This window comes from Lentzea albidocapillata subsp. violacea (assembly GCF_900100275.1).
GTDB classification, from domain to species: domain Bacteria; phylum Actinomycetota; class Actinomycetes; order Mycobacteriales; family Pseudonocardiaceae; genus Lentzea; species Lentzea violacea.
The window spans coordinates 1-43,615 of sequence record NZ_FNET01000036.1 but is presented as its reverse complement, the minus strand read 5'-3'; the positions used below and the strand labels follow the sequence as shown (position 1 = coordinate 43,615).

The window sequence follows — 43,615 nt, the reverse complement described above, 5'->3', positions numbered from 1 at the left end:
CAGCGGGTCGACGTCCCCGCCCTCCCAGGCTGCCTCGATCTCGCCCCGCAACCGTTCCTGTGCGTCTATGGCGATGTCGAGCTCGACGCTGAAGGCGTCTCGGGCGTCCTCGGATGCGTCCTCGCCGGGGTTGTCCGGAAGCGGGCACACGATGTTGCACACATCGCTGACAATGTCTCGTCGCGTCATAGTCAACACTTTACGCACAGATTTGCGACGATCGCAATTTGTCTACGCTTGTCGTAATCGACTGCGACAGACGCAGACTGCCTCTCGCTTTGTTGATATGTCATCCACATTTACGAGACCCAGCAGTATTCAAACTGATAAGAGCCACTTATCAGCGGCCAGTATGTCCACAATTTGCCGACGTTTTAGTCTATAGTCCGTGGACATGGACACTACCTCTGCGGACCGGTGCGCGCACGAGCGCGACGTCCGGATCAGCATCGAGCGCTCGCTCGCGGCACAGCACCGGGCAAGCCACGTCGCCGAGCTCGCGGCCGCGCTCAACCGCGACGATCTCCAGCGGCAGTGCCAGGCCGAGTGCGGCGACGCCTCACCGTTCCGCGACGTCGTCCTGGCGCCCGCCGCCGTTGCCGAGCAGGACGCGGTCGAGGCGCTGCGGCCGCACCGGTTCGGCGACGAGCTCGTGGACGCGGCCGGGTCGATCGGGCGCGGCGTGCGCCGGCTGCTGGGTCTGGGCGCGGCGTGAGCGTCGTCGAGCACGAGGGCCAGGACCACGCGACGCCCGCGGTGACCGGGCGGCACCCGGCGCTGCGCGACGCCTACACGGCCGTGCGACACCTGCGCGAACGGCAGCACGAACAGCGCTGGCCCAGCGGGTTCGACGAGACGCTCGCACTGCACGACCAGGTCACCCTCGCGCTGCAGGTGTGGAAGCGCGCCGAGTACGCGCACCGCACCACCCATCACGGGCCCAACGCCAAACCCATGCCCAGCCAGGTCGACCTGGTCGCCGCGCTCACCGTCGTGCACCAACTCGTCCGCGCCGACGTCGACGACCTCGAGTCCGCGCTGATCGCGCTCGCCCGCGACGCCGGCGTGACGTGGGAAGAGCTCGCGCCCGCGCTGGAACAGAAGGACCGGCGCGGGGCCCAGCGCTACGCCGACCGACTCGGCCCTGGCGACGTCCTGCACGCACGCACCGTCAGCGCGCTTGCGACACCCGTTGAGGACCGCTCCGCCCCGTAAGCGGACTTCGCGGCGCACGATGTTCAACAGTCCACACAGGAACAGGAAGAGAGAAAAGGCTGATGCCGCAACGGTTTGGTGAGGAAATCTCCGAGGAAGATGCCTACGCCCGGTTGCGCTCGGCGTTCGGGCACGTGACCGACGCCCAGCTCGCCGCCTGGCCGGAGGAAGGCCTGTGGAGCGACCTGCACAAGCGGGCGATGAACGACGAACTCGCGGCCCGTGGCCTGCCCGTGCGGGAGTGGACCGACGAACAGGCGGCGGCCGAGGAACGTGAGTACCAGCGGATTCGCGCGGGCCTCGCGGTGCTGACGACCGCCCGCCTGGCGGAGCTTCCCGAGCCGGACGAGGGCCCGTGGGAGCCGCTGCAGCTGCGGGCGCTGGCGGACGAACTGGCGGACCGCCGGCGACGCCACGCACAGGAAGCCCGGAACGAGCGCGAAGATCGGGCGGACATGCTGCGCTGAGACCTCGTCTCGGTGGCGCAGAGCACCAGGACCACCGCACAGGTCTCGCGGTGGTCGGACACGGACATGCCCGGTCAGCGCCAGTGTCTCGCGGCGATGACCGCCAGGTCGACGCGGAAGAACGCGTCGTCGATCTCCGTGTTCACGTCCTCGACGTCGACCCGCCCGTCCGCGAAGACCTCGTCGTCCTCGATGTACAACCCGACCGGGTCGAGCACCGCGTTCAACGCCTCCAGGTACTCGTTCACGATCGCCTCGACGTCGTGGGCGTCGGCGGTCGGGCCGAGGTGCGCGAGTACCGCTTCCTCCAGGGTGTTGGCCTCGCCGAGGTCGTGCCGTGCGGCCAGCGCGCCCAGCACCCGGCCGCTCACACCGGCCTCATGTGCAGGTCGAACAGGGTGGCGATGTTCGTCGTGTTGATGATCCGGAGGATCACCGGGCGCAGCTCGTCACGGGACAGGTGCGGCACTCGGCCGACCAGGCGCCCGTCGACCAGGTCGACGCCGACGCTGCGCAACCGGGTGCGGATGACGGCCTCCAGGTCACGCTCGACACCCGCGTAGTCGACCTCGTGGGCTGCCTCGTACTTCTCGCGCAGATCGTCGGCGACGTCGTCGTCCAGCAGATCGAGGTGGGTGTCGACGAGGTGGTCCGCGAGGCGCTCGACGTGGACTTCCACCAGGAAACCGAGCGAATGGGCCTGGTGGGGCAGGTACTCGCTCAGGTCGCCGAGCTCGATGGCGGTCGTAGAGGTCATGGCGACATGGTGGCGAGCAGGGGCCTCACCCGATCGAGACACCATGCCGCGTCAACGAACGCCTTGCCCCCGGACAGCAGGCGGCCCCCAGAGCGTTACCGCTGCTGGGGGCCGATGCCGCCATGTGGGGCCCAGGCCGATGGGCGGGTCACAACCGCCGGGCGACCTGTCTATACTGGGGTTGCGACACGCCAGATAGAACCACATAGCTCGACTTGAGCCGCAGGAACGTCAGCCGGGAGCACTCATCGGCAAGCGACTTCCTGGGGCTTTTTGTCGTGTGGAAAGGCTAACACGGAGGGTCTCCGCCGCAAAACGCAGCCCGTGTACACGCACCGGCGGGGGGACCTTTGGGGGGCCCAGCGGAGGAATGGAAGCTGTGCACCGGTCAACAGCCTAGTAGCAGGCTGCGTCGTTCTGCGTCGTTCCGGCGGGGGGTGGAACCTCGCGGAACCCAGTGGAATTAGTTTGCGCAGGTCAACCACGCTAGCAGTAAGTTGCACGGGTTCCTAGTACTAATGTAATCGTGTCAAATTATTCCGTGATCACACGATCTTGAAGACACTCCAAGGCGCCGGCAATTGCCTAACTGGTTTAGACCCTAGTCATTCCAGCTGAGATGTCTACGCCAATTAGTTTTGCAACCCCACAGACTAAATGTATTTCGGAATTGATTTGAGAGGCGAGGAGTCCCTCTGGGGGGATCAGCGGGAGGACCTGCGGGTTTGGCTCCGGCCCGCTGCGCGTGACGCCCGGCACGTGCGCGGTTGGGCGCCAGTTGACCGGTCCACAGGTCTGCTCTCGGTGCGAGTAGGACAGGACTCGTCTGCAACCCCCCGCTGTGAGGGGGTCATGTCACAGAACAGAAACCTTGATCGCGTTTCCATCTAGGCCCGAATGAGTCCTTTGTGACAACAACTTGTCACTCTGTAAGTAGGCGCTCACCTTGGTGTTACTACCGGGTAGCTGACATGAAGAACCGCACCAACCGGGTGAGTCAGCAGGACAGACAGACAACGATGTCCGGCGGGCCAGCGCGCAACGGCGGTCTGGGCGCGCAGGGCGCCGAGCACCGCGGCGGGCGTCACGGTGCCGAGTAGGACCGGGATCGTGGACGGCGAGGCGAGCGACCGCGTGTCCGGCACCGGCGCCCACAGCTGCCGCACCGGCACCGCCGGCATCATCGGGAAGCGCGCGAACAACCCGCCGGCGACCGTGTCGTGGACGTGCCCGTGGGGACGAAGTGCGGCTCGCAGAAGCTCGGGGGACGGGTCGGCGGTGTTGGCGGCCGCCAGGTTGACCTCGGTGAGCAGCAGGTCACCGGCCTGTAGGTGGGCGAGTATCTGCCCGAGCGCGTAGTCCTGGCCCACGGTCCACTCGTCGCCGGCGGGCCTGCCGAGTACGTCGAGCAGCGGCGACGTCTCGTTCTTCGCGCGCCAGCGTTCGACGGCGGCGAGCCGCGCGGCGAAGGCAGGGGCGTCCCGCCACCGGCGGCCCTCGGCCTCCGCGATGTCGTCGCTGGCACGTCCCATGGGAACTGACGTTACGACGTGCCGATCGGGGTCAACACCTCTGAAGCGGAAAGCATCACGAGAGAGGTTGTGATGTTTTCCGCCTCGGGAGTGTGGTCGGCCGTGAGATCGCCGGGTCGGCCTGTTCAGCGGTCGAGGCCGGGCTCGTTGTTCTGCCCAGGTCCGCCGCGCTGGTCTCGATCCTCGCTGGTGTCGGGGGCCTCGGCGCTCAGGCCGGCACTAAATCCCTGTGGGAACCCTTGCGTGGCAAGCCGAACAGCGGCTCGGCCGTCGTTGGCTGGGGCAGAGTCCGTCACTGCGGCCACGGGGTCGTGGAAGGGGGCTCCGGCCTTGCCGTCGAGGAACAGTTCGGGGGCGGGGAACAGGTGGGCCAGCTGGTGTTCGGCGGGGTCCAGGTGCAGCCCGTCGAGGGTCGCGAGTCCCTCGCGGCCGTCAGGCAGGCGCAGAGTGACGTGCTGCCAGTGCTGGCTCTGCAGGAACGCCTTCAAATCGGGGTCTGCCTCGAACAGCTCCGGGCGGATCTCGACCGCTCCTTCCCAGCTGGCCATCGGGATGTCGGTGCCGCTGATCAGGCCCGTAGCGACCCGTAGGCGGGCAGAGCAGGGGATTTCGCGGTCTCCGACCACCACCACGGCAGTCCCGTTCCACTCCTCGGGCATGTCGGTCACCGGGGCCTCCAGTCGCTGGTAGGGGAGTCGAACACGCTCATTTGCTGCCGGAATCGAGGTCGGCGCGCTGGTCGCGGAGTTCCGCGGTGAGCAGGCGCAGTGCGGCTGTGCCGACACCCCACAGGCCGGGGACGCCGCGGGAACCGGTGTAGGCGTCGAGGATTTCGTCGGCGACGTGCGGTTCGCCGTTGAGGTGGCGAACTACGGCCTGGGTGGCGGCGGTCGTCTCGGGTGGCAGTCCCTCGTCGGGGCGGTCGAGCATCCACATCCCGGTGCCGGCGCTCCAACCGGCACCGCGCACCTGCTCGGCAACCAGGAAGGGTGCGAGGTAGGCGAGCTGCCGCATCTTGATCTCGCCCTCCGGGGTGGGCGTGCGGCCGATCCAGTCCCACAGCAGAGCATCGGCCCGGCCTGGGTTGTCGACCGCGACGGCGGCGACGTCGTGCAGTCTCTGCCGGGCCATGCCGTTCGGGTCATGAGTGCCGGGATAGTCCACAGTGGACTCCTCTGGTGTGGCCGGTGCGGCTCATTGATCGGCCTCGTTGTCGTTACGTGCCCGGTCCAGGCGCAGCAGCGCCCTGTTCCAGATCGCCACGGTGCCGGCCGGGAGCTCGTAAGACTCGACGACGCTGCCCAGGCCACCCTGCTGCCGGGGCGTCGCGACGCTGACCTTGGCGGCCAGTCGTTCGCCGCGCCACAGGTGCCGTGCGGCGGTGTTGAGCGACTTGGTCACGGGACCGACCTGGGCCACGCCGAGCACCTCGCGCAGCGTCTGCGCCGTGGTGTTGCCCTCGTGCTCGACCAAGGTCCGGATCAGCTGGACTGCCTGCGGGGTCACCGCCTGCAGCACCTCGACCGCGAGATCGACCGTCCATCCCGGATCGTGCGCTGCCTCCGGCACGTCCGCGGCTGGCTCGACGGGCCGAACCAGTTTCGAGGCGGTCACGACGATTCCGGCGCTCGTCAGCGTCCTGAGCAGACCGCCGGCGCACTGGTAGCACCACCGCGCCGTGCCCTCGTCGTCGTCCAGGCGGATCCGCAGGTCCGCGTCGGCCTCGTGGCAGCCGTCGCAGTCTGCGTAGTTGTGCGAGCGCTGCCCGGTCACGTTCACCGGTACACCGATCCCGGCACGTCGACGTTGCCCGGCCCGTCCAGGTCGACCGGCACCACACCGCCGGTGAGCAGCCCGGCCTGGACTGCGCGGTTCACGCCGGCCTGGCCCGTGGTCTGCCAGTCGGTGAGGTACTGGGACCCCTGGATCAGCACTGTGCGTCCCGTGCGGACCACCGCCGGCCGCCACAGCCCGGTCGGCTGCACGTACGCCTCGGTCCCGACCTGCCCCAGCGGATCGAGCACCTCGAGAACGCCTGGCGCGGCGGGATCGCGCCGGTCGTGCCGGAACCGCACGCGGTACCCGTCGGGACCTGGGCCGGGAGGCTCGGACGCGCTGGTGATCGGGTGCCAGCCGACAGCCAGCATCGACGTGGTGAGCAGGTCGACGCGGTCGGGCCCGGCGCCGGCCACGGTCAGGTCGGCGCGGTAGCTGAGCAGCACGACCGGCGCGATCCCGCCGCGCCGCGTCTCGAACGTCGTCGCCACGACGTCGACCGCGTCCAGCCCGCCCTCGTCGGGGCGCTGCCGGGCGCCCCGGATGGCGTCGATCTCGGCCAGTGTCAGGGTCAGGACCTGCGACGATCGGCAGCCGGGGTGAGCATGCACAGCGGTCTGCAGACCGGCTGCGGTCGCTTCGTCGAGCTCGGGCACGCGCACGATCAGCACGGCCGCCTCGTCGGTGGCCTCGATCCACTGGTCGCACTCCCAGCAGCGGACGCGCTGGGCCCACTCGGGCCCATGCATCCGGGCCACCTGCTCCTGGCCGAGCTCCTGGCCGACCTCGTCGGAGATCAGGATCGTGCGGCTCACTTCGTGCTGCCCTTCTTGCCCCCGCCGGCGGGGGCGTTCTCCGAGGTCCGGGCCGTGTCGAGCGCGGTGGTGAGGTCGCCGATCTGCTTGTTCAGCAGTCCGATCTGCGCCTCGAACGCCTTGCGCACGGTCTCCTGCTGCCCGGCCCACTGCGTCCGGTCGGTGTTGTGGTTGGTGTGCAGGCGGTCGATCTCGGTGTTCAGTCGCGTGGTCTCGGTGTCGTGGCGCGCGATCGCCGTGTCCATGCGGGTCTGCATGGCCTCGACCTGCGCGCGGGCGTTCGCCGCGTCCTGCTGAGCGGCGGCCAGGTCCGCGCGGTGACGCTCCTCGGCCTGGTCGGCTCGCGTCTTCACGCTCGTGAGCTCCTGGCGGAGGCGGTCGAGCTCCTCGCGCGCGTCGACGGCGGCCTGGCGGTCGCTGGCGGCCTGCTCGCGCATCTCCTCGGCCTTCGCAACCGCCTCGTCGGCGCGCTCGACAGCCTCCTCTTCAGCAGCGCGAGCTGCGGCGGCGTCGGCATCGTGTTCCCTGACCTTGGCGTCGGCCTCGGCCTCGGCCCGCCGAACGCGCTGGTCCGCGTCTTTTTGAGCCTGCTCGCGGGCCTCGGCGACGTCGCGCTCGAAGTCGGCCTGGGCCTGGCGCAGGGCCTCGTCGAACTCGGCTCGCGCGCGGGTCACTGAGGCCTCGGCCTCGCCCTGCGCGGTCTCGATGGCGGTCGCGGCGGCGGCGTGTGCGGCCTCGACGTCCTGGTGGGCCTGCTGCTCGGTGGCCTCGACCGTTGCGCGGGCCTGGTCGAGCTGCGCCGTCGTGCTGGCCTCCAGGGCCTCCAGCTCGTCGATCGCCTCGTCTCGGACGGTCTCGGCCTGCTGGGTACGACGTTCGGCCTCGACGCGGGCCCGCCGGTCGGCTTCGGCCCTGGTCTGGGCGGTGCTGACGTCCAGGGCGGCCTGTGCCCGGACGTGCTTGATCTCGGCGCCGGCCTTCTCCGGGTCTTCCATAACCTCGGCCAGTTCCGCGGCGTGGAGCAGCAGCTGCTGCAGCTCGGCGTTGTTGCGCGTCAGGAACTGCTCGCGCTCGTCGAGCACCTGTGACCAGCGCTGACGCACCACGGGCAGTGCCGTAGTGCTGTCGGTGACGGGCTGGTCCTTGCTCAGGGTCAGCACCTCGGGCGCGATCACTTGGCCACCGGCGCGCAGCTTCTTGGCCTTCTCCCGACGCCGATGTGCCCGCAGGGGAGTGTGCTTCGGGTTGTCGCAGAACTGCGGCTCTGGACCGCGCTGGCCGGGCTCCTTGGGCTTCACCGCCCGGCCGCACAACGTCAGCTCCGGGTCCGTGTCGTCCAGGCCGGTCGGCATCACGCACGTCTTGGGCGCTTCGTCGCTGACGGGGTTCGCTCCGGGCTGGCCGTCTGCGCCATTCGGGCCACCGGTCACGGGCTGCTCGCTCATGTTACCCAGTGTACTACAAAACCCATTGCATTGCATCTCGTTTCAGTAGTGAAATGAAATGATATGAAATAGGTTTTTCCCTGTTTAAACGGGGAGATTGGAGACGCGAAGAGGCCCCCCTCGCCGTGGTGGCAAGGGGGGCCTCTTGGATGAAGTCCTCTGCGAGGGTCCGGGAACGGAGCGCTGTCCGCGCTCGACGCCGTGGTGCCGGCCTCGCGTATGGAGTTGTGTGCTGGGGTTCGCCGTGACGGTAAGCCCTGCCCGGTGGTCTCGCCTGGGACGTCGCCGCCGTGGTGTCAAACCCTATCGCACCACCTCGGACCGGGGCAAACGCTACCCGTCGCCCTCCAGGGTGAACTGCTTCCGGCAGACGCTGCAGGTGATCGCTCCCAGGTCGAGCACCCCGCGGGCGATGCGGAATCGGCGGGGCTTGTCGCACCCGCACACCGCTGCCAGCATGCGGCCGCTGGTCGCGCTGCCCGGTGTGCTCGTGGGGTCGGGCAGCCGGTACACGGTGATCGCGGCGTCCAGGGCCTCTACCTGCGCCGCGTAGAGCTCGGCGGTGCTCTTCGTGGCGCTGGTGGCGTTCCAGCCGTGCTTGTTGCCGCTGTTGGCGGCGTCCAGGCCGAGCTCGCGCGCCAAGGACGCGAACTTGATGTTGTGGTACCGGCCGTTGTCGCCGGTGTCGGGCACCTTGCGGACCTCCGCCAGCGCGTGCGTGGCCTCGTGCAGCAGCGTCTCCAGCGTGGCCAGACCACCTCGTCCCAGGCCTTCTCCCCCGACCTCCAGTTCGTGCACGTGCTGCTCGACGTCGGCGCGCTCGCTCTCGGACGCCGTGCGCCGCACCCACCGGCGTGCGGCGAAGTGCCCGAGCTTGACCGATCCGCGCCGGCCGGTCGTGCCCGAGCCCATGGTGATCGCCACGTCAGGCACCTCCGGGTGCCGCGCCTGAATGGCTCGCCAGGTCGCGTCCAGCGCGGTCACCAGCTGCACGCTCAGGGACGGCCCGGCGCCGGCCTGGGGCTCGGTCGTGGTCATCGCGAGATCCTTCCTCGGCCGGACGCGCCCGGTGTTCGTCCAGGTCCGGAGGTTTTTCGTAGGCTACGGGTGGTGGCGGACAGGCCGGTTATCGCCCGGCCTGTCCGCCACCCTCGTGCCGCTGGCCGAAGCCGACGTCGTGCGTCTGCTGCTAGGGGAGGTCCCAGCAGGTCTTCACGTGCGAGGCGAGGTAGGACGCCGGGTCGGTCATGCCACCGACCAGGGCGAACTTCGCCTCGCCGAGCTCCTTGAGCACGTCGAGGGGCGTGAGCTTGTCGTCGGCGTCCATTGCCTGCCCGACGCGGTAAACCAGCACGCCGTACGCACCGGACTTGGTCACGGCCTTCAGCACGTCCGCGGGGAGTTTGAGGCGCAACGCGCGCTTCACCTTCTCCTCCAGCAGCACGGGCCCGTCCGCGTCCGGGTTGTACACGGGGTCCGGACCTGCGGGTACGGCGTGCGACTCGGCGGCCGCGCTGGCCTTGTCGAGCCGCAAGCGCAGCCACCCGACCAGAACGGCGTCGGTGCGCTCGTTGGCCAGGCCGTGCACGTCACGCAGCAGACCGGTGTCGAGCCCGTCGACCACGTGGCGGGCCGCGTCGTCCTGGCCCCCGAGGATCAGCCCGGTCACGGCGCCCAGCACGGTGGCGGCCGCGCGCTCCGACGCCGGCCTCGTAGTAGTGGGGTACGGCATGTGCTTCTCCTTCGTCAGGCGGTTTTTCTTGCTACGCCTCAATTCTAGCGGTTTCCCCGTTTAAACGGGGAAGAATTGGCGCTGTTCAGGCATGCCGAACGGGTGAACCTTGTCCCGCTGGCACGAGAGGTGGCGACACCTGCCCGGCGGTCGCGCCGCTGCCTCGCCGACACCGCTCGGACCTCGGCAAACACCTCCTCCGAGATCCGCTTCCCCCGGCCGACGTCGACCGGGTGCGTGCGCTGGGTGCCGGCGTTGACCGGCCAGCTCGGTCACAGCCTTGTTCGCTCACCGCCTGGCCCTCGTGACGGTGCCGGCGAACCCGTGGTGCGTTCCGCGCGGGCGCAGCTGCAGGAGCACGCAGCTCATCGCGCGGGGCGTGCCGCGGGCACTGGGGGTCCAGGGGGCGGAGTCCCCCTGGTACCACCCAGGCTGACCCCTGCTCGTGCGCCATCCCGGCCGTCCGCGCGTCGATCGCCCTGGCCCGCACCGCGGCGGCGCTCGATGCGGGTCGACCGGCTCGCCGAGCTCGTCATGGCCAGGGCGTCCAAGCCCCTCGCGGGTGCTCGGACCTGGGCGAACGCGGTCGGTGAAGATCAGGGGCGCTGCACACGGGGCGGCGGGCGTCGGGATCCGGCGGAGGTCAAGTTACCGGGGCGGCTGGCTCGTCGCGGCGTGGGCATCAGGGCGGTCTGTACTGCTCGCTGAGGCACGCTGGCGGTGAGGCAGGGCCGGGTGCCGCCGACGCGCCACAGCGGGTCCCTGCGGCCGTGGTGGACGGTCATGGGGGCGCGGTCGAGCACGGCGCGGTCGCGGGCGTTCGCCGTGCCGTCGAGCAGGCGGTCGAGCGCCTCGTCGACGGCCGCGCGGGCGTCGAGCCAGCCGAACCAGAGGTCGCGGTCGTCGGCGCTCATCGCGTCGTTGCGGTGGCGGATCCACTCGATGCGCTCGGCCTTCTCCGCCTCGGGCAGGCCCTCCCACCAGGCACGTTGCCGCAGGCGGGACGCCGCGATCGACGATCCGTGGCAGACACCAGCGGGGTAAGCCTTCTTGATTGCTTCAGTGTTGGCTGAAGTCAGGGCCGGTCGGTAGGCCGCGCGCTGGGCCTGGTGACGGGTGCGCAGCTTGAGCGGGTCCGCCGTCCCCTGGGTGCGGGGGCGGGGGGGTGTACAAGACTTGACACTGGTTTTTGCCAGCTGTGCTCGGATCTGCATCGCCGCAGGTCCGAGCACGTAGAGATCGCAGGCTTGGCCGTCGGCGCGGTAGGTCGCGGCGCGCTGCAGGACGCCGGCGTCGAGCAGCTCGGCGCGGCGCTGGGCCACGGTGTTGTCGGATACCTGAGCGGCCTCGGCGAGACGCCGGACGCTGATGCGGCCCGTGCCCGCCAGTGCCTCGGCGAACACGTCGACCACAGCGGCCATCGACCGGGCCACCTGCGGGCGACGCTGGGCCAGCAGGCCGGTGACGGCCTGGTGCAGGGTCTCGCGCAGCAACTCGACCTCGGCCAGCCGTGCGGCACGACGCTGCTCGGGCGTCATATCCGCCCGATTTTCCGCGTCTGCTACCGGCGGCCGGTCCTCGGTGTCGGCGTGTTCGTCGAGGTCCGGGGCCTTTTCAGAGGCGGGAACGTAAGGCAGGTAGCGGCGCGGGCGGTCGACGTCGGCGGCCTCGCGCACCGCGATGGCCCACCGCGGCCGCCACCCGTCGCGGCCGAGCTCCTCGGCCCGGCTCGGGGCCTCCGCGCACAACCAGGCCCAGGCCTGGTCCTCACTGTGGCCACGTTCAGCGGCCAGCGTCGTGACCACGGCCGACCACACGTAGTGCCGCCACTGCTCGAAACCACCCCGGCGCACGACCTGACACTCGAGAACGCCCTCGAACGCCTGCCGCACCGACGCCCCGGCGCGCGCCCGTTGCATGGCGCGGCCGAACTCCACCCCGCTGTCGGACCGGTCTCCCCGGCCACCCGTCGCCACCGACACCCGCCCGGACCGGGGCGAACGCCCTTTATCCTTCGTGCCGGAAAGCGTCACAGACTTCGGGCGTGAGGCTTTGCTCCACGTGTCGGGAACGGTGACGTTGCTGAACAAAATCGGCGCGGGCAGACCCAGCCGGTGCGGTGAGGCGAGCAGCCGCAGGGACGTGCGGACCGTGATGTCGACGCCCAGGCCGGTCGCGAGCTCCGCGGCGACCTGGCGCAGCTCGTCGACGAGCTGCTCGGGCACGTCGACCAGGACCAGGTGCCGGCCGCCCGGTCGTCCGGACTCCCGCACGACCAGCTCAAGACGATGCTCGTAAGCCCACTTGACCAGGCCTTCTGCGGCGGCGTCGCCGAACACGGGGTCGGCGCCGGCGTCGGTCGGGTCGACGTCGACCGCCCACGCGCCTTCGCGCAGCGTGCCGACCATCGCCCGTGCGCGCGGGAACTCCGCGGCCTTCTCGCGCAGCGTCGCCGCCGTGGCGAACGTCAGCGTCGCGGGCTTACCGCCACGGTGTGGGCGTCCGTCCAGGCCTGGAGTGGCGGTGTCGAGGGCCTGGCCGTGCTCGTCCAGGAAGAAGAACGAGTTGACGAACAGGTAGTCGTCGAGCGCATGGAGCGCCGACAACCCCGCCGGACCTGCGGAAACAGCCAGATCAGGAGGGGAAGTTGTGGGGTACCCGGTGTCCTGTGGCGCACATGCACCGGGCAATGACGACTCCGCCGACGCGGTGAAAACCGTCGGCGTGTCGTTTCGGTGAGTGGAATCTGGCTCAGGGCGTGCGCTACCCTGAAGGCGGCCTCGCAAGCCCGTCTCCTGGGTTCCCAACTAGGAGCACACTCGGTACGACGAATTGGCGTTCGTCTACTGCTCTGAAGTACGGCCCGCGGTCTTCCCAAACCGCCGGCTTTCCCTCCCAACACCTTGATGGCCCTTCCCGGGGCCGAGGTGTGTCTTGAGCAGCTACCTCATGCGCGATGTTCAGTTAGCACCGTGTCGACCCATGCGGGGTCGACGGGTGATGATCACGCGGTCTTCGGCATCTCCTTCCGCTCGGCAAGCTCCTCGACGGCCCTCGCCGCGAGTTCGGCAATCTGGCCAAGGTCAATCTGAACGGCAGGAGTGCCCCTTGGGCGCTCCAGACCGCACACCTTGGCAAAGACCAGCGCGAACAGGTCACTTCGACTGACGACGAGCTCGTTACTGATCAGATCCGCCACGTCGCGGTGCTCCGGAGACGTACGGACGGTGAGTACGGCCGTGTCGTCGGGCCGTTGCTTCCTCGGTGGCATGATCGTCATCTTGCTAGATGCACGATCACTTGACGCAAGCGACACGCCGAAGATCGCGTAACGCACTTTTCCTTCTTCGCAGCTTCCGAACGCTGCTGGCATCGGCTCGGACCGGGCCAAACACGATCTCCCTCTGCGGCGGAAAACATCACGAGGTCTGCTGTGATGCTTTCTGGTGCCGAGGTGACGCCATCGTGCCGATCGATCTCCACCGCATACCCCCTGCGCGCAGGTCCGTTTCCCAAGCCCAGGCAGCACAAAAGGGCTGGAAGACAGTCCTGTCTTCCAGCCCTCTCGCTTCGAACGTTGTGTCGTCGTCGCGCCTAGACCTGCGCGCACTGCCCTGCGGTGTGGGTACCGGGGAGGCGCGGGCAGCGACATTCGCACAGGTCCCGGTACTCGTCATCGCTCGTGATGGGCACGGCGCCGAGCATGTTCAGGCCTCCAGCAGGTGCGTCAGTGAGCGGGGACGGTTTCCGCTGACCCACCAGCGGACCTCGGTCCAGCCGACCGCCGTGTCGCTGTCGTGGTCCTTCTCGGTGTTGGCCATGCTCGTGGTGATAGACATGCGTTGCTCCCTCGGGAGTTGAGGGGCCCGATCGGTGACGTTCTTCGCGGGATAGCACCGTTCGGGCCCTGCTGCGTTTGGACCGTTTCCCCCGGTCTCAGGGTTGTGTGGCTGCTCGATTGATCGAGCGAATGGAAGCTAGCACAGTTGCTAGCAACTTCCCTAGCAAGCTCACTACGCATGTCGCTATGGATGTTGCGCGGAAAACCTCTACGATCCGTGCGTGCTAGCTCCCATACGAGAGATCGACCGCACTCTGGTGATCGCAGTGGGGAACCAGAAGGGCGGAACCGGGAAGACAACGACGACGATCAACCTGGCCGCCGCGCTGCGACTTCATGGCCTGCGCACCCTTGTGATCGACATGGATCAGCAGACCAACGCCAGTAGCGGCCTGGGCGTGGTCGACCCGGAGCTGACGGTGTACGAGGTTCTCCACCGCGATCCGGAGGTGCGTTGCACTCTCGCGGACGCGATGGTCGAAACCGAGTCCGGCGTGTGGCTGGTGGCGGCGAGCGAGGCGCTCATCGAGATCGAGGAGAGTGGCGACGACCCCGGCCGCGAGTGGCGGCTGAAGAAGGCCATCGCCAAGCTTCCCCAGCCACATGTCGTCCTGATCGACTGCCCGCCGAACCTCGGCCGTTGCACGACGATGTCGCTGATCGCGGCCGACGTCGTGATCGCCACAGTGAAGCCCGGCATCGACGAACTCGAAGCCCTCGCACGCCTGGAACGCACGATCGAGCGCATCGTCGCCAACGAGGTCAACGACGGACTTCGTCTCGGTGGCGTGATCGCGGTCGAGTACTCGGGCGGCAGCCAGCTGCACAAGGACGTGAAGAACAAGCTTCGAGGCCGCTACGGGGAGAGGTACCTCGGCGAGGTATCGAAAACGATCAAGGTCGGCGAAGCGAAGGCAAAAAAACAGCCGGTTCTGCTGTTCGCCCCGGACAGCACAGCGTCGGATGACTACAAGGAGATCGCTCGCGGTCTCGCAGGAAGGATCTTGATGTGAGCCCCGCCGCCGGCCTTGGTGACGAGGACCCGTGGGCGCGGCGCGAGAAGGCGGCGGAAGCATTCCTGCCGCACACGCCACCGCCGCCTGATGATGAAGAAGATGCCCCAGACCAGGGCAAACAGACTGCTAGCGAATCTGCTAGCAATATAGCTAGCGAAGCAGGTAGCATCGGTGCGGAGACTCGTGAAGAGGAGACGCCCGTGTCGACGCTGACATCTGTGGACACAGACCTTCCGCCGCCCCCTCCCAGCCATGAGCCGCCGGGGCGAGCGCAGTTCAACCAGCGGATCTTGACCGATCGGCGGAAGGCACTGGACAAGTACCGCCGGCAACACGGTGCGACGTGGCAGGGAATGTTCGATCAGATGGTCGATGAGTACCTGGATCGGCGCGGCCTGCTGCCGAAACCGAAACCTGATCAGAACTAAAAGTGGCTCCGGACGGTGATGGAAGCACCGGCCGGAGCCAAAGCGGACAAGATCGGAGTGAACGTGTCCACGCAGAATGGTACGGCCTTGGAGACCAGGGCGAACGGACCCGAGCAGGTGACGGGTCCCAAGATCAACGGTGCAGGCGATTACGTCCGTGGCTTGGAGGACACCGCCCCGCTGGACGTTGTGGACCGGCCGGGTCGTGGCGAGCTGGTCGAGGACCCGCGGGCGATCGTTCGCGCGCTCAGCGAGCGGGTCGAGGTCGCGGAAGAGGTCGTGAAGCTGACCTCCAAGGACGACCTGATCCAGTCGATGACCCTTGAGGAAGTCGAGCAGGAGCGCGCCGTCGCGCAGCTGCGCCGCGAGACCGACCGCAAGTTCGCGAAGTGGGAGATCGAGCGAGACCTGAAGATTCGCAAGCGGCGGGCCAGGACCGCCGGCCTGCGGCGGTGGCTCGACGATCGTGCGGACGTCAAGGACCACAACGCCGCGACCGGTGACCGGCGCTGGCACCAGCGGGCGCTGCGGGTGCGCAAGCGGCTGACCAGCTTGGACGCGCGGATCGCGACGCAGATCCGGTCGGCGACGTTGTGGAGCAACCTGCTGATCGGACTGATGGTCCTCGGCCTGGCCTACACCGGCGTCGTGGTGCAGAAGAACTTCGTGCCCAGCGGCGACAAGACCGACCCGCTGTACTGGCTGTCGCTGGGCTTGGAGGCCTTGGCCTCGGTGGCGCTGATGGCGCTGATGCGCCACGAGGGCCGCGCGGCACTCGCCGGCATCGTGCGGTCGACGTCGGCGGCGTTCTGGGGCTGGATGGTCAAGGGCGCGCTGCTCGGAGCCTCGTTGGCGGCGGCGGCCGGGCCGTCGATCAAGGCCTGGGACGTGATGGACATGGTCCGCACGGGCTGGGCTCCGGTGCTGGTCGCGGCGGTGCTGCTGATCCACGACCGGATCTCGCGCGGCGACGCGGAGATCTTGACCAAGCTGCACGGCGAGGCCGGGCGCGAGGGTCTGCGGGACCTGGTCGTGGTGACCGAGTTCGCGCTGAAGGAGAAGCTGCTCGTGCCGTCGCAGGACAACAAGCCCGGTGAGGTCGCGCCGAGCGCGACGAAGATCGCGTCGTTCTTCCGGATCAACAAGACCGACGCCGCCCTGGTGCGCGAGGAAGTGAACACCCGCGCGGCCGCGACGGGGAGCTAGCGCGTCCAGGCGCCGACACGCCTGTTCGCCCTGGTCTGCCTAGGTGCGGGCCCACGAGAGAATGCTGATGCCGCGTGCTCACCGCACGCGGCATCAGCCGTTTGGGGGTTCAGTCATGGATTCGACGACGTGGCGGATGTGGGACGGTCCCCGCCCGGACGATGTCCGGCTCGGACCGATGCCGGCGGGCGCCACCACGCTGCTGTACTGGGAACCTGCCGAAGTGACCTTCGGGGACCATCCGGTCGGCTGCTGGGTCGCGGAGCCGCTGGTGAACGGTGCGCGATCCGACCGCGACGACCTCGCCGCCGTGGTGGTCCTGGAAGACGAGCCAACGGCCGACCTCGACGTGGTGCTGGCCGCCTACAGCCACCAGGTGCGGCCCGCTGTCGCCGTCGGCCTGGTGGAGGGCCTCACGCTGACGGTCACCGGTCGAGACCTTCCTGCGGGGCAGCGCACCTACCTGTGTCCCGCGGTGGCCGTGCGGGACCTCGTGGTCGGCTGACCACCAGTCTGGTCCGTGCGTGGTCCATCCGTTGTGGACACCTGAACTGGACACTCGGACCGGCTCGACGTCGTTGCGGGCGTGTGCATAACCGCAGGTCTGACTATGCGAGGCCGGTGTGGAATGTTGCGTCGGCGCTGGCGTCGACGGCTGTCGTTCTGGGATGATCTGCTTCGGAATCGTTGTGCCGCAACGCGTCGCGACATCCGCTGACTGACCGCAGACCGGTCGGGATGTGCCCGGCAAGACGTGGAGGATCATGTCCGAGAACGAGGATCTCGTTGCACGGCTTACCGAAGCCGGTCGGTCCGCCGGCGGGAACGTGCTGGGCCCGGACGGGTTCGACTCGGTATCCGACGTCTACCGCTACGGCTACTGCCACGCACTCGCTCTCACGCTGAACGAGCGGACCGGCTGGCCGATTGTCGGCCTGTACACGAAGAAGCACGGCCACATGGATCACTTCCTGGTGCGGCGGCCGGACGGGTTGCTGCTGGATGTAACCGGCGCGCACACCGACGTCGAGGTGCTGCACGCGTGGGGTTCGTACGGTGAACATGCCGACTACCACTCGGTTCGACCGGCCTCCGTCGAGCAGATCTGGGCGGAGGTGAACCGCGACGACTCGGAGGACCCCGGCGACGTCGCGCAGCTGTCCCAGGAGGTCGCTGACGTGCTGTTGGCGCTGCCCTGTGGTGATGCCGCCCCGGCCGTCGCGGCGGGCGTGCGGCGGGCCTCACAGCTCGCGGCAGTGGCGGCTCCGACGCCGATCGCCGCCGCCCTGGCCGAGCACCGTGAGGATGAGGTTCCTGGCGGCGTCGGGCGGGTGTCGCGCGAACTGGCGGCCGAGCTCGTTCGCTGACCCACTGCATGCGAGAGGGGCCCGGCATCTCGGATGCCGGGCCCCTCTGACGTGTGTGGCTAGTCCTGGCCGACGCGCTCGGCGTCGACGACTTCGGCGAGGTCCTCGCGGTGGCCGAGCTGGTAGAAGGTGGCGGCGTCGCGGAAGTACTCGTCGGTGACGATCGCGTAGGCGCCGCCGGCGCGAGAAGCGCGGGCGAGCTGCAGGTAGATGTCGGCGCGGCAGGCGGGTGCGTCAGCGTCTATCACCAGTTCCAGTGCTGTGGCCAGTGGCCCGAACGCCTTCTGCGGGGTCGCGGCGTTGACGAACACCGCGGCGGTGGCGGTGAGCAGCTTGGCCTGGCCGATGCGGTCGTGCAGACCGCTGAGGGTGGTGGCGGCCTGGTCGAGCTCGTCGAGCGCCTCGTCGTGGCGGCCCTGGCCGGTCAGCACGGCCGCGAGGTGCCGGCGGTGCTCGACGATGCTGTGCCGGTGGCCGTGCGCGAGGTCCAGGGCGAGTGCGTCGCGGAGCTCGGTTTCGGCGGCGTCGAGGTTGCCGGCGGCCTGGTGGGCGCGGCCCCGCATGCCCAGGACCACGGCCAGCACCTGGTCGTCGGCCTGGCGGGCGTGCTCCTCGGCCTGGTCGAGGGCGTCGAGTGCGCCGTCGTGGTCGTGCAGGTTGGTGCGGGCGTCCGCGAGTCGCGCGAGGAAGGTCGCCATGCGCTGGTGGTGACGGTGTTCGCGGGCGTCGTGCTCGGCCTTGTCTGCTGCTGGTGCGGGGTCGAGGTGCAGGCGGTTGACCGCGACGATGCCGTGGTGGGCGGCGCGTTGCCGGTCGCGGTGGTGTCCACTGTGGCCGGTCAAGCCGAACACCGCCTCGGCGAGGGTGGCGCACAGTTCGGGCCAGTCCCGCTCGATCAACTCGGTGAGCAGCCCCATGAGCGTCTCGCGCTCCTCGAGGAACCACTCCAGCGCGCCGATCCTGTCGGCGCAGTGTGGTTCACCGGGCGCCGTGTAGACCTTGGCCAGTCGCGGTGCGTGCGGGTCGAGCGTGAGGTCGGCGTGTACGGCCTGCAGCACGAGGTGGTTGCTGCGCGCCCTGGCCTTCAGGACGCTGCTGACGGTGAAGCGGCCGATGCCGCAGAGCTGGACCAGGCCGTGCTGTACGAGCTCGCGCAGCACCAACGAGGCGTCGGGTTCGCCGGCGTCGAGCAACGCGGCGAGGTCGTCCAGGCCGAAGTCGCCGGGCGGGTCATCGGGTGGGCTGACCAGCCCCACGAGGGCGGCGCGTGCCTGTGGTGTCAGGTCCTGTTGCGACATGGTCAGCTCCGATCGGTAACGAGATCACGCAGTGCGCGGATCAGCTCGGGGATGGGGACCTCGGCGAGTGCGGCGAGGTGTTTCAGCGCAGCCGGAGGGAGTTCGACGAAGTCCGGGCTGGGCCTGGTGTCGAGCGGGGTGCGATGGCCGTCGCGGATTCCGAGCCACCGCTGCAGCGGCTTGACCGCCCTGCTGGTCGACCGGGCCAGCTTGTGACGGTCGACCTCGATGACGCCGCTGCGGCCGGACGGAATCGCCATGCGGGCGAGTGCGCGGCGCAACACCTCGTCGGCGGGGACGCCCAGCACCGCGCAGACCTCGACGAACCGGTTGATGGTCATGTTGCGGGTGCCCAGTTCCCAGGTGGCCAAGGTCTGCGTGCACGGCACGGTCACGTCGTCGTCCTGGCCATCGCTGGAAGTCGTGGCGTCACCCTGGTCTTCGCCGGTGACACCGGCGTTCATCGCGTCGCGGAGTTCGCGACGGGTCCACTTGCGGGCTTTGCGCGCGGCGAGAAGGAGCGCGCCGATCTCGCGCTTGAGAACGTCGAGCTCGGCGCTGGTGATCTGCATCGGATGGGTCTCCTGATCGTGAACGTGATGCGGCCCGGCTCCGGGGGAGGCGATGGGGAGCCGGGCCGCTGGGGGGAGGGGGCGCACCGAGAGGGGTGTGATCGGGATCGGTGCGGGCCGCGCCCTCGTGGACTTTGAGCGTGCGAACGGAGGCAGTCAGGGTTTGAGGAGCTGCCACTCGGTGTCGTTGTCCTCGACGATCCAGCCTCTCGGCCGTGGCAACGGTGCCTCGTCACGGGAGAACACGGAGCCGGAGAACAGCTGCACGGTGGTCTTGCCGGGCTCGCGGTTGACCGGCCCGTCCGAGTAGGTCTTGCGGACCACGCCGCGGCGGGTGCCGTCCGGGGTGATCACCTCGTCGCCGGTCTGCAGCTCGACGGTCGTGCGCGTCGGGTTCGGCTTCTCGGTCATGTCAGCCGCCCGCCATGTCACGGCGCTCGACCTCGATGACCTCGCGCGTCCAGCTCGCGACGACGACCGCGTCCGCGCGAAACAGGAACGCCTGGTTGAGCAGCGTGCTCGGGCGGGAGCGGTCATCGACGATCACGGCCCGGGTCACCTGGGCGTCTCCGCCGGGCAGCAGGACGAACAGGTTCGCCACGCCGTTCTCGTGCAGCGCCAGCGCGTTCACGACACCGCTGGGGACGTAGCCGACGCAGGGCACGGCGATGGGCCGGAAACCGAGGCGGCGCAACGCGTCCAGCTCGTTGTCGAGCTCGACGCTGCTGTCCAGCGGGTCGACGACTATCGAGGTGCCGCTCATGCGCAGGCCTCGGTGTTCGCGAGAGCGGGATGCACGTCGGCGACCTTCGCGCCGACCGGCAGCCGTCCCGCGACGTCCACAGCGCGCCGCAGTGCGAAACGCAACGGACCGGCCTGCAACCCCACGAACATCAAGGTTTCGCCGCCGGGCGTGGTGAGGGTGACCTGGCCATTGCCGGTCACGCCGATCACCAGCGTGGCCTCGTGGCCGTCCTCGTCGACGCACTTCACCGCTTCGCTGAGCAGTGCTTGCGGCGGAACGACTGCCCGCCTCGGAAAACGCCACCACATGACCGACTCCCCGGTTGTCGAAGGCTTGGGAGAGGCGGTCGGAGCCGAGTACATCCGGGATGACGACTCGGCCCCGACCGCTGCGCCTGCGAGGCGGCGGGGGATTCCGGGCCTGGAGAGGGAGACCGCCCGGAGAACCGCCGTCACATGCGACTACGGTGCTCCCGCACCGTCCTCCGATCGTAGCTATTTAAATAGCTAGTGTAATACCCTGATCGGGTGGTCTGACGGGACGAGCGGGGACCACGCAGGGCAGACTTGGTCATCGAAACCAGGAACACCCGAGCGACGGAGGTACGGCAGTGGCGGTCCTCGACGATGCCCTCGCACGCAAGTGGCTGACGGCGGTCGAGCTGGCCAACACCCGCGACGAGGCCGGGCTTACCCAGACCGCCCTCGCCAAAGCACTTGGGGTGTCTCAGGGCCTTGTCGGGCACTGGGAGAAGTGGAAGTACTTCCCCAGTGAGGACCATCTCCGCAAGTGGTACGAGGTGTGCGGCGCACCGGCGGAAGCCGCGGACCTGCTGGTCGAGCTGGCAACCCGGCCGGAGTCGCGCAGCTGGCTGGCGCGGTGGAAGAAGATCATCCCCGATGACCACTTCACGCGCCGTTACCTGGGCGCGGAGGGCCTCGCGGCCGGGCTGTTCATCTACGTCCAGATGTATGTGCCCGCGCTGTTCCAGATCCCGGAGTACGCGGCGGCCGCCACGGCGCCCAGCGCGCGAGTGCCACCCGAACACCAGCAACTGATCGTGGATCTCCGCATGTACCGCCAGCAGCGCGTTCTCGACGGAGACCTGCACGTCACCACCGTGATCGAGGAAGACGCGCTCGACCGGCCGATCGCTGGCCACGACGTGATGCAGGCCCAGCTGCGCCACCTGCTGACGATGGCGGAACTGCCGAACTGCGATATCCGCATCATCCCGCGCGACGCCGGCAGGCACGACGGGCTGGAAGGCCGCTTCACCATCAGCCATTTCCAGTCCGCGGCAGGCCTGCGGCAAGCCGGTCCTGTCGTCTACGTGGAGATCCCGGGTGACGCCGTCTACGTGACGAAGCAAGATCGAGTCGCTGCGTACACTAAAAGTTCTGAACTCCTGGCGGCCACCGCCCTCTCCAGGGCTGAGACGATCAAGGCCATCGAGGCACGGTTGGCCGCGTGATCACCGTCGGAGGTGAGTACGTCGTGACCGCCACACTGGGCCGGGCCGGATGGCGAACATCGACCTTTAGCAGCAACGGCGTCGACTGCGTGGATGTCGACTTCACAGCTGAAGGCACAGAGATTCGGCACAGCAGAGCCCCAGAGGGGCCTGTGATCGCCTTCACGCCGACGGAGTGGAGCTCATGGCTCACCGAGGTCGTGCGTGAAACGCCGAGCAACACCAACGGCGCAGTCGAGGTCGTGGTCGGCGTCCAGGGCTCGTGGATCGTCCATTCGACACGGACGGCTGAGCAGATTCTGTTCAGCCACGGCGAAGTAGAGGCGTTCCGCCACGGTGTTCTCGCTGGCGAGTTCGACCGCGACGCCATGCTGAACGACGCCGGCCTGCTTGCGCAGGCCTCGTAACAGCAGGTCAGCAGAAGGGGCCGCTCTCGGGGGAGAGCGGCCCCTTTTCTTGTGTCCCAACGGCTATGAGTCGAGGTCGGTCAGCGCGAGGGTGATCGGGACGGGAGCGGCGGTGACGGTCGCCAGGCCCGCTGTCTTCACCACGTTCTCCTCGGCGTACTGGCCGCCGTCCAGGCGATATGCGGTGAGCGTCGGTATGGCGCGCAGGTCATCGGGCTGGTCGACGGTCCACAGGAACGGCACCGCCGCCGCGGCGTAGCCGGCCATCTTGGTCTCGCGTTCGGCGCGCGGGTTGCCCGGCGACCAGACCTCGACGGCCAGGGCGAGCTCGTCCGCGGCGAAGCTGGCGCCAACGGGCTTGCGGGTCAGGACCACGACGTCCGGGATCAGGGCGGTGCGCCAGGCCGTGGAGATCCTGACGTTCACCGCGGGCACCACGTGCAGGTCGGTGCGCCCGGCCGCGCGCAGGGCGTCGTCGATCAGCCGCGTGAGGCGGTAGGCGAGGTGCTGGTGCTCGCCGGAGGGTGCTGGGGTCAAGTGCAGATGTCCAAAGATCAATTGGAGGCGCGACCCGTCGACGGGAGTGGGCAGTGCCAGCCAGTCCTCGACGGTGTACGGGCCGATCAGCGGGTGTTGCAGAGCAGTGGACACGCTTCACCTCCACAGATGTCGCTCCGTGCCCAGTGTCGCACGGTGTTCATCGGCCGTGTTCGTGCTCGCGTGAGGGCTGCCGCGCGGTGGCCGGGCCGGTGGCCGTGTCGGAACCGCCGTGCAGGGCGTCGTGCAGAGGGACTGGTGCGGCGGCGGCCGCCAGGTGCGCCGGTGAGCGTCCGGTCATGCGGGCCGCGGTCGCCCGGACGGCTTCGAAGCTCATGCGGGTGGTCATCAGCAGGTCGCCGGGGGTCAGGCCGGGATGCTGGGCGGCTTTCTGGACGCTGTCGGCGGCGTGCAGGGTCAGGCGCGCGAGTGACCCGCGCAGCACGAGATCGGCGTCGTGGCCGGGGGAGAGGCTGGGGAGACTGGTGCTCAGGCCGATTAGCTGGTCCGGGGTGAGGCCGGGGCCGTTGTGCAGTTGCAGGCGCTGTTGCGCCCACGCGACGGTGACGGCGTCGACCTGCTGGCCGGTGGTGTGGCGGGTCTCGTGGATCTCGCGGGCGGCGCGGTAGGTGTTGGCGATGGCCGGATCGGTGAAGTCTCCGGCGAACAGCCTGCCGCTCAGTTCGTCGAGCAGTGCCGGCGTGGCGAGCACGGCGCCGATGAGGCCGAGCTCGGCCTGGGCGAGCTGCTCGGGGTCCGGGGGCTCGATCATTTCGGGCAGTTCGGTGGCCGCGGCCTGGTCGAGCTCGACGGAACGGCCGGTGAGCGTGGTGGCCGGTGCGGCGTCGAGCAGCTGCAGGACTGCGGCGGGGCGGCCGGTGAGGGCTTCCCAGCGTTGCTGGGCGAAGTCGACCTCGTTGATCGCGGCCTCGACGGCGTCGAGCATGTTCTGCAGGTCCGGGGTGTTCTCGGCGATCTGGCCGACGCGGATGCCGGCGTTCTCGACGGTCCGGCGGATCGAGGCCTCCAGCACCATCGCCCCGTAGGCCTGGGGTTGTGCCCGGTCAGGGTACGGGGCTAGGCGCAGCAGGGTGTGCAGGCCGGGAGCGGTGATCAGGCTGACGCCCAACTCACCGCTGGCCTGGATGCGGTCGTAGATCGTGACCGGGTCGACGCCGGGCACCGTGAGGTCGTCCAGCGGTGCCGGCCTGGCGGGCCCGGCCGCGTCGGCCTCGGCGACCATGTCACGGATGTGGGCGTAGATGACCTGGTGTGCGGGCTGGCGGAAGTCAGTGGGGTGCAGCCACTCAAGTTCCCGGACGCGGCCGGGGCGGTCGAGCAACGCGCCCAGCAGAGCGCGCTCCGCGAACCCCAGCGCGTTCACGACCCGCTCCTGGGCGCGCGGTTGGCAGCCTGGCGGGCCGCGTCGGTCGCGGCCGCCAGGCGCTCGGCCTGGCGGGTGAGCATGACGGCCTGGTCCTCGTCGGCGAGCTGGTAGTGCTGCTGTCCGTCCGCGACGATCCACCACCTGCCCCGCAGGGTGACCGGGCCTGGCACTCCCTCCGGGAACAGCGCGACGGCCTCACCGGCGGCAAGGTGCGTCTGCATCTCGGCCTGGGACTTCACGACCTGGCTCATGGAACGACGTCCTTCCTCGGCTACCTGCACAGCGGCGGACCGCCGACGCTCTTGTAGTAGGCCTCAGGGTCGACGGGTTTGCCCGCGACATCGATCTGGAAGTGCAGGTGCGGGCCGGTGGACTGGCCACGGTTGCCGACAGTCGCGATGAGCGTGCCGGCCTGCACCTGCTGGCCTACGGCGACAACGTAGGTCTCGACGTGGCCGTAGATCGTGACCACGCCGCCGGCGTGCTGGATCTTCACCCACTGGCCGTATCCGGACGCGGGCCCGGCGGCGATCACGGTCCCGGCCGCTGCGGCGCCGATCTTCACGCCGATGGGCGCGGCGAGGTCCAGGCCGTAGTGGAACTCACCCCAGCGCGCACCGAATCCGCTGCTGCAGTCGGCTTTCGTCCCGATCAACGGATAGACCCACGCTCCGCCACCGCTGGACAGTCCGCCGTCCGGGGCGGTGAACTCCGCGGCATATCCACGGATGATCTTCACGTACTTCTGGGTCTCCTGGTACGGCGGGATTCCGCCGTAACGCAGCACGGCACCGAACCCGGCGTTGTAGGAGGCCAACGCCAAGTCGATGACGTCGCCTTTCAGGCCCGCGCGGCGGATCTGCCCGACCGAGTCGCACAGGTACTTGCCGGCGGCGGGGATCGAGTCGCCCCAGTCGAACGGGCTGTTGACGCCGTTGCCGTTGTAGTCCTTGCCCACCGCCGCCCACGTGGAGGGCATGAACTGCGCGAGGCCTTGGGCCCCGACCGGGGAGACGGCGTTCTCGTTCCACCCGGCGCTCTCGTGGCGCAGCAGACCCCCGAGCAGGGGAGCAGTGATCTCCGGGCACATCTTGGTGCTGGCGATGATCAGCGCACGATATTTCTCCGGCACCGCGCCGGACTTGAGCTCACCACCGACCGGCACCGTGCCGGCCAGTTTGCTGATGTCGCTGATCTGCACGGACGCGCCGCACATGACCAGGCTCAGCATGAGCCCGAGGAACCCGAGCACACCGCCGCCGACCGCCATCGTGGAGGACTTCGTCATCAGCTGTCCTCGACGTCGATCTCGGCGCGGTCGACCAGCCACCCGGCGCCGGCCTGCACGAGCGTGCAGTAGACGTTCACCGCAGCCAGCTTGCTCGGCTGACCGGTTTCGGGAACGAGCTCGCGCTCGACGCGGGCACCGCGGTGCGCCTCGCCAGGTTTCGCCGGCGGAGGCTGGTCACCGGTGTAGGTGACAACGGTGGCCTGCACCCGTGCGCGGGCCTGAGTCCACTGTTGCCAGTCGAGGTCCCGGCCCTCACCGGCGGTCACTGTCTGTTGTAGACCCACGGTGCCAAACCGTTGGGCGGCACGCGTGCGAGCCGCCAGCGGGCCACTGTCCGTACGCGTGTCGACCGCCAGATAAGCAGCGGCGAAGGAGTCGCAGGCCTGGTCAGCAGGGAGTATCTGCGTAGAACTACGAGGGTCTTGCGCTGCGGTCGGTGTTACGGTAGTGGGACCTGGATCGGGGGATACAGGCTGTGAGGAAGTACAGGCCGCGAGTGCCGTCAGTCCACTGAGGACGACGACGGCGGTCCGGCCACTTCGGAGTCCGAGCCTGCATGTGGGGGGTCCAAAAGTGACAACAGCCTCGACTTGAGAAACCGCCACTCGCCACCGAGCTTGCCACCGGGCACGTCGCCCTTCGTGGCGAGCTTGCGCAGCGTCTGCACCTTCAGGCGCAGCACCGCGGCGGCCTCCTCGACATTGAGCACCTCGGGCAGCGCCTCGATCTGCTCCCTGGTCAACGGAGCCGGCGACCCCACATTCGACTGAGCGTCGGAGTTGTCCTGCGTCATGGGCCATCTCTCTGGGTCGCCTCACCGGTGGTAGGTGGATCTTACTGTCCGCACTGACCCATCAGCATACGGTTAGATGCGACCTCAAACAACGCCAAACAGTGATATCCGTGCGTTTACGCTCGGATAAGCTGTCATACAGTCATTTACGCTTGCATATGTCCGGATTCGCTGTAGTCTCATAGTGTGACGACTCAGCTCTTTTCCGACGTAACCGGCGGTCAGACCGGCTTTGTCGGGGCTGTACGTTCGACGCCCCGCGAGGCCACGACGCACCCTGAGGTGGCTCCTGTGATTCCTCCGCCCCCGGCCTGGCGCCAGATCCCGGAGTGGCGTACTGCGGTCCCGCCCTGGCAGGACTGCGGCACTCCCACGCCCTGGTGGTGGTGGGTCGGAGTCCACGGCGGCGCGGGCGTGACCACCCTGACCCGCGCGTTCCCAGCTATCAGCGGCGACGCTCGCCGGATGCTGCCCGCGGGCCCGCAGTTCGGGCAGAGCCCGTTCGTGGTCGCGGTCGCCCGCACCCACATCGAAGGCCTTCAGCACGCCCAAGACCTCGCCCGCCAGCACGCCTCCGGGATGGTTCCGCGCGGCATGCAACTGGTCGGCCTGGTCACGGTGGCCGACGCCCCAGGGCGTCTCCCGCCTCCCGTGCGCAAGTTCCACAAGCTCGTCGCCGGCGCGTTCGAACGCGTCTGGGAGATCCCGTGGATCGACCAGTGGCGACTGTCCTCCCCGGACCCCCGTGCCCCTCTGCATCCCGCTGTCACGGCAATGGCCTCGGAGCTGGCGACCGTCGTCGGCTTGCCCCACTAGGAGAGATAAATGTCGATTCACCAGATCACTCACACGCTGGGCGAGTTCCTGGCCGCTCAGCCGGGCGTACCGAACCCCGGAGTCGGAGAGGCCCCACCCGGAGCGGCCAAGCTGCTGAAGATCCTCGGCTGGGCAGCCTGGGTCGTGTTCCTCTGCTGCGTCGGCGGCATCCTGATCGTCTCGGGCAAGATGGCCATCAGCCACAAGCGCGGCATGGGCGGCGGCGAAGAGGCGTCCAACCTCATGTGGCCGCTCATCGCGGCCATCGTCGGCGCGTCCGCCTCGGGCATCATCGGCACGATCCTTGCGGTGCAGGGATGACGAACGGTCAGCGGGACTCCTTCGACGACACCCCGGCAAAACGCGGTGGGTGGATGTGGTCCACGTCGGCGCTCGTCGTGTCTGCGGTGGTCCTGGTGCTGCTGCTCGTCGGCGGCGCCGCAATCGTGGCGATCTACGGCGGAGACGGGTCCCAGGACGCGCAACCGACGACGCCAGCCAGCACCCCGACCCAGGCCACCAGCACCACGGGCTCGGCTCCGGAAGGCGACCAGACACCGCCCACCACCACACCGGACACCCAATGGGACCTGGTCAACCGCGTCGCGGTGCCGCGATCGTCGGCGGTGGGACCGCGATCTGTCGACGGGCCGGTGCACTCCGGTTTCGCCCGCAACCCCGTCGGTGCGCTGTTCGCGGCGAAGCAGATCGACACCCGCAAGCTCGTCACGCCTGGTGAAGGTTGGCGACAGGTCGTCGAGAAGCAGGTCGCCCCAGGCCCTGGCCGTGACTCGTACATCGCGGCGCGCGCGAAAGTCGATGCTGAGGCACCTGACGATCGACTGGGTAACACCGCTGGCTTCCGGTTCGTGACGTACACGCCGGAGCTCGCGGTGATTCAGTTCGTCACCCGGTTCCCCGCCTCAGGAAAACTGCAGGTCACCAACCTCACCGTGCAGTGGGCGAACGGTGACTGGAAGCAGGTCCTGCAGCAGGACGGCAGCAGCAGCCCGACCGCTCAGCCGGTCAGTGACCTCACCGGATTCGTGGCCTGGAGTGGGGTGTAGCCATGCCCGGAATCTGCGATGCGCCGATCATCGGCGAAGCCTGTGACGCTGCAGGTGAGGCTGCTGGGGCAGCGGCGGAATCGGTGTTCGGAGCCGCTGCGCGGAGCTCGGCTGAGGGCTTCGGGAAGATGGTCGAGCTCATGACCACCTTCTGGGTGCAGGTGCCGACGCCGGCACTGGACGGCGCCCAGAGCCCAGTCGCACTGATGCGCGAGTACACCTCGTGGCTCACTGCGGTGGTGGGCATCTTCTCGATCTTGATCGCCGCTGGTCGCATGGCTCTGTCGCGGGAGGGACGAACAGCGGCGGACTCCGCGAAAGGCCTGCTGCACTTCGTGCTGCTCTCCTCGGCCGGTGTGGCGGCGCTGTCGCTGCTGGTCGAGTTCGGTGACGAGTACTCGAAATGGGTGATCGATAAGTCCGCCGGTGGTGACCTCGCGAAGACGCTGGTTCCGCTGACCACGTTGACGCAGCTCATCAGCCCGCTGGGGTCGTTCGTCGTCCTGATCCTGGCTCTGCTGGGAATCTTCTCTGCGCTCGGTCAGCTCGGCCTGATGTTCATCCGCTCGGGAATCTTGATCATCCTGGCGGGCATGTTCAGCCTGGTGGGCGCGGCGGGCATCAACTCCGGCGGCCGTCAGACCAGGGACAAGGTCGTTGCCTGGGCGCTGGCGTTCGCGTTCTACAAGCCGGTCGCGGCGACCGGATACGCCGGGGCGTTCCTGGCCACCGGCAAGGGCTCGGACGTCGCGACGAAGATCAGCGGCATCTTCCTGATCTTCATCGCAATCCTGGCCCTGCCCGCGCTCATGCGGGTGCTCACCCCGGCGGTGTCGGCGGTGACCTCCAGCGGATCCGGTGGCGGTGCGGCCGGTGGCGCGGTCGCCTCCGGCGCGGTGCAGATGGTCGGTGGCATGAGCAGGTCGTCGTCGGGCTCGGCCCCCAGCGGCGCGAGCAACGGATCGAACCCCAGCGGCGCCGGCCTGGTCGGCGCGAACGGCCGAAACGGTTCCGCAGGAAGTGCCGGTACGCAGGGATCTGAAGGCTCGGCGCAGTCCGGAGCCGCAGGTGCGGCTGGTGCGAAGTCGGCGGCCGGGGCACAAGGCGCGTCCGGCGCGGCGGCCGGAGGAGCCAGTGGCGGCGCTGCGGCGGGCGCAGCCGGGGGACCGGTCGGTGCCGGAATCGGAGCCGCGATCAGCGCAGGCACGCAGGCGACCGGGGCCATCAAGCAGGCGGCCCAAAAAGCTGCTGACCAGGAAGGATCGTAATGAGCCAGCAGTTCACCCAGCAGGGACCGCCCACGTACGGGCACTGGCGCAAGCCACGCTCGGCCGGTCTGTTCGGCCTGGGCACGGCGGGCACCGCGTTCGCGTTGTTCGGCATCGTCGTCACCCTGGTCCTGTACATGGTGTGGTGGCCCGCCGCGATCGTCATGCTCGTGGTGATGGCCCTGATCCTGGGTCCGCTGGTGGTCAAGGACCGCGCCGGCCGGACCGGCCTGTCCAACCTCGCGTGGCGGATCCAGTCCGGTCAGGGTTTCCGCAAGCGCCAGAACCTCTACCGCAACGGGCCGACGTCGCTGGTCCCCGGCGGCGTGCACAAGCTGCCCGGCCTGCTCGCGCCCTCGGCGATGTACCAGGCGCAGGACTCCTACGGCCGCCCGTTCGGCATGATCCACGTGCCCTGGTCGGGCCACTACACCGCGGTGCTGCGCGCGGACGCCGACGGCGCCTCGCTGGTCGACGGCGAGCAGATCGACGCCTGGGTCGCCGGATGGGGAAGCTGGCTCGCGCAGCTGGCGCACGAACCGGGCCTGGCCGCGGTGACCGTCACCATCGAAACCGCCCCGGACTTCGGCGAACGCCTGCGCCGCGAGGTCGACGAGATGCTCGACACCTCCGCGCCGGATCTCGCGCGCACGATCATGCGCGAGGCCGCGGCGACCTACCCGTCCGGCTCGGCGCAGGTCTCGACCCGCATCGCGCTGACCTACAAAGCCACCACCGTGCAGGGCAAGCGCCGCGACGTCGAGGACATGGCCATCGAGCTCGGCACGCGCCTGCCCGGCCTGGCCGAGAGCCTCGCGCTCACCGGCGCGGGCGCGGCCCGGCCCATGACCGCACAGCAACTGTCCGAAGTGGTGTTCGCCGCCTACAACCCCGCTGAGGCCGCAGACCTCGACCGCGCCCGATCCCAGCCCGGCGGGCACGGCGTGGACTGGGACAACGCCGGTCCCAACGGTGGCCACGAGGAACGGCGCAACCGCTACGCGCACGGCTCGGGCTACTCGATCACGTGGGCGATGGAGGAGGCCCCGCGCGGAACCGTGCTGTCCTCCGTGCTCACCGAGCTGCTGCGCCCGCACCCCGACCTCAACCGCAAGCGCGTCACCCTCGTCTACCGGCCGCACGACCGGGGCACCGGCGCAAACATCGTGGACAACGACCTCAACAACGCCCGGTTCCTCGAGTCCAGCCGACAGCGGCCCCAAGCCCGCGACACGATGGAGGTCCGGGCCGCCGAGCAGTCCACCCGCGAGGAAGCCGCCGGCGCCGGTGTCGTGCGGTTCTCGCTGCTGGTCACCGCGACCGTGCTCAACCCGGCCGACTACCAGCAGGCCGAGAGCTTGCTGCACAACATGAGCGCGGCGTCGCGGATCCGGCTGCGCCGTGTCTACGGCGGACAGTCCGCTGCGTTCGCCGGTGCCCTGGGCGTCGGCGTGATCCTGCCCAACCACAGCAACGTGCCCGCACTGCTCACCGAGCACATCTGACCTGGCACCGAGAAGAACAGGGACGTCGACCGTGGCCAAGACCGTGAACTCGACTCCGCGCCTGACCGCGAAAGGCTTCGTCGGTCCTGGTGGCGGCAAGGCAAGCTACGTCGAGGCGCCTCCGGAGTACCGGGGCACCTCGGTGCAGGTGTGCGGGCTGTGGCCCTTCGCCGCCGGCTCCGGCACGCCCATGATCGGCACCCCGATCGGCACGTCGCTGATCGGCGGCCGCACGACGGTGTGCTTCGACCCGATCAGCTGGTTCGTGCGCGCCAAGCTCATCCACAACCCGTCGATGTTCGTACTGGGTCTTCCGGGCCTGGGCAAGAGCACCTTCGTGCGCCGCACCGTGCTCGGCGTCGCCGCCTCCGGTGTCGTGCCGATGATCCTGGGCGACCTCAAGCCCGACTACTCCGACCTGGTCACCGCCCTGGGCGGGCAGGTCATCCGCCTGGGTCGCGGCCTGGGCACGCTCAACCCGCTGGCGGCGGGCACCCTCGGCTCGATCCTGCCCCAGCTGTCCGGCCGCACCAAAGACCGGGTCCGCGCGGAGGTGCACGGCCGCCGGCTGCACATGGTCGCCGGGCTCATCGGCGTCATCCGCCGCCGGCCGATCAGCGACGGCGAGGAAACGATCCTCTCGGCCGCGCTGCACGTCCTGGACGCCGCTTTCAACAAAGGCACTCCGCCGCTGCTGACGGACCTGCTCAAGGTCCTCGACGAGGGCCACCCCCAGGTCCGCGCGGTCACCCTCGACCGGGGCGAGGACGAGCGCTACCGCCAGGAGGTCGACCCGCTGCAGCGCTCGCTGATCGGCCTGCTCGACGGGCCGCTGGGCGCCACCTTCGCGCAGCACACCAGTACTCCGATCGACGTCAACGCCCCGGCGGTGTGCATCGACATCTCCGGCATCACCGCATCCGACGAACGCCTCACCGCCGCGGTGCTGCTCTCGTGCTGGTCCGACGGGTTCGGCGCGATCGAGGCCGCCAATGTCCTGGCCGACGAGGGCCTGGCCCCCCAACGCCGCTTCTACGCGGTGCTCGACGAGTTGTGGCGCGTCATGCGCGTGCCCGGCCTGGTCGACCGCACCGACGAGTTGACCCGCGTCAACCGCCAGCACGGCGTCGGCACCGCCTACATCACCCACACCGGCCTCGACGCCGAATCCCTGGCCCGCGAGGAAGACCGCGCCAAAGCCCGTGGTTTCATCGAACGCGCCGGCGCGATCGTGTGCGGTGGTCTGCCGCGTCGCGAGCTCGCCCAGCTCTCCGAGGTCGTCGCGTTCTCCCGCGCCGAACGACGGATGATCACCGAATGGTCGACGCCCGCGAGCTGGGACCACGAAAGCGGCCGTGAAATGCCCCCTCCAGGGCAGGGAAATTTCATGCTCAAGGTCGGGCAGCGGCCCGGCATCCCGGTGCACGTCGAGCTCACGCGCAGCGAGCTCGCCAGCAACGTCCACAACACCAACAAGCGCTGGGTCTAAAACACCAGGTCCGACGTGTCGGCCCGCGATCAACGCGGGTCGGCACTCTCGTATGGAGGAGGAGAACGTGGCAGCGCAACGCTCTACCAACCGCTCGCCGGGCAACTCGTGGCTGCCGCTGATCCTGACCCTGTTCTTTGTGTTCCTCGTGCTGTCGCTGTGGGGCGCGGTGTCGCTGGCCCGCTCGCTCGACGACCAGCCGCTGATCGCCAACCCGATGGAGCTGATCTTCAGCCTGGCCTCTGGCCGGGTGCCGTGGCCGGGCGGATGGGCGGTGTTCTTCCTCGCCGCCGAGCTCCTGCTGCTCGTCGGGATCGTGCTCGTCGTGGTCCTGGTGGTGCGGCGGCGTCGGCGCGGCCGGACCAGGGTCGACGGGTCCGCGCGGCTGCTGGCCTCCGATCGTGACCTGCGGGAGTACACCCCGGCCGGGGTGAAGGAGTCCGCGCAGCGGCTGCGGCCGGGCGGCGCGGGCGAGACCCCTGCTGGGCACGGTCCCTACTTCGGCAAGATCAAGCTGACTCAGACGCCGTTCATGTCCAGCTGGGAGAACATGGTCGTTCTCATCGCCGGGCCACGGGTCGGCAAGTCGACCTCGATCGCGATCCCGCTGATCGTCGACGCACCCGGACCGGTGATCGCGACCAGCAACAAGCGCGACCTGACCGACGCGACCCGCCTGCCCCGCTCCCAGCACGGCAAGATCTGGGTGTTCGACCCGCAGGCCATCATCGGCGACGAACCCGAGTTCTGGTTCGACCCGCTCGACGGACTGACCGAAGCCAAAGCCGACAAGCTGGTCGAGCACTTCGTCGCCTCCATCGGCGCTGAGGCCGCGGCTGACCCCTACTTCGAGCCTGAGGGCCAAGCGCTCCTGAGTTACCTGCTGCTGGCTGCTGCCAAGAGCGGACGGGACATCACTGCGGCCTACAGGTGGGCCGTGAACTACCGCGACCGCGAGCCGGTCACGCTGCTCGACGGGGTCAACGAACTCATCTCCTACCGGCTCCTGGCGCTCTACGAACTGCCCGACAGGACACGCGCGGGCGTGTTCGGCACGGCGATGAAACTTCTGCGGTGTCTGGAGAACCCCGTCATCCTGCGCTGGGTCGTCCCGCCCTCGCGCAAGTCCGTGCCGAAGTTCGACCCGCACGCGTTCGTGCGCAGTCGCGACACGCTGTATCTGCTGTCCCGCGAAGGCGGCAAGACAGCCGGACCGCTCGTCGCCGCCCTGACCCAAGCAGTCCTCGACGCCGGCGAGGAAGCCGCCCAGCGCATGTCCGGCGCCCGGCTCGATCCGCCGCTGCTGGGCGTGCTCGACGAGGTCGCCAACGTGTGCAGGATCAAGGAACTGCCGAACCTGTATTCGCACTACGGATCGCGGGGCATGGTGTGTTGCGCCATCCTCCAAAGCTGGAAGCAAGGCGTGGAGGTGTGGGGCGAGAAGGGCATGAGCAAGCTGTTCTCGTCCGCGAACGTGAGGATCTACCTCGGCGGCGAGGCTGATGACGAGACCTTGCGCAAGTTCTCCTCGCTCATCGGAGAGCACGCCGAACGCACCTACTCCCAGAGCCGTGACCGCACCGGTCACACCTCCACCACCGCCAGTACCCAGATGCGGCCGATCTTCACGGTCGCGGACTTGGCCGCGTTCCCTCGCGGCCGAGGTGTCGTGTTCGCCTCCGGCGCACCGGCGACCCTGATCGAGACCGTGCCGTGGATGGCCCGCGAGAACGCTGCCGCCATCCGGGAGAGCATCGCGCGTTACGACCCCTCCCACCACGACACCGCCGCGCCGGTTGTCGCCAAGCCGCTGGAAGGGACGCCGTGATGACCGACCTCGACGAGTGGGACACCGCGCTGTACGCGGACGCATCTCCGGACGTGCGGGGAGCGCACAAGGCCGCCAAGAAGAAGGCCAAGGGCAAGCCGGCCAAACCACAGCCGAAGTTCGTCAGCGTGGAGCACTGGGTCCGCGACTACCTCGCGCCGATGGTCACCCAGCAGGCCAGCCGCGGCACCGCTTGGTGCCCGCAGTGGTGGCAGCACGCGGAGGGCATCCTGCGACTGGAGGCGCTCTGGCGTTCCTGGGAGCACCTGCATCGCGACGGTAAGACCGGCCTGTCGGCTTGGCTGCGCGACCACCGCGACCCGCACATGACCTTCCTGTTCAACCAGGATGTCTCGCCGTTCACCAACTGCAGCGTCACCGGCGGCCACAAGGACGGCCCTGCTCCTCTGCTCGTGCACGAGGTTCCTGCGGGCTGGACGCATCCGGACGAGCACCTGCGCGAACCCGAGGACGAGGACGAGACCGACGACGATGACAAGGCCGCGCCGCCACCGCCCCAGTTCCCCGACGTGCAGTCCTGGGTGACCGACTGGCTCGCGCCCGTGGTCACTCAGCAGGCCAGCAACCGCACCGCCTGGTGCCCGCAGTGGTGGCAGCACCTTGAGGCGATCCGCCGCCTCGACGGCCTGTGGCAGTCGTGGGAGCACCTGCGCCTCGACGGCACCACCGGGATGTCGGTCTGGCTACGCGACCACCGCGACCCGCACATGACCTTCCTGTTCGACACCAGCACCTCACCGTTCAGCAATTGCCTGTTCGGCCAGCATCGCGAACCGCCCGCGGCCCTCGTGGTCGAGGCGGCACCGGCGGACTGGTGGTCGGCCTAGACCGGCTGATCACGCCGCTGCACGAACTGGGCCCCCGCACCGATCATCGGTACGGGGGCCCACTGCTTCGCAGACTGTTTTCAGTTAACACTGACACAATAGAGTTGGCTGGATTTCTGGTCGGCTGGCCACCGTGCCCGGCCACGCCGGTCTCACTGCTCGTGCAGGTTTTCCTGCTGAAGGATCTTCGGCCGGACCGGCTCGACCGCCTCGGCTGCAGGAAGGGCAAGACGTTCCTTCGAGCTGGCAAGCGCCGCGGTGATGCTGTAGGGGTAGCTCTTGCCGGCGAGCTGCGCGACCTCGCTACCGGTCTCATAGGTCCCGGCGGCAGGAACGTCCACGATGACGGTGTCCGTGTCGTGAGCGGGCACCTCGCCTTCACGAACGGTCTCGCCGGCGACTCGGCCGGTGTCGAGGTCGATCGTCGTGTCGTTCCCGGCAGCGGCCTGGCCCACGTCGGCGGTCACTCCCGGCCCGCCGGGGAACCTCAGGTCCAGCAGGTCGTCGAGCTGCTGGTTCTGGCCGTAGATGGTCTCAGCCATCGTCACGTGCGTCGTGTCGTGTGGATCCATGCCGGCGATGAGTTCCGCTGCGCGGTCCGCGGTGACGTAGACGTGCTCATCGCCGTCGACCTGGCCGATCAACACCAGCAACTCCGGCTCGGCGACGGACGTGCCTTCGCCGGCGCGGTCATCCACGAGAACAGGCTCCGGACGGCCAACGACCGGCTCGCGCTCGACCTGATCCTCGGCAGGCAACGGGTCGACGGCAAGGCCCATCAACGCGGCGTCGGCCTCATCGGGCTGCAGGAGCACCTCCCGGGCCGCGCTTCCCTGTGCGGGACCGACGATGCCGTGCTCCTGCAGCCGGTCCATCAACCGCTCGGCCTCGGCGAAGCTGATCTGCATCCGGCGCTGCAGCATCGGCGTCGAACCGAACTGAGTGTCAGTGACCATGGCGGCGGCGACACGCAGGTCGTCGACGTCGTGCTGAATCTGCTCGGCCACCGTAGGTGTCTTGACGGCAAGCTCACGCAGCCACGCCAGGTGCGTCTCGGCCTCACCGGGCCGGATCAGCACCTCGCGGGCTCGGTTGCCCTCCGCCGGACCGACGACTCCACAGCGCTCAAGAGCATCCATGAGTTGTTCCGCATCGCTGCGACTGACCCGCATCTTGCGCTGCAACATCGACACCGATCCGAACTGCGTGTCGCCGACCAGATGTCCCGCCTTGTACAGCTCGCCGGGGTCGACGGTGATGGTCTCGGCATCGAACGCGGGGGCGGGCGGGGGGACGTCCGCATGAGGCCAAGGCGGCCTCGTGTCCTGAAACCGCTCGGCCAGAACACGGTCGAGGTCTGGGTCCTGGCCGTGCATCAGCCTTGCGGACTCACGGTCCTGCGCACTGGTCGGATCGAGGTTCGCGGCGAATGCGAGCGCGCTCTCCTTTGAGGAGTAGACACTCCCATTGTGCTCGTCGACGCCAGTCCGGATGCGGTCCTCACGATCGGCGGCCCGGGCGGTTTCTCCGGCAGCATCTGACTGGTCCTGTTCGGCGGTGTACGCCGTGGAGCTCAGCCGCGGTTCCGGGTCCGGGTTCGTGTTGAGGTGCTTCTCCACGCGCCAGTGCAAGACGACTCCGACGTCGCGCGCCTTGTCCGGGTCCCGGTCGTCCAACGGCCGGCTGTTGTACATCTCGCGCAACAGCAGTTCAGGGCTGTAGCCCCGTTCGGCCGCCTCGTCCAGGGCCGTGTTGAGCACGTCCCAGCCACCGGACTCGATGACGGCTTCGGCACGCTCTTCGCCCAGAGCCGCGCGGACGCGCTCGATGTTCGCCTCCTCCCGGGCGACCTCGACCGCCGTCGCGGCGTCAACGTTCTCGCGCTTGAGGTTGTCGAGCTCGGCGGCATCCTGCTGACGACGTTCTTCCGCGCGGTTGAGCAGCAAAGCCATCGCCGCGTAGTCGTCGGTCTCGCGTGCCTTCGTGGCCGCGTCCGGGTCGACGCCGGCTTTCTCGAAGCGCCGGTTGAACTCCTTCAGTGCGGCTGCGGCGCGCGGGTCGAGCTGCTCCCAGACCTTGGCCGACGCCCAGGCCTGCGCCAAGAGGTCGGGGTCCTTGTAGAGGCTGCTGTCGCGCGCACGGGACCACTGCACGGCGGCGAGATCACGCTGTGCCCTGATCTGCCGGGCTGCCTCACGCTGGCGTTCGGCGGACGCCCGCAGTGCCTCGGCGGCACGGCGCGCGGCGCTGCGCTGAGCCAGGTCCGCCGCGCTGAACGCGAGACTCGCGAGCATGGCGAACTTGCGCATGATGGCTTGCTGAGCCTCATCAATCTCGGTCATGTCCTCGCTCCTTGTCCGTCTTGGATGCCGCGTCGCGAAGCAGGCGCGCGGTGTCGCGCTCTGTCGTCGGGGCGGTCCTGTCGTTCTCGTGTTCCATCGAGTTCTCCGCGCCCTGCTCGACGGGCACCTGCCGGACGTGCTCCAGCATCGCTTCCGCTGCGGAGGCGGCGAGCCGGGCCTCGACGACCCGGCCCGCTACCTCGTTCGCCCGTTGCACCTCGCGCACCAACCGGCCGAGCTGCTGCACGAGCACCGCGACTGCGATCGAGCCGCCACGGCTGGCGATGGCGGCATCGACCACGACGCGCGCGACGCCGGCCATCGGACGCGCGTCCGGGGAACGACGCGCGTGCTCGGCGTCGTGCTGGGTCTGCGCGAGCCGCGACATCGTGTCCGCGGCTTTGCTCAGCGGTCCGTGATGGAACGGCTCGGCCCGCTGCGCCAGGGCGGAAAGTACGCCTGATGTTTCGCGGGCGACTCCCGCCCATCCGGCCACGTCGTGGGGATCGAGTGCCGCCAGTTTGACGCGCACCTCACCGGTTACCCGGCCCGCCTCGTGCAGTGCTTCGGCCCGAAGTCGACGGTGAACGACCTGGGTCTTGGTCGGCAGCTTCCGCCAGCCACGCGGACGCCACTCGCGGCGCGCGTCCGCCTGCTGCTCGGTGTCCGGGGCTGTCCATCGGCTGCGGATCTGGTCGATCGTGAGATCCTCCGCGAGCTTGCCGCCGCCGTACCAGATGGGGCGTTCCTTCTCGGTGGCGGGAGTGAGCGCGACGGAGTAGCCCACCGCGTTCGTCTGCCCTCCGGCTTCCCAGCGCGGCCGGATCAGCACCCCGTCCTTGCGCACGCGGCGGATGAAGTCGGCTTCGTCGCGGGCTCCGGTGGCTGCGGCCCTGACCTTGCGGGCAAGGGTGCGCCGCGGTGTCTCGTGGCGGCCTTCGCGTTCGGCTTTGGCCATCTCGCCGCGCGTGAGTCCCGACATGCCGGCGCCCTTATGGCGGGTGCGTGAGTGGACCAGGTTGTATCGCTCGTCCACGGTGGCGGCGATCTCGGACCACTTCCGGTAGTCACCGCGCATGTCTGGGATGCGACCGTCTTCCCGGACCAGGGTTGCGACCAGGTGGATGTGGTCGTTGCCCTGGCTGGATAGGCCGTGACGGACGGCGACCCACGGAACCGCCGCACGTCCGGGAGCTTCCGTGAATCCCAGTTCGCCGGCGGCGAACTCGGCGATCTCACGCCACTGCTGATCGGTCAGCTCGCCGTCGCCGGCGTGGACACTGATGGGTACGTGGTACACGTGCCCCTGCCCCCGCGAGACGTCCACCGAGAAGATGCGTCGAGGCGCATCCATCTCTGCGGCGAGCAGTCCTCGTTCGAACATGTCGGCGGGACTGCCCATGCCGACATAGGACGTGTCCCATGCGGCCACGACACGTGGGTTCTCGTGTTCCTCGTGACGTCCGGGGCTCCACAAGTACTCCAGCAGACCTCGAACGCGGCTGCCGTGCAGGACTTTCCGCACTACCACGGAAATACCTGCCTGATCTCGTCGAGCAGGGCGTCGAGCCGCGGCTGAGTCTTGATCGCCCTGGCCGCGTGTAGCAGCGCGGTCGGGTCGATCTCGCCCGTTGTGTTGGCGGTGGCTGCCATCTGGTTCAGGTTGGTGCCGGCGCCTCGCAGGATGCGTTTGATCGCGTACAGCTCTGCCGCGAGCGCACGCAACTGAACATCGGTCAGCTTGGCCGGCGCGGCGCTGTCGGGAACGTCCTGGATGCCGAGCAGCGCGAGGAAGCTCGCACTCGTGAGGCCTGCGGCGGCAGCGCGGCCACTGATCTTCTCGTACTCGTCGTCGTTGAGTTTGACCAGCACTTGGTTCTCGCGGCGTTGGCCGCGCTGACGGCCTCGTTGTCGAGCGCGATGCGGTCGGCTCTCGTCCTCGGTCATCGGCTCCCCCCTTCCAGCGCCAGCGACGGCCACACCCCAGTGTGGCCGATCAACTGGCCCCCAGGCCAGTTGAATCCCCCAGGGGATATCTTTTTTACTATCTTGCTCGCCGTCAGGCGCCTACGCGAAGACAGCCCGAGCGCAGCGAGGTCCGCGTCCGCAACGCCGCGATGGCCTGCTTTTGGCCGTCGCGGCGTTGCGGTTGGGGGAGCGCGAGGGGGAACGTCTCGCTACGACGCTTCAGCGTCGTGCACCACCAGCACCATGCGCCCGGACGGGGGTGCTGGACACGCAGCTAACGGTGCTGGACGCCGCTGCACTGGTACCGTTCGATCCATGACGACCGACCCGATCACTGCGGCACGCAAGCTTGCCGAGCAGGCTGTGCAACAGCGTGTGAACCTCGTACAGAGCCTCGTGCACGCGCGCAATCAGGAGAGCGCAGCAAACGACGCGCTGACCGCTGCCAAGAAAGCGCTGGACCTCGCCGATGGTCCGCTGAAGGAGCTCGGTGAAGCCCTCAAAGACGCTGCCGACCGACTGCTCAAGGGCGCCAAGGACGAAGTCGGGAACGCTCGGCGTGCCGCCGAACAAGGCGGGTGGACTCAGGACGACCTTCGGGCAATGGGTGTTCTCCCGCCGAAGCGACCGCGCAAACCACGCGCTGCCTCACCAAAAGACCTGCCGGAGAGCGGAACACCGCAGCGTGCCGCTGCTTCCGACGACGTGCCAGCTTGAGGCTGACCGTCGGACTGCCTTCAGCACCACGGACGCCGGCACTTGGGCACTTGATGTCGCACGGCGAAGCGGGGGAAGTCCTCGACCCGCTTCGCCAACGGCGCGCAGGGGTCGGCAAAGGTCTAGCTATATAGTTAAAAGATGCCCACGCGTCCCGTGTACGTCTACACCGAACTCATCCCTGCGGAAGTGCTGCGTCTCAAAGGAGAGCACCTCCGCCGATGGGCCAAACTGTGGTGGCGCCGGCGCACGGATGAACTGCAGGCAGAGGCTGGCTCGTACAAGGAGTACCGGCGTCTGCTGGCGAAAGCCACACACGAACGCGCGGAACTTCGGCGGTCAGGAAAGCTGATTGACTCGATGTCGGCACTGGTAGGTTCGCACCTCAGACACGAGATGTCGGCACGCGGCTGGGACCATCCGTGGCCCAAGCTGGCGCCGGGGATGGGCTCGGTAGGAGGCCGGCGGATGGGCTCGCCGACTGTGCAATGGCCAGCCACCTTCCTCGTGACGATCGACGAGCAACTGGTCGACCAGATGCAGCGCGCCACACACAAGGTCAGTGAAGAAGCAGTCCAGTATCTGGCCGCAGGTCACCAGAAGGTTCCAGACTGGATGCACCCGGTCGTCACGACCGGCGACGTCATGCGCGCCGCGGTGAACCGCGCGATTGCCGACTGGTATCCCGGCCCGGAACACGGCGTCTGGGACCACCTGCCACACCGCTGATCGTGCCACTCGTAAATATGCTGGTCAGCGTGGAATGTTTGGACAGAAAGGAGCATTTAGCTATATAGTTAGAAGGCTTCAAACACGCTCTGACCTGGGCGTTTGGATTTGACAATGGTCCTACGGTGGGTGACATGGCAGTAGGTGTGCATCTGATGGGCGACAAGGCCGGGGTGGGGCGTTTGATCGCCGCTCTGAATGGGCCGCTGGAGCTCATGTTGAAGGCCCGGGAGGACGGCATGCGGAACAACCCATCTGGCGTGCGCCGGTACGGAGAAGCACGGCCTCGCGCACTACCGGGCACGGCGCTTGCAGTGCGTGAGGCGATGCTGGCGTTGCCGTCCGCGTCAGTCGCGGAGCCGTCCGTGCGACTAAAGCTGACGGGCGAGGAGCCGGAGGTGATGGCGGTGCTGGTCGCGGCTCGCGACTTGCTGCACCTGGCTTATCCGCCTCGGGACTTTCCCCGCGATGGCGGGTTCGGTGTGGACGTCTACCTGCACATCTTCACCGGCCATTTGCCCGGTGCCACCTCGGCTACGCCTGGGACCGCCGTGGTGGCCGCGGAGCCACGTCGTGGTCGTCGCTGGGCCGCGTCTGATCGTGCTGACCGTCGCCGACTTCCTGGCCGACCGGAGCTTCCTGGAGGAGCAAAGTGATCACATATCCGCATTGGTCGAGGGTGCCGGCGCACCTGATGAGCCGAACTCAGTTGGCGGATCTGGACCTGCCGCGCGACCCGAGCGGCCAGGCCGTCGTCGCCGAAGTCGAGGTCTACAACTGGCGCGACAAGAAGGACATCGTCGACCTGTTCGACGCTCGTTCGTGCCCGCCGACGAAAGCAACCGGCAAGCAGTTGGAGTCTGCGGCGGCGCGGGGGAAAGACAAGCGGACGTGCCAACGGTGTGGCGCGCGGTGTCAGCGCTCGTTGTCGGCCGGGCCCGAGACCGTGAGCTCGACCCCGGAGAAGGTCGAGTCACGTCTGTTGTGCCCGACGTGCCGGTTCGTGTTGAAGCTGCTGGGCAAGCAGGAGGAGCTCGCGGCGGCTCGTTCGGAGCACGCGGTGTGGGCGATAGAGGTGCTGGCACGGGAGCGGCTCGCAGTGCTGTGGGTCGACGACGTCGTGCCGGAGCCGACGCCGAGTGGGAAGGCCAGGCCGATGACCGCGACGCGGCTGCGTGCGTGTGACGGCGATGGCAAACAGATCCTCGACGTCTTGGTTCGGCTGGTGAAGCCGCGGGCGAAGTTCGTGCCGGAGGGCGCGGTCGCGGTGGAAGACGCGGTGCCGTTGGTGCACACCGCTCTGCTGGGCCGGCCGCTGCTGGTCTGGAATGAAGAGGCGTTCGCACGGCTTCGGCAGGTGGCGCCTCACGAGATGCTCCCGTTCCCGGCCAACCGCTACTCGATGAGCTACGCGGAGCAGGAACGCCGCCAGGCTCTCGGGCACGCGGTTGCTGGTGGCCGCGTGCGACAGTGGCGGGGCCAACTGGACCCGAAGACGCTCGAACTGGTGCCGTGCGTGCCGGCGGGAACACCGGATCGGCTGCTGTACCTGTTGCGGCGGATGGCCGCCTCGATCGATGTGACTGCGGCCGACGGCGCCCTCGTCGAGGACGTGATGGCAGCCGACGAGGTCCTCGCTGAAGAAGAGGTTTCCACCGGCCCGTGAGGCCGTTCGTCGCGGCCGTCAAGTTCCTCCAGGAGGGCTTGGCGGCCGTTGTCGTCCTCGGTAAGCGAGCGCGCGAACGACATCCGACGGCTCAGCTATGCGGGTGGTCGAGATTCTGGCGCCGGCCTGGCGCGAGTGCGAGCGTGACCTCGATCGTCACATCGTCGTCGCGTTCGGTGGCGTTGTGCACGATCATCGAGAGGTACTTGCCCAGACACGACTGACACAGTGACCGCCGGCGTTCCGGCGGCGTGGGTGCGTTGGCGAACCGGGCCTGGGGCTGGTCGGTGACCTCGACGCTGGCGTCCCACTCGCGGCACAGTTGGCAATCGTTGCGGCTGTGCGGGAACGACAACCGGATCACCGGCTGCTCGGGCTCAGGCATGGGCACCATCCTGACCGGGCTGCGCCACGGCGTGTTCGGCGTGGCGGGTGAACGCGCGGTCGAGCCCGTGCTGGTCAAGCATCTGCAGGAACGAGCGGCCATCGCAGGAACGGCAGACGGTGGCACAGGCGACGTCGAATCCGCCGCCGGGTCGGCTGAACGCCGCGGTGGTCGCGGCCAGGCCCTCGTGCCCGCCGCACCCGACACAGACGTGGCCGATTGGGCAGCTGCTCGGGTCGAGCAGGGCGTCGTCCGGGAACACCACGTCGTCGAGGTCGTCGCCGTCGTCGTCGATGAACTGCCAGCCACCAGGCAACGTGAAGGGCACCGCCGAGTCGCGGTCGACCTGGCCCTGGTGCTCATGTCCGCTGGTTCGTTTCTGCGCGCGTGCGGCGCGTACGCGGCGTCCCTTACCCATGAGTCTTGTCCTCGTCCTGGCCAGCGACGCTCCCCTTCGCGAACTCGGCGGCGAGCTCGGCTTCCGGGCGCCCGGTCTTCGCGGACGCCGCGGCGAAGAAGTCGGCCGCGGGGTTGGACAAGAAGTCGGGGCCGTCCGAGGCGGCCGGTTCTTCGCGGCGGCGCAGCTTGGCGCCGATGCGCTTGGCGACGACGTAGATCTCCTCGTCGTCGTAGGCGGTGCGCACTCCGGACACGGACATGCTCGCGGCTTTGGCCAGGGTGTCCAGGGTGTACGGCCGGGGCTCGACGAACTCGCGGGCGTAGGCGAGCAACAGCCGCCGGCGCTTCTCCGCCGCGCGGATCTGTGCGGCGGCGTTCGCGAGCTCGCCGATCAGCGGGTCGACGTCCCCGCCCTCCCAGGCTGCCTCGATCTCGCCCCGCAACCGTTCCTGTGCGTCTATGGCGATGTCGAGCTCGACGCTGAAGG

General features: G+C 68.7%; 52 protein-coding genes and 1 pseudogene. 22 read left to right on the top strand and 31 right to left on the bottom strand.

Translation table 11 applies throughout. The annotated features are described in order from the left end of the window. Positions 1-189: hypothetical protein (locus BLR21_RS42135; protein ID WP_218131113.1), on the bottom strand; the 189-nt coding region annotated here is incomplete at its 3' end. Positions 190-394: 205 nt separating this feature from the next. On the opposite strand from BLR21_RS42135, the gene BLR21_RS39810 reads away from it, so the two are divergent. The 3 genes from BLR21_RS39810 (at position 395) to BLR21_RS39800 (ending at position 1,682) form a co-directional block, all read left to right on the top strand. Further along, positions 395-715 carry a hypothetical protein gene (locus BLR21_RS39810; RefSeq protein ID WP_090015147.1) on the top strand — a complete coding sequence of 107 codons (321 nt, stop codon included), beginning with the start codon at positions 395-397 and terminating at the stop codon, positions 713-715. Then, complete coding sequence (locus BLR21_RS39805) at positions 712-1,215, top strand: hypothetical protein (RefSeq protein WP_090015145.1); 504 nt, start codon at positions 712-714, stop codon at positions 1,213-1,215. The genes BLR21_RS39810 and BLR21_RS39805 overlap by 4 nt, the downstream gene beginning before the upstream one ends. A gap of 62 nt (positions 1,216-1,277) precedes the next feature. Further along, positions 1,278-1,682: a hypothetical protein gene (locus BLR21_RS39800; RefSeq protein WP_090015143.1), complete on the top strand. Its 405-nt coding sequence runs from the start codon at positions 1,278-1,280 to the stop codon at positions 1,680-1,682. Positions 1,683-1,756: 74 nt separating this feature from the next. Here BLR21_RS39800 and BLR21_RS39795 read toward each other — a convergent pair whose 3' ends face one another. The 13 genes from BLR21_RS39795 to BLR21_RS44295 all read right to left on the bottom strand — a co-directional run bounded on the left by BLR21_RS39795 (position 1,757) and on the right by BLR21_RS44295 (position 13,578). Then, positions 1,757-2,053: a hypothetical protein gene (locus BLR21_RS39795; RefSeq protein ID WP_090015141.1), complete on the bottom strand. Its 297-nt coding sequence runs from the start codon at positions 2,051-2,053 to the stop codon at positions 1,757-1,759. Beyond that, entirely contained in the window at positions 2,050-2,439 is a 390-nt protein-coding gene (locus BLR21_RS39790) for a hypothetical protein (protein WP_090015139.1), read from the bottom strand. Before BLR21_RS39790 ends, BLR21_RS39795 begins: the two co-directional genes overlap by 4 nt. A 941-nt stretch (positions 2,440-3,380) precedes the next feature. Next, positions 3,381-3,971: a hypothetical protein gene (locus BLR21_RS39785; protein WP_090015137.1), complete on the bottom strand. Its 591-nt coding sequence runs from the start codon at positions 3,969-3,971 to the stop codon at positions 3,381-3,383. A 125-nt stretch (positions 3,972-4,096) separates the two neighbouring features. Continuing rightward, on the bottom strand, positions 4,097-4,639 hold the full coding sequence (locus BLR21_RS39780) for a hypothetical protein (protein ID WP_090015135.1): 543 nt from the start codon (positions 4,637-4,639) through the stop codon (positions 4,097-4,099). Positions 4,640-4,676: 37 nt separating this feature from the next. After that, complete coding sequence (locus tag BLR21_RS39775; protein ID WP_090015133.1) at positions 4,677-5,135, bottom strand: hypothetical protein; 459 nt, start codon at positions 5,133-5,135, stop codon at positions 4,677-4,679. A gap of 30 nt (positions 5,136-5,165) precedes the next feature. Next, positions 5,166-5,750, bottom strand: coding sequence for a hypothetical protein (locus tag BLR21_RS39770; RefSeq protein ID WP_090015131.1), 585 nt, complete (start codon positions 5,748-5,750; stop codon positions 5,166-5,168). Then, the gene (locus BLR21_RS39765) at positions 5,747-6,562 is read right to left on the bottom strand and encodes a hypothetical protein (protein ID WP_090015129.1); all 816 of its coding nucleotides are present in this window, start codon (positions 6,560-6,562) and stop codon (positions 5,747-5,749) included. The genes BLR21_RS39770 and BLR21_RS39765 overlap by 4 nt, the downstream gene beginning before the upstream one ends. After that, a complete protein-coding gene (locus tag BLR21_RS39760) occupies positions 6,559-8,007 on the bottom strand; it encodes a coiled-coil domain-containing protein (RefSeq protein WP_090015127.1) in 1,449 nt (482 codons plus the stop codon). The genes BLR21_RS39765 and BLR21_RS39760 overlap by 4 nt, the downstream gene beginning before the upstream one ends. 333 nt (positions 8,008-8,340) lie before the next feature. Beyond that, positions 8,341-9,045 (bottom strand): hypothetical protein, encoded by a 705-nt coding sequence (locus BLR21_RS39755; protein WP_090015125.1) that lies wholly within the window; start codon positions 9,043-9,045, stop codon positions 8,341-8,343. A gap of 151 nt (positions 9,046-9,196) precedes the next feature. Beyond that, positions 9,197-9,739 carry a hypothetical protein gene (locus BLR21_RS39750; protein ID WP_090015123.1) on the bottom strand — a complete coding sequence of 181 codons (543 nt, stop codon included), beginning with the start codon at positions 9,737-9,739 and terminating at the stop codon, positions 9,197-9,199. Positions 9,740-10,335: 596 nt separating this feature from the next. Then, entirely contained in the window at positions 10,336-12,345 is a 2,010-nt protein-coding gene (locus BLR21_RS39745) for a hypothetical protein (protein ID WP_090015121.1), read from the bottom strand. A 398-nt stretch (positions 12,346-12,743) separates the two neighbouring features. Next, positions 12,744-13,076: a hypothetical protein gene (locus tag BLR21_RS39740; RefSeq protein ID WP_143028114.1), complete on the bottom strand. Its 333-nt coding sequence runs from the start codon at positions 13,074-13,076 to the stop codon at positions 12,744-12,746. A gap of 370 nt (positions 13,077-13,446) precedes the next feature. Beyond that, positions 13,447-13,578: a hypothetical protein gene (locus tag BLR21_RS44295; protein ID WP_256335233.1), complete on the bottom strand. Its 132-nt coding sequence runs from the start codon at positions 13,576-13,578 to the stop codon at positions 13,447-13,449. Between the two features lie 223 nt (positions 13,579-13,801). Here BLR21_RS44295 and BLR21_RS39735 point away from each other — a divergent pair, with 223 nt between their 5' ends. The 5 genes from BLR21_RS39735 to BLR21_RS39720 all read left to right on the top strand — a co-directional run bounded on the left by BLR21_RS39735 (position 13,802) and on the right by BLR21_RS39720 (position 17,597). Beyond that, on the top strand, positions 13,802-14,593 hold the full coding sequence (locus BLR21_RS39735) for a ParA family protein (RefSeq protein ID WP_090015117.1): 792 nt from the start codon (positions 13,802-13,804) through the stop codon (positions 14,591-14,593). Further along, entirely contained in the window at positions 14,590-15,024 is a 435-nt protein-coding gene (locus tag BLR21_RS42130; RefSeq protein ID WP_143028113.1) for a hypothetical protein, read from the top strand. The genes BLR21_RS39735 and BLR21_RS42130 overlap by 4 nt, the downstream gene beginning before the upstream one ends. Before the next feature lie 63 nt (positions 15,025-15,087). Further along, positions 15,088-16,230 (top strand): hypothetical protein, encoded by a 1,143-nt coding sequence (locus BLR21_RS39730; protein WP_143028112.1) that lies wholly within the window; start codon positions 15,088-15,090, stop codon positions 16,228-16,230. Between the two features lie 115 nt (positions 16,231-16,345). Next, positions 16,346-16,735 (top strand): hypothetical protein, encoded by a 390-nt coding sequence (locus BLR21_RS39725; protein WP_090015113.1) that lies wholly within the window; start codon positions 16,346-16,348, stop codon positions 16,733-16,735. Positions 16,736-16,994: 259 nt separating this feature from the next. After that, complete coding sequence (locus BLR21_RS39720; RefSeq protein WP_143028111.1) at positions 16,995-17,597, top strand: hypothetical protein; 603 nt, start codon at positions 16,995-16,997, stop codon at positions 17,595-17,597. Between the two features lie 59 nt (positions 17,598-17,656). Here BLR21_RS39720 and BLR21_RS39715 read toward each other — a convergent pair whose 3' ends face one another. The 5 genes from BLR21_RS39715 to BLR21_RS39695 form a co-directional block, all read right to left on the bottom strand. Next, complete coding sequence (locus BLR21_RS39715) at positions 17,657-18,895, bottom strand: tetratricopeptide repeat protein (protein WP_090015108.1); 1,239 nt, start codon at positions 18,893-18,895, stop codon at positions 17,657-17,659. 2 nt (positions 18,896-18,897) lie between these two features. Continuing rightward, entirely contained in the window at positions 18,898-19,467 is a 570-nt protein-coding gene (locus BLR21_RS39710) for a helix-turn-helix domain-containing protein (RefSeq protein WP_090015106.1), read from the bottom strand. Positions 19,468-19,623: 156 nt separating this feature from the next. Next, positions 19,624-19,878 carry a hypothetical protein gene (locus tag BLR21_RS39705; protein ID WP_090015104.1) on the bottom strand — a complete coding sequence of 85 codons (255 nt, stop codon included), beginning with the start codon at positions 19,876-19,878 and terminating at the stop codon, positions 19,624-19,626. A gap of 1 nt (position 19,879) precedes the next feature. After that, on the bottom strand, positions 19,880-20,230 hold the full coding sequence (locus BLR21_RS39700; RefSeq protein ID WP_090015102.1) for a hypothetical protein: 351 nt from the start codon (positions 20,228-20,230) through the stop codon (positions 19,880-19,882). Continuing rightward, the gene (locus BLR21_RS39695) at positions 20,227-20,520 is read right to left on the bottom strand and encodes a hypothetical protein (protein WP_143028110.1); all 294 of its coding nucleotides are present in this window, start codon (positions 20,518-20,520) and stop codon (positions 20,227-20,229) included. The genes BLR21_RS39700 and BLR21_RS39695 overlap by 4 nt, the downstream gene beginning before the upstream one ends. Before the next feature lie 302 nt (positions 20,521-20,822). On the opposite strand from BLR21_RS39695, the gene BLR21_RS39690 reads away from it, so the two are divergent. Continuing rightward, complete coding sequence (locus tag BLR21_RS39690; RefSeq protein WP_176930019.1) at positions 20,823-21,686, top strand: helix-turn-helix domain-containing protein; 864 nt, start codon at positions 20,823-20,825, stop codon at positions 21,684-21,686. Beyond that, positions 21,683-22,093: a DUF397 domain-containing protein gene (locus tag BLR21_RS39685; protein ID WP_090015096.1), complete on the top strand. Its 411-nt coding sequence runs from the start codon at positions 21,683-21,685 to the stop codon at positions 22,091-22,093. Before BLR21_RS39690 ends, BLR21_RS39685 begins: the two co-directional genes overlap by 4 nt. Positions 22,094-22,156: 63 nt before the next feature. Here BLR21_RS39685 and BLR21_RS39680 read toward each other — a convergent pair whose 3' ends face one another. The 6 genes from BLR21_RS39680 to BLR21_RS39660 all read right to left on the bottom strand — a co-directional run bounded on the left by BLR21_RS39680 (position 22,157) and on the right by BLR21_RS39660 (position 26,101). Then, the gene (locus tag BLR21_RS39680) at positions 22,157-22,744 is read right to left on the bottom strand and encodes a Uma2 family endonuclease (RefSeq protein WP_090015094.1); all 588 of its coding nucleotides are present in this window, start codon (positions 22,742-22,744) and stop codon (positions 22,157-22,159) included. Between the two features lie 46 nt (positions 22,745-22,790). Then, a complete protein-coding gene (locus tag BLR21_RS39675) occupies positions 22,791-24,014 on the bottom strand; it encodes a DnaB-like helicase N-terminal domain-containing protein (RefSeq protein WP_176930018.1) in 1,224 nt (407 codons plus the stop codon). Continuing rightward, positions 24,011-24,268 carry a hypothetical protein gene (locus BLR21_RS43020; RefSeq protein WP_176930017.1) on the bottom strand — a complete coding sequence of 86 codons (258 nt, stop codon included), beginning with the start codon at positions 24,266-24,268 and terminating at the stop codon, positions 24,011-24,013. Before BLR21_RS43020 ends, BLR21_RS39675 begins: the two co-directional genes overlap by 4 nt. Before the next feature lie 20 nt (positions 24,269-24,288). Further along, positions 24,289-25,305, bottom strand: a complete 1,017-nt coding sequence (locus tag BLR21_RS44290; protein ID WP_090015090.1) for a peptidoglycan DD-metalloendopeptidase family protein — start codon at positions 25,303-25,305, stop codon at positions 24,289-24,291. Continuing rightward, a complete protein-coding gene (locus BLR21_RS39665) occupies positions 25,305-25,592 on the bottom strand; it encodes a hypothetical protein (protein WP_143028109.1) in 288 nt (95 codons plus the stop codon). Before BLR21_RS39665 ends, BLR21_RS44290 begins: the two co-directional genes overlap by 1 nt. A gap of 218 nt (positions 25,593-25,810) precedes the next feature. Continuing rightward, positions 25,811-26,101 (bottom strand): helix-turn-helix domain-containing protein, encoded by a 291-nt coding sequence (locus BLR21_RS39660; RefSeq protein WP_090015086.1) that lies wholly within the window; start codon positions 26,099-26,101, stop codon positions 25,811-25,813. A gap of 291 nt (positions 26,102-26,392) precedes the next feature. Between BLR21_RS39660 and BLR21_RS39655 the strand changes: the two genes are divergently transcribed. The 8 genes from BLR21_RS39655 (at position 26,393) to BLR21_RS43405 (ending at position 34,922) form a co-directional block, all read left to right on the top strand. Continuing rightward, on the top strand, positions 26,393-26,917 hold the full coding sequence (locus BLR21_RS39655) for a DUF6668 family protein (RefSeq protein WP_143028108.1): 525 nt from the start codon (positions 26,393-26,395) through the stop codon (positions 26,915-26,917). 9 nt (positions 26,918-26,926) lie between these two features. Further along, positions 26,927-27,238 (top strand): hypothetical protein, encoded by a 312-nt coding sequence (locus BLR21_RS39650; protein WP_090015082.1) that lies wholly within the window; start codon positions 26,927-26,929, stop codon positions 27,236-27,238. Continuing rightward, positions 27,235-27,984, top strand: a complete 750-nt coding sequence (locus BLR21_RS39645; RefSeq protein ID WP_090015080.1) for a DUF8175 domain-containg protein — start codon at positions 27,235-27,237, stop codon at positions 27,982-27,984. Before BLR21_RS39650 ends, BLR21_RS39645 begins: the two co-directional genes overlap by 4 nt. Positions 27,985-28,124: 140 nt before the next feature. Then, positions 28,125-29,252: a hypothetical protein gene (locus BLR21_RS39640; protein ID WP_143028107.1), complete on the top strand. Its 1,128-nt coding sequence runs from the start codon at positions 28,125-28,127 to the stop codon at positions 29,250-29,252. Next, positions 29,252-30,757: an SCO6880 family protein gene (locus tag BLR21_RS39635; protein ID WP_090015075.1), complete on the top strand. Its 1,506-nt coding sequence runs from the start codon at positions 29,252-29,254 to the stop codon at positions 30,755-30,757. Before BLR21_RS39640 ends, BLR21_RS39635 begins: the two co-directional genes overlap by 1 nt. Before the next feature lie 31 nt (positions 30,758-30,788). After that, positions 30,789-32,246, top strand: coding sequence for an ATP/GTP-binding protein (locus BLR21_RS39630; protein ID WP_090015073.1), 1,458 nt, complete (start codon positions 30,789-30,791; stop codon positions 32,244-32,246). Positions 32,247-32,313: 67 nt separating this feature from the next. After that, a complete protein-coding gene (locus tag BLR21_RS39625) occupies positions 32,314-34,074 on the top strand; it encodes a type IV secretory system conjugative DNA transfer family protein (protein WP_176930016.1) in 1,761 nt (586 codons plus the stop codon). Continuing rightward, a complete protein-coding gene (locus tag BLR21_RS43405; protein ID WP_218131112.1) occupies positions 34,074-34,922 on the top strand; it encodes a DUF4913 domain-containing protein in 849 nt (282 codons plus the stop codon). Before BLR21_RS39625 ends, BLR21_RS43405 begins: the two co-directional genes overlap by 1 nt. A gap of 152 nt (positions 34,923-35,074) precedes the next feature. On the opposite strand, the gene BLR21_RS43005 is transcribed toward BLR21_RS43405, so the two are convergent. Genes BLR21_RS43005 through BLR21_RS39605 form a run of 3 tightly spaced genes read right to left on the bottom strand, consistent with a single transcriptional unit; the run spans position 35,075 to position 39,211 of the window. Further along, positions 35,075-37,264, bottom strand: a complete 2,190-nt coding sequence (locus BLR21_RS43005; RefSeq protein WP_176930015.1) for a DNA translocase FtsK — start codon at positions 37,262-37,264, stop codon at positions 35,075-35,077. Further along, positions 37,251-38,795: a relaxase/mobilization nuclease domain-containing protein gene (locus BLR21_RS39610; protein ID WP_143028106.1), complete on the bottom strand. Its 1,545-nt coding sequence runs from the start codon at positions 38,793-38,795 to the stop codon at positions 37,251-37,253. Before BLR21_RS39610 ends, BLR21_RS43005 begins: the two co-directional genes overlap by 14 nt. Further along, the gene (locus tag BLR21_RS39605; RefSeq protein WP_143028105.1) at positions 38,789-39,211 is read right to left on the bottom strand and encodes a plasmid mobilization protein; all 423 of its coding nucleotides are present in this window, start codon (positions 39,209-39,211) and stop codon (positions 38,789-38,791) included. The genes BLR21_RS39610 and BLR21_RS39605 overlap by 7 nt, the downstream gene beginning before the upstream one ends. 336 nt (positions 39,212-39,547) lie before the next feature. Here BLR21_RS39605 and BLR21_RS42125 point away from each other — a divergent pair, with 336 nt between their 5' ends. The 4 genes from BLR21_RS42125 (at position 39,548) to BLR21_RS39590 (ending at position 42,344) form a co-directional block, all read left to right on the top strand. After that, positions 39,548-39,949, top strand: a complete 402-nt coding sequence (locus BLR21_RS42125) for a hypothetical protein (protein WP_143028104.1) — start codon at positions 39,548-39,550, stop codon at positions 39,947-39,949. Positions 39,950-40,090: 141 nt separating this feature from the next. Beyond that, positions 40,091-40,678: a hypothetical protein gene (locus tag BLR21_RS39595; protein WP_143028103.1), complete on the top strand. Its 588-nt coding sequence runs from the start codon at positions 40,091-40,093 to the stop codon at positions 40,676-40,678. 134 nt (positions 40,679-40,812) lie between these two features. Continuing rightward, on the top strand, positions 40,813-41,334 hold the full coding sequence (locus BLR21_RS42120) for a hypothetical protein (RefSeq protein WP_143028102.1): 522 nt from the start codon (positions 40,813-40,815) through the stop codon (positions 41,332-41,334). 38 nt (positions 41,335-41,372) lie between these two features. Beyond that, positions 41,373-42,344, top strand: coding sequence for a hypothetical protein (locus BLR21_RS39590; RefSeq protein WP_143028101.1), 972 nt, complete (start codon positions 41,373-41,375; stop codon positions 42,342-42,344). A 91-nt stretch (positions 42,345-42,435) separates the two neighbouring features. Here the strand turns inward: BLR21_RS39590 and BLR21_RS39585 are convergent, their stop codons facing one another. From BLR21_RS39585 to BLR21_RS39575, 3 genes and pseudogenes are all read right to left on the bottom strand, one after another. Next, positions 42,436-42,729, bottom strand: coding sequence for a hypothetical protein (locus BLR21_RS39585; RefSeq protein ID WP_143028100.1), 294 nt, complete (start codon positions 42,727-42,729; stop codon positions 42,436-42,438). Beyond that, positions 42,722-43,147, bottom strand: a complete 426-nt coding sequence (locus BLR21_RS43000) for a hypothetical protein (RefSeq protein ID WP_176930014.1) — start codon at positions 43,145-43,147, stop codon at positions 42,722-42,724. The genes BLR21_RS39585 and BLR21_RS43000 overlap by 8 nt, the downstream gene beginning before the upstream one ends. Continuing rightward, a pseudogene (locus BLR21_RS39575) lies at positions 43,140-43,615 on the bottom strand (hypothetical protein); the annotation flags it as partial. The pseudogene BLR21_RS39575 and the gene BLR21_RS43000, both read right to left, overlap by 8 nt.

Excerpts from the sequence above, each read along its gene's own strand:
- BLR21_RS39810 (WP_090015147.1), top strand. The coding sequence starts at position 395 with ATGGACACTACCTCTGCGGACCGGTGCGCGCACGAGCGCGACGTCCGG.
- BLR21_RS39800 (WP_090015143.1), top strand. The coding sequence starts at position 1,278 with ATGCCGCAACGGTTTGGTGAGGAAATCTCCGAGGAAGATGCCTACGCC.
- BLR21_RS39790 (WP_090015139.1), bottom strand. The coding sequence starts at position 2,439 with ATGACCTCTACGACCGCCATCGAGCTCGGCGACCTGAGCGAGTACCTG.
- BLR21_RS39785 (WP_090015137.1), bottom strand. The coding sequence starts at position 3,971 with ATGGGACGTGCCAGCGACGACATCGCGGAGGCCGAGGGCCGCCGGTGG.
- BLR21_RS39760 (WP_090015127.1), bottom strand. The coding sequence starts at position 8,007 with ATGAGCGAGCAGCCCGTGACCGGTGGCCCGAATGGCGCAGACGGCCAG.
- BLR21_RS39755 (WP_090015125.1), bottom strand. The coding sequence starts at position 9,045 with ATGACCACGACCGAGCCCCAGGCCGGCGCCGGGCCGTCCCTGAGCGTG.
- BLR21_RS39750 (WP_090015123.1), bottom strand. The coding sequence starts at position 9,739 with ATGCCGTACCCCACTACTACGAGGCCGGCGTCGGAGCGCGCGGCCGCC.
- BLR21_RS44295 (WP_256335233.1), bottom strand. The coding sequence starts at position 13,578 with ATGTCTATCACCACGAGCATGGCCAACACCGAGAAGGACCACGACAGC.
- BLR21_RS39725 (WP_090015113.1), top strand. The coding sequence starts at position 16,346 with ATGGATTCGACGACGTGGCGGATGTGGGACGGTCCCCGCCCGGACGAT.
- BLR21_RS39720 (WP_143028111.1), top strand. The coding sequence starts at position 16,995 with ATGTCCGAGAACGAGGATCTCGTTGCACGGCTTACCGAAGCCGGTCGG.
- BLR21_RS39715 (WP_090015108.1), bottom strand. The coding sequence starts at position 18,895 with ATGTCGCAACAGGACCTGACACCACAGGCACGCGCCGCCCTCGTGGGG.
- BLR21_RS39710 (WP_090015106.1), bottom strand. The coding sequence starts at position 19,467 with ATGCAGATCACCAGCGCCGAGCTCGACGTTCTCAAGCGCGAGATCGGC.
- BLR21_RS39705 (WP_090015104.1), bottom strand. The coding sequence starts at position 19,878 with ATGACCGAGAAGCCGAACCCGACGCGCACGACCGTCGAGCTGCAGACC.
- BLR21_RS39700 (WP_090015102.1), bottom strand. The coding sequence starts at position 20,230 with ATGAGCGGCACCTCGATAGTCGTCGACCCGCTGGACAGCAGCGTCGAG.
- BLR21_RS39695 (WP_143028110.1), bottom strand. The coding sequence starts at position 20,520 with ATGTGGTGGCGTTTTCCGAGGCGGGCAGTCGTTCCGCCGCAAGCACTG.
- BLR21_RS43020 (WP_176930017.1), bottom strand. The coding sequence starts at position 24,268 with ATGAGCCAGGTCGTGAAGTCCCAGGCCGAGATGCAGACGCACCTTGCC.
- BLR21_RS44290 (WP_090015090.1), bottom strand. The coding sequence starts at position 25,305 with ATGACGAAGTCCTCCACGATGGCGGTCGGCGGCGGTGTGCTCGGGTTC.
- BLR21_RS39660 (WP_090015086.1), bottom strand. The coding sequence starts at position 26,101 with ATGACGCAGGACAACTCCGACGCTCAGTCGAATGTGGGGTCGCCGGCT.
- BLR21_RS39650 (WP_090015082.1), top strand. The coding sequence starts at position 26,927 with ATGTCGATTCACCAGATCACTCACACGCTGGGCGAGTTCCTGGCCGCT.
- BLR21_RS39645 (WP_090015080.1), top strand. The coding sequence starts at position 27,235 with ATGACGAACGGTCAGCGGGACTCCTTCGACGACACCCCGGCAAAACGC.
- BLR21_RS39640 (WP_143028107.1), top strand. The coding sequence starts at position 28,125 with ATGACCACCTTCTGGGTGCAGGTGCCGACGCCGGCACTGGACGGCGCC.
- BLR21_RS39635 (WP_090015075.1), top strand. The coding sequence starts at position 29,252 with ATGAGCCAGCAGTTCACCCAGCAGGGACCGCCCACGTACGGGCACTGG.
- BLR21_RS43405 (WP_218131112.1), top strand. The coding sequence starts at position 34,074 with ATGACCGACCTCGACGAGTGGGACACCGCGCTGTACGCGGACGCATCT.
- BLR21_RS43005 (WP_176930015.1), bottom strand. The coding sequence starts at position 37,264 with ATGACCGAGATTGATGAGGCTCAGCAAGCCATCATGCGCAAGTTCGCC.
- BLR21_RS39605 (WP_143028105.1), bottom strand. The coding sequence starts at position 39,211 with ATGACCGAGGACGAGAGCCGACCGCATCGCGCTCGACAACGAGGCCGT.
- BLR21_RS42125 (WP_143028104.1), top strand. The coding sequence starts at position 39,548 with ATGACGACCGACCCGATCACTGCGGCACGCAAGCTTGCCGAGCAGGCT.
- BLR21_RS39595 (WP_143028103.1), top strand. The coding sequence starts at position 40,091 with ATGCCCACGCGTCCCGTGTACGTCTACACCGAACTCATCCCTGCGGAA.
- BLR21_RS42120 (WP_143028102.1), top strand. The coding sequence starts at position 40,813 with ATGGCAGTAGGTGTGCATCTGATGGGCGACAAGGCCGGGGTGGGGCGT.
- BLR21_RS39590 (WP_143028101.1), top strand. The coding sequence starts at position 41,373 with ATGAGCCGAACTCAGTTGGCGGATCTGGACCTGCCGCGCGACCCGAGC.
- BLR21_RS39585 (WP_143028100.1), bottom strand. The coding sequence starts at position 42,729 with ATGCCTGAGCCCGAGCAGCCGGTGATCCGGTTGTCGTTCCCGCACAGC.
- BLR21_RS43000 (WP_176930014.1), bottom strand. The coding sequence starts at position 43,147 with ATGGGTAAGGGACGCCGCGTACGCGCCGCACGCGCGCAGAAACGAACC.